Annotated in this window: 52 protein-coding genes and 2 pseudogenes (1 of these 54 running past the window's edge); 48 read left to right on the top strand and 6 right to left on the bottom strand. The window is 37.7% G+C overall.

Annotated elements, in window-relative coordinates; translation table 11 throughout:
• The 25 genes and pseudogenes from J536_RS17340 to J536_RS17460 form a co-directional block, all read left to right on the top strand.
• The coding region (locus J536_RS17340) for a DUF2345 domain-containing protein (RefSeq protein WP_032063474.1) at positions 1 to 834 on the top strand (834 nt) is incomplete at its 5' end.
• Positions 831 to 1,769 carry a hypothetical protein gene (locus J536_RS17345; protein WP_032063476.1) on the top strand — a complete coding sequence of 313 codons (939 nt, stop codon included), beginning with the start codon at positions 831 to 833 and terminating at the stop codon, positions 1,767 to 1,769. The genes J536_RS17340 and J536_RS17345, both read left to right, overlap by 4 nt.
• A gap of 4 nt (positions 1,770 to 1,773) precedes the next feature.
• Complete coding sequence (locus J536_RS17350) at positions 1,774 to 4,551, top strand: T6SS effector BTH_I2691 family protein (RefSeq protein ID WP_032063477.1); 2,778 nt, start codon at positions 1,774 to 1,776, stop codon at positions 4,549 to 4,551.
• Positions 4,552 to 5,343 carry a putative type VI secretion system effector gene (locus J536_RS17355; protein WP_032003311.1) on the top strand — a complete coding sequence of 264 codons (792 nt, stop codon included), beginning with the start codon at positions 4,552 to 4,554 and terminating at the stop codon, positions 5,341 to 5,343.
• A gap of 3 nt (positions 5,344 to 5,346) precedes the next feature.
• Positions 5,347 to 6,130 (top strand): annotated as a pseudogene (locus J536_RS26220) (putative type VI secretion system effector).
• 3 nt (positions 6,131 to 6,133) lie between these two features.
• Positions 6,134 to 6,910: pseudogene (locus J536_RS26225) on the top strand (putative type VI secretion system effector).
• 16 nt (positions 6,911 to 6,926) lie between these two features.
• On the top strand, positions 6,927 to 7,832 hold the full coding sequence (locus J536_RS17370; RefSeq protein ID WP_032063481.1) for a tetratricopeptide repeat protein: 906 nt from the start codon (positions 6,927 to 6,929) through the stop codon (positions 7,830 to 7,832).
• 684 nt (positions 7,833 to 8,516) lie between these two features.
• On the top strand, positions 8,517 to 9,206 hold the full coding sequence (locus J536_RS17375; protein ID WP_032063482.1) for a hypothetical protein: 690 nt from the start codon (positions 8,517 to 8,519) through the stop codon (positions 9,204 to 9,206).
• Positions 9,207 to 9,222: 16 nt separating this feature from the next.
• Entirely contained in the window at positions 9,223 to 9,726 is a 504-nt protein-coding gene (gene tssB, locus J536_RS17380) for a type VI secretion system contractile sheath small subunit (RefSeq protein ID WP_005041656.1), read from the top strand.
• Complete coding sequence (gene tssC, locus J536_RS17385; protein WP_032063483.1) at positions 9,719 to 11,200, top strand: type VI secretion system contractile sheath large subunit; 1,482 nt, start codon at positions 9,719 to 9,721, stop codon at positions 11,198 to 11,200. The genes tssB and tssC overlap by 8 nt, the downstream gene beginning before the upstream one ends.
• 49 nt (positions 11,201 to 11,249) lie before the next feature.
• Complete coding sequence (locus J536_RS17390; protein ID WP_000653195.1) at positions 11,250 to 11,753, top strand: Hcp family type VI secretion system effector; 504 nt, start codon at positions 11,250 to 11,252, stop codon at positions 11,751 to 11,753.
• 78 nt (positions 11,754 to 11,831) lie between these two features.
• Positions 11,832 to 12,308 carry a type VI secretion system baseplate subunit TssE gene (tssE, locus tag J536_RS17395; RefSeq protein WP_002048404.1) on the top strand — a complete coding sequence of 159 codons (477 nt, stop codon included), beginning with the start codon at positions 11,832 to 11,834 and terminating at the stop codon, positions 12,306 to 12,308.
• A 16-nt stretch (positions 12,309 to 12,324) separates the two neighbouring features.
• Positions 12,325 to 14,136 (top strand): type VI secretion system baseplate subunit TssF, encoded by a 1,812-nt coding sequence (gene tssF, locus J536_RS17400; RefSeq protein ID WP_032063484.1) that lies wholly within the window; start codon positions 12,325 to 12,327, stop codon positions 14,134 to 14,136.
• Complete coding sequence (gene tssG / locus J536_RS17405; RefSeq protein WP_032063485.1) at positions 14,100 to 15,098, top strand: type VI secretion system baseplate subunit TssG; 999 nt, start codon at positions 14,100 to 14,102, stop codon at positions 15,096 to 15,098. The genes tssF and tssG overlap by 37 nt, the downstream gene beginning before the upstream one ends.
• Positions 15,095 to 16,504: a hypothetical protein gene (locus J536_RS17410; RefSeq protein ID WP_032063486.1), complete on the top strand. Its 1,410-nt coding sequence runs from the start codon at positions 15,095 to 15,097 to the stop codon at positions 16,502 to 16,504. Before tssG ends, J536_RS17410 begins: the two co-directional genes overlap by 4 nt.
• 30 nt (positions 16,505 to 16,534) lie before the next feature.
• A complete protein-coding gene (tssM, locus tag J536_RS17415) occupies positions 16,535 to 20,356 on the top strand; it encodes a type VI secretion system membrane subunit TssM (RefSeq protein WP_032063487.1) in 3,822 nt (1,273 codons plus the stop codon).
• A gap of 37 nt (positions 20,357 to 20,393) precedes the next feature.
• Positions 20,394 to 21,353 carry a type VI secretion system-associated protein TagF gene (gene tagF / locus J536_RS17420; protein WP_014206363.1) on the top strand — a complete coding sequence of 320 codons (960 nt, stop codon included), beginning with the start codon at positions 20,394 to 20,396 and terminating at the stop codon, positions 21,351 to 21,353.
• Positions 21,354 to 21,355: 2 nt separating this feature from the next.
• On the top strand, positions 21,356 to 22,123 hold the full coding sequence (locus J536_RS17425) for an OmpA family protein (protein WP_032003320.1): 768 nt from the start codon (positions 21,356 to 21,358) through the stop codon (positions 22,121 to 22,123).
• A 16-nt stretch (positions 22,124 to 22,139) separates the two neighbouring features.
• The gene (locus J536_RS17430) at positions 22,140 to 22,403 is read left to right on the top strand and encodes a PAAR domain-containing protein (protein WP_004793184.1); all 264 of its coding nucleotides are present in this window, start codon (positions 22,140 to 22,142) and stop codon (positions 22,401 to 22,403) included.
• 148 nt (positions 22,404 to 22,551) lie between these two features.
• The gene (tssH, locus tag J536_RS17435; RefSeq protein WP_081310114.1) at positions 22,552 to 25,233 is read left to right on the top strand and encodes a type VI secretion system ATPase TssH; all 2,682 of its coding nucleotides are present in this window, start codon (positions 22,552 to 22,554) and stop codon (positions 25,231 to 25,233) included.
• Positions 25,234 to 25,255: 22 nt separating this feature from the next.
• Positions 25,256 to 26,350, top strand: a complete 1,095-nt coding sequence (gene tssA / locus J536_RS17440; protein WP_032063489.1) for a type VI secretion system protein TssA — start codon at positions 25,256 to 25,258, stop codon at positions 26,348 to 26,350.
• A 16-nt stretch (positions 26,351 to 26,366) separates the two neighbouring features.
• The gene (gene tssK / locus J536_RS17445) at positions 26,367 to 27,731 is read left to right on the top strand and encodes a type VI secretion system baseplate subunit TssK (protein WP_032063490.1); all 1,365 of its coding nucleotides are present in this window, start codon (positions 26,367 to 26,369) and stop codon (positions 27,729 to 27,731) included.
• Positions 27,732 to 27,748: 17 nt separating this feature from the next.
• The gene (gene icmH, locus J536_RS17450) at positions 27,749 to 28,555 is read left to right on the top strand and encodes a type IVB secretion system protein IcmH/DotU (protein WP_002114531.1); all 807 of its coding nucleotides are present in this window, start codon (positions 27,749 to 27,751) and stop codon (positions 28,553 to 28,555) included.
• Between the two features lie 12 nt (positions 28,556 to 28,567).
• Positions 28,568 to 29,188, top strand: a complete 621-nt coding sequence (locus J536_RS17455) for a hypothetical protein (RefSeq protein ID WP_032063491.1) — start codon at positions 28,568 to 28,570, stop codon at positions 29,186 to 29,188.
• A 7-nt stretch (positions 29,189 to 29,195) separates the two neighbouring features.
• A complete protein-coding gene (locus J536_RS17460) occupies positions 29,196 to 30,149 on the top strand; it encodes a M15 family metallopeptidase (RefSeq protein WP_032063492.1) in 954 nt (317 codons plus the stop codon).
• On the opposite strand, the gene J536_RS17465 is transcribed toward J536_RS17460, so the two are convergent.
• Positions 30,146 to 31,003 carry a LysR family transcriptional regulator gene (locus J536_RS17465; RefSeq protein WP_032063493.1) on the bottom strand — a complete coding sequence of 286 codons (858 nt, stop codon included), beginning with the start codon at positions 31,001 to 31,003 and terminating at the stop codon, positions 30,146 to 30,148. The genes J536_RS17460 and J536_RS17465 overlap by 4 nt on opposite strands.
• Before the next feature lie 147 nt (positions 31,004 to 31,150).
• On the opposite strand from J536_RS17465, the gene J536_RS17470 reads away from it, so the two are divergent.
• The 4 genes from J536_RS17470 to J536_RS17485 all read left to right on the top strand — a co-directional run bounded on the left by J536_RS17470 (position 31,151) and on the right by J536_RS17485 (position 34,787).
• Positions 31,151 to 31,819, top strand: a complete 669-nt coding sequence (locus tag J536_RS17470; RefSeq protein WP_032056492.1) for an ankyrin repeat domain-containing protein — start codon at positions 31,151 to 31,153, stop codon at positions 31,817 to 31,819.
• Positions 31,820 to 31,835: 16 nt separating this feature from the next.
• Complete coding sequence (locus J536_RS17475) at positions 31,836 to 32,318, top strand: nucleoside deaminase (RefSeq protein WP_032056491.1); 483 nt, start codon at positions 31,836 to 31,838, stop codon at positions 32,316 to 32,318.
• Positions 32,318 to 33,499: a cyanate transporter gene (locus J536_RS17480; protein ID WP_032063494.1), complete on the top strand. Its 1,182-nt coding sequence runs from the start codon at positions 32,318 to 32,320 to the stop codon at positions 33,497 to 33,499. The genes J536_RS17475 and J536_RS17480 overlap by 1 nt, the downstream gene beginning before the upstream one ends.
• A 130-nt stretch (positions 33,500 to 33,629) precedes the next feature.
• Positions 33,630 to 34,787 carry a winged helix-turn-helix domain-containing protein gene (locus tag J536_RS17485; RefSeq protein WP_032063495.1) on the top strand — a complete coding sequence of 386 codons (1,158 nt, stop codon included), beginning with the start codon at positions 33,630 to 33,632 and terminating at the stop codon, positions 34,785 to 34,787.
• A gap of 37 nt (positions 34,788 to 34,824) precedes the next feature.
• Here J536_RS17485 and J536_RS17490 read toward each other — a convergent pair whose 3' ends face one another.
• Positions 34,825 to 35,280 (bottom strand): GNAT family N-acetyltransferase, encoded by a 456-nt coding sequence (locus J536_RS17490; protein ID WP_032056488.1) that lies wholly within the window; start codon positions 35,278 to 35,280, stop codon positions 34,825 to 34,827.
• 112 nt (positions 35,281 to 35,392) lie between these two features.
• On the opposite strand from J536_RS17490, the gene J536_RS17495 reads away from it, so the two are divergent.
• Positions 35,393 to 36,868 (top strand): PLP-dependent aminotransferase family protein, encoded by a 1,476-nt coding sequence (locus tag J536_RS17495; protein ID WP_032063496.1) that lies wholly within the window; start codon positions 35,393 to 35,395, stop codon positions 36,866 to 36,868.
• Positions 36,869 to 37,142: 274 nt separating this feature from the next.
• On the opposite strand, the gene J536_RS17500 is transcribed toward J536_RS17495, so the two are convergent.
• Entirely contained in the window at positions 37,143 to 37,802 is a 660-nt protein-coding gene (locus J536_RS17500) for an epoxyqueuosine reductase QueH (RefSeq protein ID WP_005070032.1), read from the bottom strand.
• Positions 37,803 to 38,249: 447 nt separating this feature from the next.
• Between J536_RS17500 and J536_RS0104630 the strand changes: the two genes are divergently transcribed.
• The 3 genes from J536_RS0104630 to J536_RS17510 all read left to right on the top strand — a co-directional run bounded on the left by J536_RS0104630 (position 38,250) and on the right by J536_RS17510 (position 39,780).
• On the top strand, positions 38,250 to 38,543 hold the full coding sequence (locus tag J536_RS0104630) for a hypothetical protein (protein ID WP_016141447.1): 294 nt from the start codon (positions 38,250 to 38,252) through the stop codon (positions 38,541 to 38,543).
• A 174-nt stretch (positions 38,544 to 38,717) separates the two neighbouring features.
• Positions 38,718 to 39,182 carry a redox-sensitive transcriptional activator SoxR gene (gene soxR, locus J536_RS17505; RefSeq protein WP_032003334.1) on the top strand — a complete coding sequence of 155 codons (465 nt, stop codon included), beginning with the start codon at positions 38,718 to 38,720 and terminating at the stop codon, positions 39,180 to 39,182.
• A gap of 163 nt (positions 39,183 to 39,345) precedes the next feature.
• Positions 39,346 to 39,780 (top strand): I78 family peptidase inhibitor, encoded by a 435-nt coding sequence (locus tag J536_RS17510; protein WP_005076719.1) that lies wholly within the window; start codon positions 39,346 to 39,348, stop codon positions 39,778 to 39,780.
• Between the two features lie 70 nt (positions 39,781 to 39,850).
• Here J536_RS17510 and J536_RS17515 read toward each other — a convergent pair whose 3' ends face one another.
• Positions 39,851 to 40,474 (bottom strand): hypothetical protein, encoded by a 624-nt coding sequence (locus J536_RS17515; protein WP_032063497.1) that lies wholly within the window; start codon positions 40,472 to 40,474, stop codon positions 39,851 to 39,853.
• Positions 40,475 to 40,944: 470 nt separating this feature from the next.
• Between J536_RS17515 and J536_RS17520 the strand changes: the two genes are divergently transcribed.
• Positions 40,945 to 42,324: an L-serine ammonia-lyase gene (locus J536_RS17520; protein ID WP_002114276.1), complete on the top strand. Its 1,380-nt coding sequence runs from the start codon at positions 40,945 to 40,947 to the stop codon at positions 42,322 to 42,324.
• A gap of 43 nt (positions 42,325 to 42,367) precedes the next feature.
• On the opposite strand, the gene paaZ is transcribed toward J536_RS17520, so the two are convergent.
• A complete protein-coding gene (paaZ, locus tag J536_RS17525) occupies positions 42,368 to 44,470 on the bottom strand; it encodes a phenylacetic acid degradation bifunctional protein PaaZ (RefSeq protein ID WP_032063498.1) in 2,103 nt (700 codons plus the stop codon).
• A 265-nt stretch (positions 44,471 to 44,735) separates the two neighbouring features.
• On the opposite strand from paaZ, the gene paaA reads away from it, so the two are divergent.
• From paaA to J536_RS17595, 14 genes are all read left to right on the top strand, one after another.
• A complete protein-coding gene (paaA, locus tag J536_RS17530; protein WP_014206395.1) occupies positions 44,736 to 45,674 on the top strand; it encodes a 1,2-phenylacetyl-CoA epoxidase subunit PaaA in 939 nt (312 codons plus the stop codon).
• Positions 45,675 to 45,706: 32 nt separating this feature from the next.
• The gene (gene paaB, locus J536_RS17535) at positions 45,707 to 45,997 is read left to right on the top strand and encodes a 1,2-phenylacetyl-CoA epoxidase subunit PaaB (protein ID WP_032063499.1); all 291 of its coding nucleotides are present in this window, start codon (positions 45,707 to 45,709) and stop codon (positions 45,995 to 45,997) included.
• Positions 45,998 to 46,009: 12 nt separating this feature from the next.
• Complete coding sequence (gene paaC, locus J536_RS17540) at positions 46,010 to 46,765, top strand: 1,2-phenylacetyl-CoA epoxidase subunit PaaC (RefSeq protein WP_001016792.1); 756 nt, start codon at positions 46,010 to 46,012, stop codon at positions 46,763 to 46,765.
• Positions 46,766 to 46,781: 16 nt separating this feature from the next.
• Entirely contained in the window at positions 46,782 to 47,282 is a 501-nt protein-coding gene (paaD, locus tag J536_RS17545) for a 1,2-phenylacetyl-CoA epoxidase subunit PaaD (RefSeq protein ID WP_001177938.1), read from the top strand.
• Positions 47,283 to 47,305: 23 nt separating this feature from the next.
• Positions 47,306 to 48,367, top strand: coding sequence for a 1,2-phenylacetyl-CoA epoxidase subunit PaaE (paaE, locus tag J536_RS17550; protein ID WP_032063500.1), 1,062 nt, complete (start codon positions 47,306 to 47,308; stop codon positions 48,365 to 48,367).
• An 8-nt stretch (positions 48,368 to 48,375) separates the two neighbouring features.
• Positions 48,376 to 49,149 carry an enoyl-CoA hydratase-related protein gene (locus J536_RS17555; RefSeq protein ID WP_032063501.1) on the top strand — a complete coding sequence of 258 codons (774 nt, stop codon included), beginning with the start codon at positions 48,376 to 48,378 and terminating at the stop codon, positions 49,147 to 49,149.
• Positions 49,149 to 49,940, top strand: coding sequence for a 2-(1,2-epoxy-1,2-dihydrophenyl)acetyl-CoA isomerase PaaG (paaG, locus tag J536_RS17560; RefSeq protein WP_000386291.1), 792 nt, complete (start codon positions 49,149 to 49,151; stop codon positions 49,938 to 49,940). Before J536_RS17555 ends, paaG begins: the two co-directional genes overlap by 1 nt.
• Before the next feature lie 2 nt (positions 49,941 to 49,942).
• Positions 49,943 to 51,481 (top strand): 3-hydroxyacyl-CoA dehydrogenase, encoded by a 1,539-nt coding sequence (locus tag J536_RS17565; RefSeq protein WP_032063502.1) that lies wholly within the window; start codon positions 49,943 to 49,945, stop codon positions 51,479 to 51,481.
• A gap of 12 nt (positions 51,482 to 51,493) precedes the next feature.
• Positions 51,494 to 52,702, top strand: a complete 1,209-nt coding sequence (gene pcaF / locus J536_RS17570) for a 3-oxoadipyl-CoA thiolase (protein WP_032063503.1) — start codon at positions 51,494 to 51,496, stop codon at positions 52,700 to 52,702.
• A gap of 40 nt (positions 52,703 to 52,742) precedes the next feature.
• The gene (gene paaK, locus J536_RS17575; RefSeq protein WP_032026394.1) at positions 52,743 to 54,032 is read left to right on the top strand and encodes a phenylacetate--CoA ligase PaaK; all 1,290 of its coding nucleotides are present in this window, start codon (positions 52,743 to 52,745) and stop codon (positions 54,030 to 54,032) included.
• A 53-nt stretch (positions 54,033 to 54,085) separates the two neighbouring features.
• A complete protein-coding gene (gene paaX / locus J536_RS17580) occupies positions 54,086 to 55,051 on the top strand; it encodes a phenylacetic acid degradation operon negative regulatory protein PaaX (RefSeq protein ID WP_081318642.1) in 966 nt (321 codons plus the stop codon).
• Positions 55,038 to 55,643 carry a carbonic anhydrase gene (locus J536_RS17585; protein WP_032063505.1) on the top strand — a complete coding sequence of 202 codons (606 nt, stop codon included), beginning with the start codon at positions 55,038 to 55,040 and terminating at the stop codon, positions 55,641 to 55,643. The genes paaX and J536_RS17585 overlap by 14 nt, the downstream gene beginning before the upstream one ends.
• Positions 55,644 to 55,720: 77 nt before the next feature.
• The gene (locus tag J536_RS17590) at positions 55,721 to 56,104 is read left to right on the top strand and encodes a PaaI family thioesterase (protein WP_005041585.1); all 384 of its coding nucleotides are present in this window, start codon (positions 55,721 to 55,723) and stop codon (positions 56,102 to 56,104) included.
• 60 nt (positions 56,105 to 56,164) lie between these two features.
• The gene (locus J536_RS17595) at positions 56,165 to 57,043 is read left to right on the top strand and encodes a LysR substrate-binding domain-containing protein (protein ID WP_032063506.1); all 879 of its coding nucleotides are present in this window, start codon (positions 56,165 to 56,167) and stop codon (positions 57,041 to 57,043) included.
• Between the two features lie 92 nt (positions 57,044 to 57,135).
• Here J536_RS17595 and J536_RS17600 read toward each other — a convergent pair whose 3' ends face one another.
• A protein-coding gene (locus tag J536_RS17600) for an SDR family oxidoreductase (protein ID WP_002114397.1) crosses the window boundary here: on the bottom strand, positions 57,136 to 57,671 show its 3' portion. It continues 166 nt past the right edge of the window; the window shows 536 of its 702 coding nt (coding positions 167–702); its start codon lies off the right edge, out of view — the gene reads right to left on this strand; the stop codon is at positions 57,136 to 57,138.

The raw sequence follows: 57,671 nt of genomic DNA on the forward strand, positions 1-57,671 counted from the left end.
GGTAACTTAAGCCATCCAAAAGACAAACCAGAAAGCGAAGGCCGAGGTGAAGGTTTCGAGATACGAACAGACCAATGGGGGGCAGTTAGAGCAGGCAGCGGCTTACTCATTAGTACACATAAGCAGGATCAAGCTCAAGGTGTACACCTTGATGCAAATGAGGCCAAGCAACAAATCGAAGGCGGCCTCAACAATGCCAAGGCACTCAGCGAAGTTGCTAAAAATCAGCAAACTGACCCGTTAGATATGCTTGAGAATATTCAGACTTTCCTAGAAGTTCTTAAACAAGAAGATCCTAAAAAGGCTGCTGAGTTTCAATCAGCAGTGATGCTGCTGGCATCTCCAAAAAGTATTGCTGTAAGTAGTAATGAAGATATACACCTCAGTGCAAATGGTCAGCTTACTCAAAGTGCTGGAGATAGCATTAATATCAGTACACAAAAGAATATAGTGAGTCATGCGAGCCAAAAGATTAGTCTATTTGCCGCTCAGGAGGGTGCTCGACTTTTTGCTGGTCAAGGCAAAGTAGAAATTCAGGCTCAAGGTGATGCCTTAGATGTGGTTGCTCGAAAAGGTGTAAAGATTACTTCAACCGAAGACACAGTTTTTATTACTAGCCCAACTGAAATTAATCTGACTGCAAATGGATCTCAAGTTAAGCTGAACGGTTCAGGTATTTTTCCTGTTACGGGCGGTAAGCTTGAGGTGAAAGCAGGACAGCATTTGTTTATGGGGGGATCATCAATAAATCCACCTGCATTAGATTTACCAGACTGTTCGGCTAAGCAAACTCAAGCTGCTCAAAATGGTTCGGCTAAGGTAGATTTATCATGAGTTTGTCAATTTTTAATACAACTCAAAATAATGATTTAAAAGATATAACTTCTAAAGTTGAAGAACAGTGCATCCAAATTCTGAATGAATATGGCAAGATCATTTTTTTATTAGATACTACACTGAATGATTCTATTTTTAACGGTGTAATAGATAATTTATCAAACAAAAATATTACATATATTCCTTTAGCGCATAAAAAAGAAATTGCAAAGTCCAACCTCTTTTTTATTTGTATTGATGATAAAAAAGTATTTGAGCAAGTCAAAGAAGATTTATTGCAAAATCTATCGAGAAACAAAAATATTACGAATGATTGCTATTTTGTTCATGGGTATGGCGTGGCGAAGACACGCTCACTTGAGGAATTGCGAGATCAGATAAAAACTAAATTAGTGATTTCTGATCAAGGTAAAAAAATTCTTTTCCGTTGGTATGATCCTAGAGTCATGATCTACTTGGATGAGATTTTTAAAACAGAATATGTAGGTGGCTTATTAAATGGCTTTAAAGAATGGCATTTTTTGCATCCAAAAGGTCTATTTAGCTTTAAGTCTTACGATGAGTCGCGATCAATCTTGAATCTAACAAAAGTGAACCTTGAGCAATCTATAGAATTGGATTTAATTGAAATTGCTAATAATGTATTTCAACAATTAAATGAATTTGAACAAGTTGATCTAATAAAAATTCATCCAGTTGAAATCCATCAAAATCTTAAAGAGGCTTACTACGATTATGGTCTTCAAAATTATTTAGATTTAGTTACATATGGTCTTTACAGCCAAATTATACATAAAAATTTTATACAGCATCCTATGGTAACCAATGTGCTCTACGACCATTGTGTAATGAATAAAATGTCTTTTACAGACGCTATGGATTATGTAACGAAAGACTTATATGAGCAGATAGCTAAAGAATTGAATGGATAAAAAGATGTCAGAAAATCAAAAAATGATATTGGGCAAGTCAAAATCAAATAATTTATTTAATGAGACTATTGCTCAGCAAAAACAGAAGCAGAGTCAAATTCCTGTTATGGGAAAAACCAAAGCAGTGGGCGATATGCGCAACCCAACAGTTGCTAAAAATATTAATAAGAAGATTGAAGAAAGTGAAATTGCAAAATCAGCGAAACAGTCAACTGCTGCAAACATGCAAAATAGTAGTGCTGGGCAGGCCCAGAAAGAGTGTTCAAATTTTTGTCGTAAAAAGGGCTTCAATATTTTACCTTTACGATACACCGTTGTTAAAGACAATCCACCTGCTTTACCTGCAACCTTGGGTAAAAATGTCAAAGATATTCAGTTAAGCCATCTCAAATATGCAGTTGAGATGATTAATACTGGTTATATCTATCGCTTAGTAAAAAGAACATCTGGAGCTTTGGAGTGGGCTGGATATAAAGTTACTCCAAATGGACATTTGTCTTATTTTCCTGTGGGTAAAGAAGCACCTAAAAGTGTTCCAGAGTTCGCATGTAAAGGAGCAGGTCATAGTTTTAATTCATCTGTGATAGCTGTAGAAAGTAACCCTAAAGATGAGGCGAAGATTGCATATATTATTCATACGCATGTGCCTATGAGTAAGGCCAAAATATCTGAATATGAAAAAAATGCCGATAAGTTTGTAACAGAAGGAAAGTGGCAGAAAATTTTAATTAATGGTGGAAGTGCGCAAGAACATTGTATTGCTGCAAGCCAATTTAAAACTACGGTTTATAATCTAAACAGTTTTGGTAAAAACCGTATCGATGCGACATTAAACAAGTTTAAAGATGAGCCTAAATCGCTTGCCTGTATGGCTTTATATGATCCTGTAGGAATTACAAGAAAATTAAATACATTGCGCAATTCAGAATTTAAAAAAGTAATGGATTTTTTAGCAAAAAAAGAAGGAGATTTTACAAACGAGCACCGTTTACATAGTTCTCAATGTATTGATAGTATTAAAATCTGTTTAGAAAATAAATTGTTAAATGAACGCAGCCAATTTAGTGCACAGGCAACTAAAAGTATAGTATTAATGGGGCTAGGGAATGAGTTACCAAAAAATTTAACAGATGCTGATGATATTAATTATGAGTTAGAAAAAATATATAAAAGAAAATCAAAAGAAGAACAAGAGAGGCTATTAAAGGAGGCTCAAGAGAAACAAAGAGCAAATAAAGGTGTCTATACTGAAGATATGGGTAAATTAAGTAGGAGGGACGGAGAGCAGATTTGGATTCAAAAATATAAGCCAAATTTAGATATGGTGGCTAAATCAAATTTTGATAAAAAAATTAACGCATTAATTCAAGAGTGTTTAGCTGGAGCAAGAGCTATAGGAGATGACCATATTAAATGGTTATTGTCTAAAGCTGTAATAAATGCCCTTCATGCTTATGATGATCAAGTGCAAGTTCCATATGGAAATATTTTTTATGTTCATGCGATGGATATGATTAATGGGATGAGTGGGGTGCAGAGTGGACAAGCATTACTTGAAACTTGGTTAGGCGTAGAAAAAATTGCCAAAGAAAATATTTATATGAGGGCAATTTGTTATAACCAAGAAAGTTTAAAAAATAAATATAATGCAGCGGCACCAAGTATTATCGATATTTCTTGGGATGATGGACAAAATGCAGCTAAAACTGCGATTGCAGCATTTGTTGCGGCAGATAAAGCTTGGCAAGAATGGGCAGCAGATAAAACCAATAACGGTTATATGTTACATGGGCAAAAATTTAGCCTATTAAAAACGTTTTACTGGATGTCTGAACTGACCCAAACTGCAGTGAAGTGGAGTATGAAATATACGCCAAGTTCAGAATTTGCAAAAAAACTTGGACGCTTAACGTTTTATACTTTTGCTCATAGTGGGGCATTGGTTGAGCATGTTGCAAAAAACTCTCTATATTATCTTATTCCAGTTCAAACTTTAACGGGTCGGATTAAGTTGACACCTGAAATGGTGCAGAACAACTGGAAAAAGTATTCTTCATCCGCAACCAACCCAAGTAAAGCAGCCAAACAAATTGATCGGATTATTGCAAATAGTTCACCAAGTGCAGGTTTGCGTGTATCTGGTGTGGTTGCAATATTTGAACTGATTAACTTAGGAACACAGATTTCTAAGTTTAATATTGATCCATCCGTAGATAATACTTTGTCATATATGTCAGGCATGATGGCAACAACAGCTGCTATTTTAGAAGTGGGCAGTAGCTCAATGGAAAAGTTTTCTTTTGCAGAGCGTGCCGCGTATATTGCTAAGTGTGGGGCATATTTCGCGATCGCGGGTGCTATATTTTCTTTAATAATTGATGGGAAAAGTGCCTATAAGTCGTGGAATGAAAGTAATCCATATGCAAGAGCACTGAATACTGCCAAAACAATTAACTCTTTTGCGACTTTAGTTGTAGGAATTAGTGCTTTCTTGAATCTTCCACTCATGAAAAACACATCACTGTATTATAATGTTGAAAAATATGTAATTGGCCGTGCATTATTAGGTATTAGGGCGATAGAAGCTGCTGCAACCCTAAGTGTATTGGGGATAGCACTTGTCGCCTTAGAGATTTATTTAAAGAATTATGTCCTAGATAATGCCATGCAAGATTGGTGTCAAAAATGTGCATTCAAGCTAAAAAAGGAAAATGGTGAAGATGCTTTTAAAGATGTTAAAGAAGAAGAAAAAGAGTTTAATAATGCTGTGGTGAGTGTCTAAATGGAAAATTTAAAATTAAATCTTAAGTTGGTTAAAGGTCCGATACATTCTTTAGAAAAAGCAAAGTCTAAAATTCCCGTAAATCAGAGTATTGATGGAATTGCAGCTGGGACTGCTTTTGCAGGTGTGCTAGCTGAAAGTAGTTCGTTGCTGACCAGTGCTCCTATACTAGTAATAGCAGGTAAAGCTAAAGATGGCATCACCTTTACGGGGGAAATAGAGAAACATTCTTTATTAGGACAATTTACGACGGTTCGTTTTAAAGAAAATGACGAATTGATAGCTGTAATTAATAATAGTCCCGTGGATGGACGCTACCAAGTTTATGCAATAGTCGATCCCAAATCAGGTCTATTGTATATGATTTATCAAATGGGGCGATCGGTAAAAAAAGGCTATAAAGCTATTATTATGCAAACCTATTATTTTACTATTATTTGTGGAGGTGGGGTGTCAATAATGTTCTTGCTTTTCTATATTTTTGATTTCAATTACTCTTGGAATTCTTTTTTCTCTTTATTATCTTGGATCTTTATAAGCTTACTCATGTGCATAGGAATGATGGCTTTTGTGAATTACTTTGGTTATCGTAAAAGTTATGAAAATTTTGGAATGTTATCAGAGCAAATATTTGAAAAATTGGGTTTTGAAAATCCTAAAGAACAGGATTTCTATAATGATTTTTTAACTGATGATGGTGTTCAGATTAGTGTAATGAAGTATCGAAAAAATTTAAAAGGCCTAGATCCATACCCAGAAGATTATTTTAGTAAGAATACAACAAGCGAATAAGTAGTGGAATATAAATTAAACCTTAAGTTAGTTAAAGGTCCAATACATTCTTTAGAAAAAGCAAAGTCTAAAATTCCAGTTAAACAGAATATTGGTGGAATTGCGGCTGGTACTGCTTTTGCAGGTGTACTCGCGGAAAGTAGTTCGCTGCTTACCAGTGCACCTATATTAGTAATGGCCGCTAAAGCTAAGGATGGTATAACTTTTATAGGTGAAATAGATAAGTATCCATTAGTAGGTCAATTTACGACAGCACGTTTTGAAGAAAATGATGAGTTGATTGCCGTAATTAGCGAAAAACCTGTAGATGGACGTTATCAGGTCTATGCAATTATCGACCCTAAATCAGGCTTATTGTATATGATTCATGAGATGGGGCGTTCAGTAAAAATGGGTTATAAAGCCATTTTTAAGCAAACTTATTATTTTACATTGTTGTCATGGGGTTTTCTCTTAATTTTTATTTTATTTTATTTTTAATTTTTCTTATTCTGTGAATACTATTTTATATTTTCTAGAGATTGTTGGCATTACTTTATTTGTTACTGTAGCAATTTCTGGTTTTGTTAATTATTTTGGTTATAGCAAATCGTATGAAAATTTTGGAGCATTATCGGAGCAAATATTTGAAAAGCTAGGATTTGAATATCCAAAAGAACAGGATTTCTATAATGATTTTTTAACTGATGATGGTGTTCAGATTAGTGTAATGAAGTATCGAAAAAATTTAAAAGGCCTAGATCCATACCCAGAAGATTATTTTAGTAAGAATACAACAAGCGAATAAGTAGTGGAATATAAATTAAACCTTAAGTTAGTTAAAGGTCCAATACATTCTTTAGAAAAAGCAAAGTCTAAAATTCCAGTTAAACAGAATATTGGTGGAATTGCGGCTGGTACTGCTTTTGCAGGTGTACTCGCGGAAAGTAGTTCGCTGCTTACCAGTGCACCTATATTAGTAATGGCCGCTAAAGCTAAGGATGGTATAACTTTTATAGGTGAAATAGATAAGTATCCATTAGTAGGTCAATTTACGACAGCACGTTTTGAAGAAAATGATGAGTTGATTGCCGTAATTAGCGAAAAACCTGTAGATGGACGTTATCAGGTCTATGCAATTATCGACCCTAAATCAGGCTTATTGTATATGATTCATGAGATGGGGCGTTCAGTAAAAATGGGTTATAAAGCCATTTTTAAGCAAACTTATTATTTTACATTGTTGTCATGGGGTTTTCTCTTAATTTTTATTTTATTTTATTTTTAATTTTTCTTATTCTGTGAATACTATTTTATATTTTCTAGAGATTGTTGGCATTACTTTATTTGTTACTGTAGCAATTTCTGGTTTTGTTAATTATTTTGGTTATAGCAAATCGTATGAAAATTTTGGAGCATTATCGGAGCAAATATTTGAAAAGCTAGGATTTGAATATCCAAAAGAACAGGATTTCTATAATGATTTTTAACTGATGATGGTGTTCAGATTAGTGTAATGAAATATAGAAAAAATTTAAAAGGTAATGATCCTTATCCAGAAGATTATTTTGATAAGAAAAATTTTTGAAGTAAAAGGTTGTTTAATGAAGCTTAGATTGTTTGTCATTACCTTAATATTAGTCACATCTGCATGCAGTCAACAGAAAGAAGAATACACTCACGGAGGTTTGACTAAAGATTATAAAGATTTGTCTGAATATAAGTCTAAACATGAGCTAGAAAAGGCTGCAAAAGCAAATGATGCTGAGGCTATTTTTGTATTGGCATCTATGTATGCCACAGGCGAAGGTGAAAAATTTGATCAAAAGAAAGCATTAGAACTATTTGAGAAATCTGCACAATTAGGCTCCTCAAATGCCATGCTTCAATTAGGAATGATTTATCGAAATGGCAATCAAGTTGTAAAAAAGGATGATCAAAAAGCTTTAATGTGGTTTGAAGAAGGAGCTAAAAAAGGAAACCCTTCCGCAATTCACAATGTTGGGCTGGCATATTACAAAGGTTTAAATGTAAAACAGGATAGAGCAAAAGCGTTTACATATTTTATTCGATCTGCTGAGTTAGGACTCATACAATCCCAGACAGTAGTTGCTGCTCAATTATATGGTGGGGATGGCGTTAAAAAGGATATCAAAGCATCTTTTAAATGGATATTAAAAGCTGCTGAACAGGGAGATCTTGAATCACAAAACAATGTAGGTTTGGCTTATGAGCGAGGTGAGGGGGTAGAGCAAGATCCACTTAAAGCACTTGTTTGGTTTAAGCGTGCGGCTGATCATGGACATGCGTTAGCGCAATATAATACTGCTCTTAAATATTATAATGGTGCAGGTATGAAACAAAATTTAGATGAGTCAATACGATATGCAGAAATGGCTGTACGCAATGGAAATAAGGCTGGAATAGAGTTGTTATTTAATATTTATTCGGATGATAGTAGTTCAAGATATAATCCTGAGAAAGCTAATTATTGGAAGTCTAAAATCTAAATTTATACTTAAATAAAAGGCTCTTTTGAATAGAAGAGCCTTTCCAAACTTAAAAATCGCAATATCCTTTAAAAATATAAAGTCAAATAGTTTAATTTTCTTGATATCGAATATGGTTTTGGGTTATGCAAGAGCTTGACCCTAAAGGAAAGATGTTTATTTACAAATCTATGGGCTTTATTGATTCTACTTGCTCTCACAAAGTGAAATAAAAAATATACTAAATAGACCGATTAGTCTTGACAATTTTATTTTTATTAATGTTGAGTTTCTACTTTCATAAATTTGAAATGTATCTTTTACAATCATTTAATTCGTTTATCTTTTAAATTAAATAAAATATTTTTAAGAAAATGTTTCATAAATCTTAACTAAGTGATATTTATGATAATTTTTTGTTTAGTTTTAATTTTTATTTAATTTATAAAATTCAAAGACTTATTTTTAATTACAAAAAATAACAATATTATATTTTTATAAGAATAACTTTGTTAAGCTATATTTTATGAGCATCTTAACTATTTACTTTTGGTTTAAGTTGATATGTTTTTTATATAAAATATGTTTGTTTATATGATAAACTGCGTCTAAATTTTTTGAATATAAGGTTTTTAGACTGATTTTTTAATGTTTTAAGGATATTAACTTTTCAGTAAAGCCTTGAATAAATAAGAAAACAGAGGAATGAAAGTTGTGTTGAAACGAAGTATTTTGATACTTTTTTTGACTGGAAACATTATCGGTCTATCATATGCTCAAGCAGCAGAACTAGAGCCTGTAAAACTTAAAAAAAGTTGTATTAAGAAGAACCCTTTAGCTGAAGGTCAAAATGATCCTGAGCTATTGAATATTTTTAAGCAAGTTTGTGATAGCGATAATACAACTCAAAAAAATGATTTATTAGCTAAAGCTGCTATGCGGTTTTATCAGACCAATCAACCAGTTAAAGCATTGAATTTAGCAAGTCAATTGCAAAGTCAAAATATACGCGGTTCATTAATAACAGATGTCTTGTTTTTATCCGGTGTGAGCATTGCAAATAACTCTTTACAGCAAATGCGTACTCAGGAACTGAGATATTTAAGCAATGATGTGACTTATCCTCCTGCAAAGCAGTTAATTGAAAATATTCATACTGCCATGCCTGCCCCGGACCCATCGAGCTTTAAAGCTAGTTCAGAAAGTAGCTCAGATGATAACGAAAAAAGAAGTTATAAAAAACAGTATGTAACGCGTAATAAAGCGAGTACTTCTAGAACGTCAAATAAACGAGTATCAAGCCCAGCAAAGACGACTACAGTAAAACCTAAAGCTGCACCTGCAGCCACTGTTAATAAATCAAAAAGTTCGCCTTTTGACCCTTTAATTAAATAATCCGGAATAGAATCTTATGGCTAAGAGAGAGAGCGTACAAAAGAAGCTTCAGCGAATTCGACCTCCACGTGTTCAGCTTACATATGATGTCGAAATTGGTGATGCAAAAGAAGCGAAAGAACTACCATTCGTTGTGGGTGTGATGGGTGATTTTTCGGCTGCATCTGAGCTTGAGCGTACAAAATTAAAAGATAAAAAATTCATTAATGTTGATTTAGATAATATTGATGAAGTTATGGAGTCATTATCTCCAAGAGCTGCTTTTCAGGTAGATAATACGTTGACAGAAGAGGGCGGTAAGATCGCTGTTGATTTAACATTTAAGTCAATGGAAGATTTTCGTCCAGAAAATGTAGTTCAACAGGTTGATCCATTAAAGAAACTTGTGGAAGCTCGTGAGCGTTTAACTGACTTAAGAAACAAAATTTCTAACAGTGAACGTTTAGAAGACTTACTTGATGAAGTTCTTAAAAATACAGATCAGATTCGTAAATTAAGTGCGGAGGCTGATCATGAATAATACTCAATCTGCAGCAATGCCTCTTGTTGAAAATGAACAGGTTAATCTCTTAGACTCGATTGTCGAAGAAAGTCGTATTGCTCGAAATGAAGAAGAACATTCGCGTGCAAAAAGCTTAATCGGTGAGCTTGCTAAAGAAGTAATGGCAGGCACAATTGCAGTTTCTGAAAATATGACCTTATCAATTGATAAACGTATTGCAGAAATTGATGCGCTGATTTCAAGTCAATTAAGTCAGATCATGCACAATGAACAATTCCAAAAAATTGAGTCAACTTGGCGTGGTCTCTATTACTTCTGTCAAGAGACACCATCTAACCCTCTTATTAAAATTCGTATGTTAAATACGACTAAGAAAGAGTTGGTAAAAGATTTCCAAGGCGCTACAGACTTCGATCAAAGCACCTTATTCAAAAAAATCTATGAGGAAGAATACGGGTCTTTTGGTGGTGCACCATATTCAGCGCTCATTGGTGATTTTGAATTCGACCGTACGCCTTCTGATATGTATTTGCTTGAGCAAATCTCTCATGTTGCTGCAGCTGCTCATGCGCCATTTATTTCGGCCGCTAGCCCAAGCATTCTTGGTCTAGAGTCATTTACAGATATTGATCGTCCTAGAGATGTTTCAAAAATCTTTGAAACAGCTGAATATGTACAATGGCGTTCATTCCGTGACAGTGAAGATGCTCGTTATGTTGCTTTAACCTTGCCACATGTGCTTGGTCGTCTTCCTTATCATCCAAAGGAAGGAACAGCTACTGAAGGCTTCAACTTTGCTGAAGATGTTTCAGGCGCAAACCACAATGAATATTTGTGGATGAATGCTGCTTATGCTTTCGGTACTCGTTTAACAAATGCATTTGATATGCATGGTTGGTGTGCTGCAATTCGTGGTGTTGAGGGTGGTGGTTTAGTCGAAGGCTTGCCTGTACACACTTTTAAAACACAAGATGGCGAAGTGGTATTTAAATGCCCAACCGAAATTGCAATCACTGATCGCCGTGAAAAAGAATTAAGCGATTTAGGCTTTATTCCTTTAGTGCATTGTAAAAACACTGATTACGCTGCTTTCTTTGGCGCGCAATCAACTCAAAAACCTAAAAAATATGACAATGATACAGCAAATGCTAACTCTGCTTTATCGAGTCAAATTCAGTACATCATGGCCGTTTCACGCATTGCTCATTATTTAAAAGCAATGATGAGAGATAAAGTGGGTAGCTTTGCTTCTGCTGGAAATGTTGAAGCATTCTTAAATGAGTGGTTGTCACAGTATGTATTACTTGACGATGGCGCTTCTCAAGAAGCAAAAGCTCAATACCCTCTACGTGAAGCGTCTGTAAAAGTTGTAGAAGACCCTGCTCAACCAGGTCACTACAAATCTGTGGTTTTCTTGCGACCACACTTCCAGCTGGACGAGTTGTCAGTTTCTTTACGACTTGTCACTGAGTTACCTCAGTCCTCAAATTAATAAAGGTCAGCGAAAGAATAACTTTAAATTAAAAATAGGAAAGTTCTAAATGAAAGATATATACGTTGAGTTTCGCGGTAAATACAAAGTTGATGGAGAGTCTCGTGACTCTGAGCACAAAGGCTGGTTAGAAGTTAACTCTTGGTCTCATAACATTCGTCAACCTAAATCTGCTACTTCAAGTAGTGTTGGTGGTCATACTGCTGAACGTGTTGAACATTCAGACATGGTTTTTGTTAAAGATCTAGATGCAACTAGCCCGAAATTATGGGAAGCATGTTCAGCTGGTTATACATTTGATGAAGTACAAATTGACTTCTACCGTGCAAATGGTGATAAGCGCATCAAGTACTTACAAATCAAATTGAAGCATGTTCTAGTTTCTAGTGTAACTCCAACAGTTAATGAAGAAGGTGTTCCAACAGAAGCGTTTGGTTTGAAATACGCAGCTGTTGAATGGACTTACAATCAACAAGATATTAACGGTACTGCTAAAGGTGCTGTTACTAAGAAATGGTCACTTTCTAACAATACTGCTTCTTACGCAGCGTAATTGTTTAAGTGAATATTTGGTGGAGGCTGACTTAAAGTTAGCCTCTGCTGTCTTTAAGCATGCTTGTTGTGAACTCGAATGAATTTAGATCGGCTTTATCCATATGGATTTCGTTCAACTTTGTTTGACCGCTTAATTCCTGAAAGTGAAGATTATGCAAAAGGTCTTTCTATTCAGCAATTAAGAGAATCGGTAGCAAAAGATTTAGAAGACTTACTTAACAGTCGAGTCGCTAAATTGGATCATGTAGTTGATGATTACCCGCTAGTTAAAAAATCTATACTTCAGTTCGGTATTATTGATTTTGTGGGGCTATCTACAGCCAATCCGCTAGATCGTGACAAGATTTGCCAATCTATTGAACAGTCAATTGCAGCTCATGAACCTCGGTTAAGACAAATACGGGTAGAGATGTTGTTGGATGGGCACAATATGGGGGCATTGTGTTTAAGCATTCAGGCTTATCTAAATATTCATCCACTGTATGAACCTGTCGTTTTTGATGCATTGTTAAAACCGACAACGCAGCAATATGTAATTTCAGCGAGAACCTAGGCATAGTGGGTGTGTTGTGATAGAAGAGCTTTTACCTTTTTACGAAAAACAACTACAGGAATTTGGTCAGCAATCTCGTGAATTTGCTCAAAAATATCCGAAAATTGCTCAGCGTTTATCTTTAAATCAAGAGCAGATTGATGACCCGCATATCGAACGTCTTATACAGGCATTTTCATTAATTTCTGCTCGTATTGATAAGAAACTTGCTGATAGTTATGACGTATTTACACGTTCTTTATTTGAGGTGATGTTCCCTCAATACTTACGTCATTTTCCGGCTTGTTCAGTAATAAGCTTTGAAGATATAAATAAAATAAAACAGCTCACAGAAGCGCATATTGTTCCTGCACACACAGTTTTGAAGTCTCGCAGTTTTAAAGGCGTTCAGTGTGAGTTTAATACCACGCAAGAAGTCAAATTACTCCCGATAAGCTTGCAAGCGCTAGAATTCAAAAGTACACCTAGTGCCCATATGCATTTAAGTCAAAATGCGACTTTAACTTTTAAATTTGAAATTTTTAATCATGCTCATGTATGTTTAATAAATGAAAAACTACCTATTTATTTAGATGCAATTTCTAATTTTCCACTTCAAGTACTAGACAGTATTTTTAAGAAGGGAACATCTTTTGCCATTAAAGTAGGGCAGAAAATTGTTGAACTAGATAAAAATCCATTTGAGTTAACAGGTTTTTCCGAGCAAGAAAGTTTGTTGCCACTGGATCAGCATACTCATCATGCTTATCGTTTGCTGATGGAGTATTTTTGTTTTCCTGAAAAATTTAATTATCTAAAACTTGATTTAGGTTTTTTAAAGCGCTTATCTCTAGAAGATAGTAATTTTGAGCTGCTTATACATTTTAAATTAAATTTAAATGATCAAGCTGTAGTGCGAAATTATTCTGAATTAAATGTCGCTAATTTTAAATTGTTTACTACACCAGTTATTAATTTATTTGAAAAATACGCTGAACCACAAAAAATTGTACATAAGCAATTAGAATATCCGCTAATTACAGATGCTCATCATCCTGAGTTTTATCAGGTGTATTCAATTACTGAAATGAATATGGTTCGTGAAAAAACGAGTCAAGAAGAAAGCTATGTTCCGGTGCTGCCTTTTTTTGCCATGAGTCATTATCATGCTGACACAGCACGTTTTTTCTATTCTGTAAACTATCAAAACCTGCAGCCCAATTTTGTCGAAATGGGGTATTCAATTATTTCTAAAAATTTAAATCCTTCGTCAACACGTTCGGATTTTATTAGCACAAAACTATTATGCTCAAATCGTGACTTACCACATGAAGCATTAGGGCAATCTAATAATATATTAAACCTTAATGATAGTAGTTTGGCTCGCCGCGCTATTGTTTTAAAAAGACCTACGAAACCTTATCAATTTGGCCAAAGTCAGAGTGAGCAGTGGCGTGTTATTTCACACCTTTCATTAAATAGTTTAGCTTTAATGAAAGGTGATGCGGTATCTCATATTAAAGAGTTACTTGCTTTATATAATTTACCTTTATCAAAAGAAAATTATCTAATTATTGAATCAATCAAACATCTGGAATTTTCACTTACTCACAAACTTGTTGATGGAAAGCCATTTCCAATGTTTGTAAGAGGAGTAAAGGCAGAGTTACAAATTGATTCATCGGTATTTAGAGGTCATAGCCTATACATTTTTAGTCAGTTATTGAGTCGTGTTTTTAATTTAAAGGTTCAAATTAATAGTTTTGTTGATTTGGTGGTTAAGGATTATTCATCTCAGCAGGAGTTATACCAATGCAGTCAGAACGTTGGTGGCAAGACTCTTCTGTAACAGCTGAGCTCTTTACAAAGCCAAAGTCTTTTGAGTTTATCCAAGCAACACGGCTATTAAGACATGATTCAAGTCGTACAGTTAGTTCATCTTGGAGTGATCATTTTAAGTTTGAGACATCCTTTAATTTAAATTTTCCTGCTACAGAGATTGAAAATTTAGAATTAACGGACGAGCGGATTTATATTACGAATTTAATCGTTGGTCTTACGGGCATACAAGGTGCTTTACCTTATACGTATACGAATAAGATTAAGCAAGCTCCGCGTCAGCAACGAGCTGAGACTAAAGAGTTTCTAAGCTTATTTAATCATAAGCTTACTGCTCAATATGTAGATTCTAGTATTACTTATAATCTACCGATTAGATATGAGATAGAACATAAAAATGACTATTTAGATATTCTGCATGCTTTGAATGGTTATGTGCGTTCGCAGCATCAACAAGCTGATCTTGATGAATATTTTGCAGAATTTTCAGGATTAATGCAGGGGCAAAATAATACAGTTCATGCATTAAAAACGATGCTGTCGTGTATTTTTAAACATGAAATTACGATTAAAGAATTTGTACAAGAATCCTTTAAGTTAGCGAGTGATCAGTTAACAACTTTAGGTGGAAGTCAGCCGAGTCTACTTGGTGTTAATACTTTTTGTGGGGAAACCATTCAGCAGATTGATGGAAAAATTGAAATTCAAATTGGGCCATTAAAACGTCAGCAATATCTCAGTTTCTTACCAAATCAAGAGTTAAGTTTAAAGCTTAAAAAGCTCGTGGAAACTTGGTGTAGTCCAACTTTATTAATAGATTTACGGCTTATCTTGGATGAATCAGAAATACAACCCATCTGCTTAACTCTCAATAACGAGAGTGGTTTAGGGCAGGGTTCTTTTCTCATATCACGACAACCAAAAGTACATAACCATGAAACTTGCTATAGCCTTATTGGAGAGAAAATATGATTAAAAAAATATTACTCTCATTCATTGCTATTTTTTCATTGGTTAGTGGAATTATTATTTTCTACTGGCGTGATGTTCAATATAATCCCGATAAAGGAGATTTTTTTCTTTATTTCTTGCTGCTACCTGCAGTTATTACCTTGGTGATCTTATCGCCATGGTTAATTTATAGCGCTTATACAACGTATAAAGACAAAAAAGAGCAAGCTATAAATCAAGATAAAGATGATGCTAGTCAAAAACAAAACACAGTAGCTGATCAACCATTAGAACAGCTAGACTTTAATATTTACTCTGCTTTTGCTTTACATGCATTAGGTGAGAATGAAAGCATTATTGAGCAGCTACAAAACTTTAAAAGCCCAGAGCTGGATGATCAACTGTTAAATTCTTACGGATTGCCTCTTTTATCTTACCGTATTAAAGATTTGGATGAAGAGAATCGTGAGGAGAGCGAATATGCTTCTCCACGACAAGTTCGTATGATGTCATTAATAAGACAGCAACTCGAACAAAATATAGAAAATTTATATCTTCTAGCTGAGCATTTAAAGCGTTCAACATTATTTTATGAGTCGCAACAAGCCCGTGAATATCATATGCATCCAGCATGGGTAGATCCCGACTCTGAATATGACGATGTTGAAATACCGATCGTAGAAGTTTATCGCTTAAATCGCTTAAATCTTCACATCCTTCTTTCGGAGGATTTGTTACATATCTGGAATGATGACCACAGTAATGAATTAATTTTAGAGTTTTTTACTGAAATTGGTATTTCTGCTCAAAAAATCCATATTGAATATCATTTTTTTGGAGAGCAACTGGCTTACCAAGAGTTAATGCATTTATTAAAGGGTATTCATAAAAGAGAGCATGAGATGTTCTTTTTGGTCGTGGCCGATTCGGAAATTGATCAAGATCTAATTGATGAAAAATCTTGGATGATTAAAGATTATATTCCTGCTGAATTTGCAGCAAGCTGTTTACTCGCAGATCCTTTAGTAAAAATTCAAGAATTAGAACCGACTAAAGCACTGAAAGTGGTAGTAGGTCAACAAGATACAGCGAAGCTTTTTAATAATTTTGAATTTAATGATTTACCTCAGCATGAAGGTGATGAGCCTTATGTACTGATTTTGTCAGATCAGACCGATATAAAAGTTTCGAAGAAATTGCAGCAACACTTTCTTCAAACGCCTGTAGAACCGCATCACTATATTTATGTGAAATCTTCATTAGGGCATACCCAAAATTTAGCTGATATTTATGGCTTTATGCTGAGCATGCATTTCCCTGAACATATCATTCCTATTGTCTTTGGAGAAAATACGGTGTCAGCACATACGTTTGTGCAGAGTATCACTGAAAACTCAGAAGATGATGCGATGGTGTTGAATAACTAATTTAAACTTTGGACTTAGAACGAGAATAGAATGCATACAATTTTAGGCTACTTGTGGCAGTACATCACGAATCCTAAAGCAATTATCGCCTTGTCATTGTTCGTGGCATTGATGTCTTCATATACTTCAATTCCTCGTCATATATTCTGGGCTTTAGCAACTGCCTATGCTTTGGGTCTTATTGTTTATGGTATCTATTGGCTTATTCAACGAAGAAAGCATGCTGCTCAAGGTGAAGAGTTAGCTGAGGCGATCGAAAAAGATAACCAAGCTGAATATGGCAAAAATAAAGATAAAGAAGAGCTTCAGCTAGTTAGTCAACAAATGAAAGAATCAATTCAACTGATTCGTAAATCTAAGTTGGGTGATAAAAAAGGGAATGCTGCATTATATGAGCTTCCTTGGTATATGGTTATTGGTAACCCAGCCGCAGGTAAAAGTTCAGCTATTTATAACTCTGGTTTAAAGTTTCCTTTTGAAGAAACACATCAGAAAATGGTATCTGCTGGCTTAAGTGGTACTCGAAATTGTGACTGGTTCTTCTCTACAGAAGGTATTTTGCTCGATACAGCGGGCCGTTATTCTGTTTATAGCGAAGATCATTCTGAGTGGTTAGGTTTCTTAAATATTTTAAAAAAGAACCGTTCTAAAGCACCAGTTAATGGTTTGATTCTAATTGTTAGTATTGCTGAGCTAATTAGTCAAAGTCCTGAAAACTCATTAAAGCTTGCTAAAAATTTACGTGCTCGTATTCAAGATCTAACCGAACGTCTAGAAGTGGTTGTACCTGTTTATTTAGTCTTTTCAAAAATGGATTTGATTGCAGGTTTTACTGAGTTTTTTGAGTTTTATGAAGCTCAAGAATATAACCAAGCTTGGGGAGCAACGCTTCCATATGAGCAAAATTCTTCTCATAACGCAGTAGATTTGTTCGAAAAACATTACACCATTCTTTACGATGGTCTAAAAGGGGTAAGTTCGACTCATTTAAGTCGCCGTCATTCGCAAAATATCTCACCAAGCGTAATGACTTTCCCATTAGAATTTAAAACACTAAAACCAGCTTTAAAAAGCTTTATTGGTACACTTTTTGAAGATAACCCATATCAATTTCAACCTGTTTTCCGTGGGTTTTACTTCACCAGTGCTTTGCAGGAAGGTGTAATTGAAAGTCCAATGACTGAACAAATTGCACAAGAATTCCAGTTGACTCAAATTGCTCAAAATGATTTAAAAGACCACTCAAAAATTACTCCTAACCATGGCTATTTCTTAAATGGTCTATTTTCAGATGTTATTTTAAAAGATAAAGATCTTGTTAAGCAGCATGTAAATACGGGCAGAAAACGTCAACGTTATATTGCATTTATTGGTGCTTTAGCGGGTGTTTCAATTATTTTGGGTGTATGGGTTTGGTCTTATCGTAATAACCAGCAATTAATTGGTGAAGTTCAAGCAGATTTAAATAAGGTCGTTCAATTAGAAAGAGCCTCTGGTCAGCAACTGTCTACCCAATTAGAAGCTTTGCTGATTCTTCAAAGACGTCTACAGCAGTTAGATGAGTTTGATGAAAATAGACCACTTAAGTTTAGTTTTGGTTTATATCAGGGTAATGAGCTTCGTGAAAAGTTAAAAGCCGAATATTTAAAAGGTGTTAAGCAGATTGTATTAACACCGACGCAGCAAAATATTGCTCAATATTTGCAACGCGTAAAAAATAATGAAGCAACATTAAAAGCAAACCATACGAATGTTGAGATCAAGCAAACTGCTCAATCTCAACAATATCTGGAACCTTCAGATACCAATCCTCAAGATGCTTATAATGCATTAAAAGCTTATTTAATGATGAGCAATCTGCAATATATGGATGCTAGTCATCTAAGCGATCAGGTTACGCGTTTCTGGCGTTCTTGGTTAGATGCAAATAAAGGCCAAATGCCACGTGCAGATATGATTCAAGAAGCTGAACAGATCTTGTCGTATGCAATGACCTTAGCAAATGACAAACAATTCCCAGTTTTGGAAGCAGATTCGCAAATTGTTGATCAAACACGTCAAGTATTGCTCTCTGTTGTTCGAGGGATGCCCGCGCGTGATCGCGTTTATAACGAAATAAAAATGCGTGCTGCGGTGCGTTTCCCAGCGCTGACTGTAAGTCAGATTGTGGGTGAGGCAAATAAAAATATTGTATTGGGTAGTTATGCATTACCAGCCGTATTTACCCAAAAAGCTTGGAATGACTATGTAGAAAAAGCAATTGAGGAAGCTGCAGATAAGCCAACAGACAGTAAAGACTGGGTGTTAAATAGTCGTCAATCTGATGATTTAACTTTCTCAGGTAGTCCAGAGCAAATTAGAAAGCAGCTAACAGCGCTCTATAAGCAAGAATATATTGCGGAATGGAGAAAATTCTTAAGTGGTATTCATTATGCTAAAGCTGGCCAATTTGCTCAGCAAGTAAAAAATATTGATGTTTTAGGTGAACCACAAAACTCTCCAATTAGAACATTAATTGAAAGAGTTGCAGTCGAAACAAATTGGGATAATCCGGTTGTTCAAGCTGAGCTTGCAGCTCCACAAAAAGGATTTATTGCCTGGTTTAAACGTAAAGTTTTAAATCATGATGACAAGCAAGTTGCTAATCAAGTGGCAAACAATGCCCAAGGCGCTATTTCTCAAGAATATCAAATGTTCTACCAGTTGGTTCGCAAACGTGATGATCAACAAGGTAAGTCATTGCTTGATGAATATATGACAAATTTAGCACTCGTTCGTAGTAAGTTTAATGAGCTTAAAAATGCGGGCGAAATTGGGCCTAATGCGATGACATTAGTCAAACAGACCCTAAATGAGCAAACGTCTGTATTTAACCAAACTCAAAAAATTGTAGATGAAAAAATGGCGGTTGGTTTCAATGAAATTGATCAGCGTTTACTGCAAAAATTAGTAGTTAGCCCACTTACGCAAGCTTTTGAGAGTTTAATTACACCGACACAAGACGAAATTAACAAATTGTGGATAATGCAAGCCTATCAACCATTTACAGCAAATCTTGCTAAGAAATATCCATTTAACTCATCAGCTTCTTTACAAGCAACAAGTAGTGAAATTGGTCAAATCTTGGGTGAGAACGGTAGTATTTCTCGCTTTGTAAAAGAAAGTCTTGATCCATTTGTGATTCGTCGTGGCTATACGTTAACGTCTAAAACTTGGAAAGATTTAGGCATTAGTTTAAATCCTCAATTCGTTATGAATTTTCAAAGATATGTGGCACCAGCCAATGGTATGGCAACTGGTGAGTTGAATGCTCAAGCTCCAGCTGCTCCAGCGACTAACCAATCGAACTTCCAGTTCTACCCAATTCCAAACCCACAATTGCTTTCATATACCGTTGATATTGATGGTCAGCGTATGACTTATGAAAACGGTGTTCAGCAATGGGTTAACTTCATTTGGCCAAACCAAGGCAGTATTCCAGGTGCTCGTATTACCGCTGTAGATTTACAAGGCCAAACCCACACGATTTTTGATGAGCCAGGTGAGTACGGTATTAACCGTTTAATTGATAGTGCTCAACGTAAAGAACAAAATGGCGGATTTGAAATGCTTTGGCGTAGTAAAACTGATCCATCATTATTTGTAAAAATGAATTTCCGTCTAATTAGCAGTAATTCAGGCAGTATTGGTTCAAGCCGTGGTTATGCAGGTATGCAACTGGTTGATAAAGTCACTGCCGACAAAGCAGCTCGTGTGGTTTCTGCTCAGCAAGCGCCAGCTCAAGCTGCTCCAGCAAGAACTGAAAATCCTGTTTCAGTACTTGCTCAGCCTTCTGCGGGAGTTAAACCATGACATGGAAAATAACCTCTATGCAAAAGGAGGAGCAATAATGCAAACATTAAAAACAACTCCTTTGTATTACGGCAAAAGTCCTGCACGAGGCGACTTTTTAAAAACAAAAGGACAGAATGCTTTAATACAGTTGCTTGATCAGTGGATTACTGAAGCACTGGAATATGCAATGCAATCAGGCAGCTTTAAAGAAGCTTATAACACGTTACCTTCACTGGATTTCTTTATTGCGAATCCAAAAGAAAATATGTTTTTAGCGGCAAATCTACTCGCAAGTGAAGATAGTTCAGGGCGATCTTTTCCAATGGTACTGAGCCATTTGTTAGAAATTGATTTACCGTATGATAATTTGTTGTATGCACCATATAGCTATAAACATGTACTCGTTGATTTATTTCAAAACAATCGTGCTTTAAAAGGAATTAAAGATTCAGATCTGTTACTTGGAAAATTAGGGCACTTACAAAATCAAATTCAGGTTTTAACTGAACGTGAATGTGTAGGTTTCTATGAAAATCATACGATGCACTCATTTGCTCAATTAATGAAGTTAAGTATTTATGAATTAGCTCAAAGTATGATTGGTCTAGGATTATTACTGCAGCCAATTTTACAAAATGGAACGAGTCGGTTAAATAAAGTTTTAATTTTACCTATTAACAATCCTGCTTACAGTTATGAAATAGCAGCATTTTGGGTCAGTATTATTTGCCGTTTTTTAAAAGAACATAATACTGAGGTGCTGATAGGTTTGCTACATCGAGAGCAACCCGTATTATTCTTCGGTTTTCAAGGAGCTGATATTTTAGCCCTTAGCGATATTTTTACTCAGAATATGGATAGTAAACACTGGGTTTCTTTAATAGAAGCACAATGGATTGATACTTATTTGGAGCAGAATGCTGGTTTAGCTACGCTAGAACAATCATTATGCCAACGCCAACTAAGTTTAAATCAAGGTTTAAAACTATTTAGACAGACTTTTTTGGGTGAATAATAATGAATCAACGATATCAAACTAAACTTTCACAGCTCATAAAAGGCTGTTTTATCTATGCAATCGCTAACTATGCTTTAGCTCAGCCGATTGTTGTAGAAGGAGTCGTTCCTAACGAGGCAAGTAAACAGGCCATCTTATTAAAAATGCAATCTGTTTATGGTGCTGATCAGGTTGTCGATAAAATACAAGTGAGACCCGTAGCTGCTCCAAATGGATGGAGTGATTCCGTGACTCGAGTGATTACTCCTGATCTTAAAAAGGTTTCACAAGGCAAGTTGAGTGTAAACGGTACACGTTTTGAGTTGAGTGGAAAAATGCTGAACCCAGCAGATATCCAGCCTACAATTCAATCTTTTCAAGGATTAGTGCAACCACCGTATCAACTATATTCGCAATTATCAGTCAATCAGGCTGAGCAGAAAATCATTGATGACGCACTTAAAAATCGAATTATTGAGTTTGAGTCTGGTAGTGCAGTTTTAACTGATGCAGGCCAAAAGATCCTAGATGAGATGGCTATTGCTTTAAATAAAGTTGGCGGCAAGAAAGTCAAAATCGTAGGACATACAGATAGTTCTGGTGATGCGACTAAAAACTTAAAACTTAGCCAAGACCGCGCATTAGCAGTTAAAAACTATTTGATTAGTAAGAGTATTCCCGCCGACCATTTATCTACAGAAGGTTTAGGTTCATCTAAGCCAGTTGCAGATAACACTTCTCCAGAAGGAAGAAAGAAAAACCGTCGGATTGAGTTTACTGTTCTATAAATATAAGGAGAAGAACATGGCTAGCCCTTACATTACGATTGGATGCCCAACAACTGGTGGAGGGCAAGTCATTTCAGGAAACAGTACATTTTTAATTGATGGAATTGCAATTGCCTGTGTAGGAGATAAGGCTACTTGTCCGTTACACAAAACGGTTTCTACGATTGTATCGGGAGACCCCAATATGCTTGTCATGGGAAAATCCGCAGCGCGTGTAAATGATTCATTATCATGTGGCTGTAAATTATTGCCAAAACAGAGTTTAGTTAATCAAGGGTAAGGGTAGAGATATTTTTATATAGATATAAATATCTACTAAAACATATTAACGCTTGAAATGATGAGTAGTTTGTCTGATAAAGCTGAATTTTGTTAATATACAGGCATTATGATTTTAAGCATTAAATTATTTAAAAATATTGAGAGTAATGATGAGTAATTTAAAAATTTTAATTACAAAACTTTCTACAGTTGCACGAACTGCTTTAGAAAAATCGGCTAATGCTTGTGTTATTCAACAAAATTACGAAATTGAAATTGAGCATCTATTTTTAGAATTACTTAATCAATCTTTAGAAAATGATTTAAAAATTTTATTAAAGAAATATAAAATTTCATCTGAAGCTTTAGCTGATGATTTAAAAGAAACAATTTCTCAATTACCAAAGGGTAATACTCGAACTCCTATTTTTGCTAAATCTATTGTTCGTTTGTTTGAACAAGCTTGGTTATTAGCTTCGGCTGAACAAAATCCCGTTATTCGTAGTGGTCATTTATTAGTTGCATTATTAACTGCACCTGATTTATATCAAATTGCAACAAGAGCTTCGAGTTTATTTGATCTTTTACCGATTGATTCAATGAAACATAAGTTTCTTGAAATTTGTGAGAAGAGTGTTGAACAACAAGATGAAACAAAAACACCTTCAGATGAAGCTGAACCTACAGACACAACTGCAGCAGCTACCAAAGTAGCTAAAACACCTGCACTTGATCAATATACGATTAATCTCACTGAAAAAGCGAAAAAAGGCGGTATAGATCCAGTTATTGGACGTGAATATGAAATTCGCTTAATGCTCGATATTTTAATGCGTAGACGCCAAAACAATCCGATCTTAACCGGAGAGCCTGGTGTTGGTAAAACAGCTGTAGTGGAAGGTTTGGCTTTAAAAATTGCTCAAGGTTTAGTACCAAACGCCCTAAAAAATGTTCATTTGCATGTGTTAGATATGGGGCTGTTACAAGCAGGTGCAAGTGTTAAAGGCGAGTTTGAAAATCGTTTAAAACAGGTTATCCAAGAAGTTCAAGCTTCTACTCATCCTATTATTTTATTTATAGATGAAGCGCATACTTTAATTGGGGCAGGTGGACAAGCAGGGCAAAATGATGCTGCAAATCTTTTAAAACCAGCACTTGCACGGGGTGAGTTGCGCACAATTGCTGCGACTACTTGGGCAGAGTACAAACAATATTTCGAAAAAGATGCTGCATTGAGCCGACGTTTTCAGGTTGTAAAAGTAGAAGAGCCAACCGAAGAAATTGCGGTAGATATGTTGCGGGCGATGATTCCTGTCATGCAGCAACATTTTAAATTGCAAATTGATGATGAGGCGATCGTTACAGCAGTTCATTCTTCACATCGATATATTAGTGGTCGCCAACTTCCGGATAAAGCAATTAGTGTGCTTGATACGGCTGCAGCACGTGTTGCTTTGACTCAAAATGCTCAACCTGTAAAACTTGATCAGTTAAAGGCCCAAGAGCATAACTTAAAGCTTGAGCAGCAAATTTTAGAAAATGAGCATCGTCAAATTCCAATTCATCATGAACGATTGGAAACTTTAAAAGCTAATTTAGAATCTTTACAAGAAGAGATCCAAGAAACCGAAGAGCAGTGGCAAAAAGAATTAGAACTTGTTCATAAAATTCAAGAGTTAGAAGCACAGAATCATGCTAATGAGTCTGAAGCTTTCGATCAGATTAATCTACTGCGTAAAGATCTTGCCGATATTCAAGGTCAGCAACCATTAGTATTTGAAAGAGTAAACTCTCAAATTATTAATGAAATTATTTCTGACTGGACTGGTATTCCTGTTGGAAAAATGGTCAATGATGAAATTAAACAGATATTAACGCTTGAAGATAAATTGGGCGAGCGTGTAATGGGGCAAGATTATGCACTCACACAATTAGTTCAAGGCATTAAAACTTCAAAAGCAAAACTTGAAGATCCTAATAAGCCACAAGGTGTATTTCTTTTAGTGGGGCCGAGTGGTGTAGGTAAAACTGAAACTGCATTAACTTTGGCAAATGAGTTATATGGTGGTGAGCAGCATTTAATCACAATTAATATGTCTGAATATCAAGAAGCTCATACTGTATCTTCGTTAAAAGGTGCACCTCCAGGATATGTCGGATATGGTCAAGGTGGAGTTTTAACAGAAGCTGTTCGCCGTAACCCATATAGTGTTGTGTTGCTTGATGAAATTGAAAAAGCTCATAGTGATGTTCAGGAACTGTTCTATCAAGTATTCGATAAAGGTACTTTAGAGGATGGTGAAGGACGAGTAATTGACTTTAAAAACACGACTATTTTGTTAACTTCAAATGCTGGTTCAAGTGCCATTATGCAGGCTTGCTTAAATAGACCTGTAGAAGAGTGGCCTACAGCTGAAGAGTTGATTGAGCACTTAAAACCAAGTTTATATAAACAATTTAAGCCTGCATTTTTAGGCCGAATGAGAGTTGTACCTTATTTCCCACTGCATGATGATCTACTTGTACGAATCATTAAGCATAAGTTAGGCAAAATCACAGCAAGAATTGAGAAACAATACGGGACACAAGTCCAGTATTCTGATGATTTGGTAGAGCTCCTCTTAAGCCGTTGTACAGAAGTCGATAGTGGTGCGCGTAACGTTGATAATATTTTAAATTCTACAGTGTTACCTGCATTAGCTACAGAAATTTTGGTGGCTTTAGCAGAGCAAAAACTACCAAAAGTTATCATGATTGATGCTAAAGATGACGAAATTCAATATGTACTAGACCCAGTTGTAAAAGCTGCTAAAAAAAGGACTAGTAAAAAATTGAAGTCAGAAGTTTAAAATTGAATAGAGCTAAAATTAGATGAATATTGATATTTCTGAACTACTCGAACCCATTAGTGATAGTTTGCCTTGTGGTGATGACTTTTCGTTTTCTAATGAATTTCATGAAATTAAAAAAGCGAAGACACAAGATGATCTATTACTAGATCAAGGTGATTGGGTTGCTGAGCGCAAACAAGCCGATTGGGACTTTGTAGCAAAGAACACGAGTGTTTTGCTAAAAGATAAAACGAAAGATATTCGTCTATTAACTTGGCTCTTAGAGGCTTGGACTCATCTTTATGGTTTTGAAGGTATGGCTAAAGGTTTAACTTTAAGCCATACCATGCTGAATCAATACTGGCAGGAAATTCACCCTGTTATTGAAGATGATGACTTAGATCAACGCATTGGTTTACTACAGGGTTTAATTAATCAGTTGCCTGGCTTGTTGAAGAAAGTTTCTTTAACCAATACAGCTCCTTATTATAATTTGCTTGATTACGATAATTTTCTATATCACGAAAATATTCGCCGTAAACAAACTGAAGAGTATGACAGCCAGTCAGGACCATCTGAATTAGAACAATTCGACCAAGCCATTTTTAATACTTCTAAAACTTTTCAATACTCTAATTATCAAGATTTTAGTTCAGTCTTAACCGAGTGGGATGTTTTAAAACAGACTCTTGATCATTTAATGGGATTAGATTCGCCGAGTTTTGCTGCTATTGATTCGGCATTTGAGACTATTCACAGCACATTACGTAAGATTTATAAAGCAGAAGCTTTTGGTGCAGGACTTGCGCCAATCCAAGAACAGGCTACTGTCATCACGAGCTCATCTATGGAAAATCAAGTGCCTGTACAAGTTGTTTCAGATCAGCCTGCTTTTCAGCCTCAAGCACAAACACACTTGGCTAACCGTGAGCAAGCAATGAAAGTATTGCAAGAAATCGCAGATTACTTCCAAGCAAATGAACCTCATAGCCCTGTGAGCTATATGCTTCAAAAAACAATTAAATGGAGTCAAATGCCATTACATGAATGGTTAGCGCAAGTCATCAAAGATGAGCATCCATTACAAATGGTTCAGGAAATGTTAGGTGTGCAGCCTAAAAATGAATATGAATAAAGATTGGTAAAGACATATGTTTAAAGCTGAAAAAGTCCTGTGGGGCGAAGGTTTATTTTTAAGACCTCAACATTTCCAAATTCAAGATACGTATCATGAACAACGCCTAAATCATACGGTTCGCGCAGTTGTGCCTTTTTCATATGGTATTCAGAAGCTAAGTTTCGATGAAGCTCAATTGAGTACACATATTCTTGCTCTTGAGTCTGTAGAGATGATCTGGCAAGACGGTGAAATTTATCAGGCACCGGCATATGATCTATTGCCTGAACCAATTTTATTAGATGATCTTAATTTACGTGGTGAGATGCTAATCTATTTAGCATTGCCGCTTTTACAAGCAAATAAGCAAAATCTAATTGATCAAAACCAAGCGCAAAAGGGTAGATATCAATCTCACCTTGTTGAAACGCATGATTTGTTTACTAATGCTACAGAAGCAGATATTAGTTTGCTACGCCGACGTGCTGTTTTTAAATTATTAGATGTACATAGTAATCCAAGCCACAATCTAGATGGTTTCTTATATCTGCCGATTGGAAAGATTAAGCGACAAAGCTCTGGCGCTTTTGAAATTGATCGGAAGTTTATTCCGCCAATTTTACACGTGGATGCCTCTGAATCACTCATTTCAAACTTAAAAAGAACACTGAATGTGATTAAGGCAAAAATTAAGACGATTCAAACCAATAACCGAGAAAATGAACAAAAGTTAATTGAATTCCGTTCAGGTGATATCGTTTCATTCTGGTTAGTAAATGCCTTAAACACAGCTCATGCTGGCCTGAATCATTTTGTGCAATATCCACAAATCCATCCAGAACGTTTGTTCTTCGAATTGTTACGTTTAGCAGGTTCTTTATTAACCTTCTCGACGGCGTATGATGTTGATCAGTTGCCTGCCTATAAACACCATAATTTACAAGAAAGTTTTTCGCAGTTAGACACGATTCTACGTGATTTACTCGATACGATTATTTCGAGTCGTTACATCAGTATTGCACTTAAAGAAATCCGCCCTTCATATTGGGTGGGAAGTCTTGAGACCGATAAGATTACTCGAGATACTCGACTTTATATTGCAGTATCAAGTAGTGCAATGCAGACACATGAGTTGATCCAGATCGTACCTTTACGATTCAAGATTGGTAGCACTTTAGATGTAGAGCAACGTGTAGTTGCTGCATTACCTGCAATTCCATTGCATCACTTGATTCAGGTTCCAACAGCGATTCCTGTACGTTCTGGTGTGAGCTATTTTGAAGTTGAACCCCATCATGAATTATACCAACGCATGTTAGATTCAGAGACGATTTGTATTTATGTTCCGGCTGGCTTCCAAGATATCAGTATTGAACTGATTGCGGTTATGAACGCTTAAGGGTAAAGGAGAGAAAAATGTCACAATCCACTGGTGCTCCTTCTTTATTTGACGATGGGCAAATTGGAACGGGTGGAAACAATAATAGCCAGTCTCAGGCAAAGCTACAGGCAATCAATCTTATTGATTTATTGCATGATGGCTTTTATTTGGTTTTTTTGATTCGAAATCAGTATGTGCCGGCAGACGCTCAGCAGTTTCGTGAAAAAATCTTAAATTTACTCAATCAATTTGAGCAGCAAGCTAAAAAGTTGCAATTTTCAGCTGATGATATTCATGATGCTAAATATGCATTTTGTGCTTTGATTGATGAAACTATCGTAACGCAACAAGATCCAAGCTATTTTAATTTGCAAAATGCTTGGTTAATTAGCCCATTGCAATTGAGCTTGTTTGGTTCTCAGTTAGCCGGGTATCGTTTCTTTGAAATATTGGAACAATTACGTAGTCGTGGAAAAGAACGTCTAGCAGCTTTAGAAGTATTTCATTACTGCCTTTTGCTTGGTTTTCAGGGTAAGTACCGAATTGAATCTATTGAAAGTCTCAACCACCTAGTATCAAGAGTGGGTGATGAAATTGATTATTTAAAAGGGAAAAAAGTTGCGTTTTCGCCGTTCTCGGCAATTCCCGATCAAATACGAAATATTATTCATCGCGAAGTACCTTTCTTTTGGATTTTGATCTTTTTATTGATTTTTGCATTACTTACCTTTGCAGGTTTAAGATTTATGCTTAACAATCAAAATGATAAAGCATTATCTAACTATCAAAATGTGATTTCTGCTCCTCAAGAGCAAGCACATATTACAATTTATTTACCTTGATGATGGAACGAAATGGCTCAGGAAAAACCAACTTCTATTCGAGTTTTACAATCGAATAAAAAAAAGCCGAAATCACCAGTACTTTATATTGTGATTGGTGTGATTGCAGGGGTGTTTGTCAGCATCTCGCTATTCCTGTTCTTGTCTCAACCGAATTCGCCAGAATCAGCAGCAATTGAGAGTAAATCAACGGAAGAGCAAATTTTAAATCAAGATGCTGTACATTCTTCAGATGAACAAAATCAGGTTGCTGTAAGTCAAGATAACGAGACGGACTCAATGAGTCGTGATGGCTTTGAACAGCCAAAAGATAATGAGTTAAGCAATATTTTTAAACCTGTTCCGCATAAAACTGTTGCTACGAATGAACAACGAGTTTCACCATTTGATGAACAGCTAACAGGTGAAAAGAAAGTTCAGGTTGTGCCTCAGCTACAGACGGGTGCAGCTAAAGCGGCTCAGCCCAAAATACAGCCAACTCAGCAAAAACCTGTGAGTAAGTCGCAGCAACAAGTGGTGCAGGCTAAACCCGTAGTTGAGAGTAAAGCTCCAGCCGAACCAGAACCTGAGGTTGAGCCACCTAAGGCATCGGTAGATATTAAAATTACACGAAGTCCTTTTGCCGTGAATTAATGAACTGATGATGATCTTTCTCATTTTCTTTTGCTTTACATGTTTGGCAATTGGTTTAGCGTTTTTAATGTCTTATGAACTCAGGAGTAGAAGCAAAAATTTTGTATTGTCATTACTGCCCCAAGGGCGTAAACAGCTTAATCAGGTTAAACAATTTGCTCAAACCATGAATCAGGCAGCTGCTCCTGAAAAATTACAATCTCATTGGCATTTACAGCAATGGTGGATTGTAATTGCAGGCTTTTTCTTGTTTGCCAGTATATTAGTTTTTGCTTTTACTCGTCCGATTAGTTCAACCCGAATTGAAGCTGAATATCTGAAAAAAACAGATCCTCAAATCTATGCACTTTTAAATGGTGAAATATTATCGCCACCGCCAGAAGTAGATGAAAGCCTAATTGAAGCCGCAATTGTTGAGGCGACGCAGTTAGAGCAGCAATATTCGTCTCAAAATAGTGGAGCTATTAATTCTTCACCGATTGATAACGTCAGTTTCGATGGTCGAGCTATTCTGGACACAAATTTAGTTGATCGTAAATGGGACAAAATGAACCCACGATATAAACAGCGTTTACTCATGGTCTTTAAAATCATGAAAGAACAATATGGTTATGAGTTGGTTCTATTAGAAGGCTATCGTAGCCCAGCACGTCAGAATATGTTGGCGGGCAATCCAAATACGACTAGAGCGAGGGGGTATCAAAGCTATCACCAATTTGGTTTAGCAGCTGATGTAGCATTTAAGCGAAATGGAAAAGTGGTTATTTCTGAGCGAGATCCGTGGGCAATGCAAGGCTATCGATTATATGGTCAAGTCGCCGAATCGGTTGGTTTGACTTGGGGTGGACGTTGGAAATCTATCCAAGATTATGGGCATACCGAGTTCCGTATGCCAGGCTTAAGAAAAACTCAAGAAATGGCAGAAAAACTGATTGCTGAAAGTTCGAATGATATAAGTTAAATATTTATTGAGGATTGAAAACGTTCTTGTAAAACAGTCGTCATTTTATCTACAAGCTGGGAAATTATCCCAGCTTTTTCCCATGTGTAAATTGAAACGGTCATAGGCGGCACAGCTCCTAATGCATCATATCGACGTACTCTCCGGCCATTGGTCGTAGCTACAGGCAATAAAGATAATCCTAATCCTGTTTCAACACTGACTAACACGCTTTCTAGACTACTACCCGTAAATGCAATATACCAACGTCGCCGTTCGCGCTCTAAGGTTGTGAACATTTCGTCCCGATAAAGTCCGCCTTGAGGAAAGGTCACTAAACTTATGGGATCAGACCATGCAGTTGTTGAATTCTCACTTTCAAACCATGCCATTTCTTCTGGGAATGTAGCGTGGTGATCAGCACTGGCCGCAGGTTCTTTGACAATAATAATATCGAACTCACCATTCCGATAACGTTCTGTTAAGTTGCGACTCAAGCCAGAGGTTACGTCTAAACGAATGGAACGATGCTCTTTGGCAAATATACCAAAAACTTCGGCCATTGCTTGGCTCATCATATCTTCTGGTAAACCAATACGAATGGGAATACTTCCTGCTGGATCTTTAAGTAGCGCTTCAGCTTCTTGTTGGAGAGTCAAAATCCTTTGCGCATAACCAATTAGATATTCTCCAGATGCCGTCAATTTGAAAGGTCTTGCTGTCCGATCTATAAGGGCATGACCGACAGATTCTTCAAGTCGTGCTAACTGCTGACTAACTGTTGATTGAGTCAGGTGTAATCGTTCGGCAGCTGCGGTAAAACCGCCAGTTTCAAAAATAGTGACGAAAGCACGTAAAAGGCGAGGATCAAACATATTAGGTACCGCCACACTAAAAAGCCAATAAGATAAGTATTTATAATCTTAATACTATCGATTAAATAATTTAATTTCCAAATACTTTTGGTGATCTTTATTCTATTTATAAAATGTTTAGCCAAAAATTTCTATTGGGAGGCCACCATGCGTAAGTCACTAATATGGATGAATCTGATTGTCGCATTAGGGGCGTCGGGTTTTACAAATATGACGAATGCAATGGGTGAGTATCCTTTACATCAGGCAGTGATAAATAATGACACACAATCTATCAAACGGATTTTATCTCAAAAAGCTTTAATTGATGAGCGAGATGAAACTGGTTCGACTGCTTTGATGGTCGCTACAAGAGCAAATAATGTACATGCTGCTCATATGCTGATAGAGGCTGGTGCCGATGTAAATGCAAAAGACAATATTCAAGACAGTCCATATTTATATGCTGGTGCACAGGGATATTTAAAAATTCTAAGAATGACACTCATGCATGGTGCCGATTTAAAAAGTATTAACCGTTACGGTGGAACTGCGCTAATTCCAGCAGCGGAACGAGGCAATGTTGAAACAGTCCGTACATTAATTGCGGCCGGTGTAGATGTTAATCATGTGAATAATTTGGGTTGGACAGCATTACTTGAGGCCATCATTTTGGGAAATGGAGAACCTAAATATCAACACATTGTAGAGCTTTTATTGAAAGCAGGTGCTGATCCGAACTTGGCAGATAAAGACGGGATAACTCCCTTAGAACATGCGCGGTCACGAGGATACCTCGAAATTGAAAAAAGACTTCTTGCAGCTGGTGCAAAATAGAAAGTGAGAGTATGTGATGGAAAAAGGTGAACAGTTTTTACGTAAGGCGATTGAGCTTGCCTATAACAATATCGAAAAAGGTGGCAGGCCATTTGGTGCTGTGGTTGTAAAAAATGGAGAAATTATTGCTTCAGGCGTAAATCAGATTCTGGTAACGAATGACCCAACCGCACATGCTGAATTACTGGCGATTCGTGCAGCCAGCCAAGTTTTAGGATCTGCCAATTTAGAAGGCTGCTCTGTGTATGCAAGTGGCCATCCATGCCCAATGTGTATGGCTGCGATGCGTTTAGCTGGTATAAAGTCGGTGAGCTATGCTTATTCTAATGAAGACGGAACACCATTTGGTTTGTCTACAGCTGAAATATATATTGAGCTTGCCAAGCCCTTTGCTGAGCAATCAATGAAAATTCAATATATACCGATCAGAGTTGAAAACCGCACTGATCTTTATGCGCATTGGAAGAATTATCAAGCCAATCATTCAGGCTCAAAATAATGAAGCAGTCTGGAGCTTTTTTGACCCAGCCGATGCTCATTGTAACTGTGGCTTTAGTTGGCCTTAATTTAAGACCATTTATAACGAGTATTGGACCATTGATTGCCAATATTCGAACAGCCACTGGTTTAAGCTTACAAGGGATAGCACTACTTACTTTGCTACCGATGATGCTTATGGGAGTCATTGCATTTGTTGGCCCAATATTGCAGAACTATGTCGGCGAACGAAAAGCTATTCTTGGTGCATTGCTGGCCATTTGTGGAGGATGTGCTGTCCGATTTTTATTTCCTACATCCGAAGGATTAATTCTTAGTGCAATATTAATTGGATTCGGAGTTGCGATGATACAAGCGGCTTTTCCCGGTATGATTAAACGAGAATTTAGCCAATATATTGGGCCGATGATGGGGCTTTATTCGGCTATGCTCATGGGAGGAGGAGCACTAGGTGCATGGTTAGCTCCTATAATTTCAAATATAACGGATGTCTGGTCGATTGGCCTAGCTTTTTTTACCATTCCAGCTTTATTTGCATTTATATTGGCGCTTGTCTTTTTACCTATAAAAGTTAGTTCATCCATTCATCATGCGCCTGTACGCAAGTTGTTAAATCAACCTCGAACATGGTTATTAATGATGTGCTTTGGACTTGTAAATGGTGGCTACTCGTCCGTAGTAGCGTGGTTGGCACCTTCTTTTCAAGATCAGGGTTGGAGTGCAGCACAAAGTGGAAAATTACTCGCTTTGCTGGCCTTGAGCCAAGCAGCTTCAGCGCTAATTTTGCCTGTTTTAGCTAGGAAATATAAAGACCGACGTCCATGGTTATGGTTTACGTTGGCAATGCAGCTAGTCGGTTTCTCTGGAATGGCTTTTATGCCTGATTTTGCCTCTATACTTTGGGCAATTTGTTTGGGCGTAGGTTTGGGGGGATGTTTTGCATTAATGCTTATCGTTGCATTAGACCATTTTGATGATCCGACTCATGCAGGTGCTTTATCTGCACTGATGCAGGGTGGTGGTTTTTTACTGGCAGCAATCCCGCCGTGGATTATTGCAATTTTGCATGATCTTACGGGGGTTTACAAAGCAGGATGGCTTTTCCATTTAGCCAGTGTGATATTGGTTGTTATTTTAGTGATTAGATTGGCTCCTAAAAGTTATTTTAAGATGAGTCTGTAAAATGTTGAGTTAGCCGAGATTTTTTTTATAAAGAATTACTGATGCTAAAGCACAAGCAAATTAGGAAATAGTGATAGGATAGAACTGAAATTTTTCTGCTTCTAAATGAATACAACAATATTTGATTTCTATGACTTCTTCTTTGAAACAGCTCACTTTATTTAATCAAGGTTTAGGAAAAACCAGTCGATTTACAAAAGGTGTGGATGGAACTTTACAGGCGATTGAGCATTTAGGATATGTACAGATTGATACCATATCGGTTGTAGAGCGAGCTCATCACCATATATTGTGGAGCCGAGTGCCTGACTATGAATTAAATCATTTAAATAGTTTGGTTCGTGAGCGCCAGATTTTTGAATATTGGTATCATGCCGCATCTTATCTTCCTATGAAAGATTATCGCTATGCATTGCCTGCCATGATGTCTGTCAGGAACGGAGAAAGCCGTTATTTCAATAGAGGTGATCAACACCTTATGAATGAAATTTTGGCACGTGTTCGTGCTGAAGGAAAAATTCGTCTCCGTGATATTGATAAGAATAATAAAAAGAGTTTGGGAAACTGGTGGAATACCGGACCAGGCCGCCGTGCTTTTGAGCAGTTATATATGCAGGGTGACCTGATGATCTGTGAGCGTAACGGAATGGAAAAGGTCTTTGATTTGACCGAGCGCTGCTTGCCTGAAAATATTGATTTAAGTATGCCTACACTTTATGAATATGCGCAGTATTTATTTAATAATACGCTTCGAGCACATGGTGCATTTACATGGAAACAATTAGTTCATCTAAAGAAAAATGATTTAAAAGAAACTATGCGTGTCGTTCTGAAAGAACATATTGATGCAGGTGTTGTATCAGCAATTAAACTTGAGAATGGTCAAACTTTATATGTTGATGTTGCTGCAATGGAACAAAAGGTTAGTACTGATTTTGGTTTAAAAATACTATCGCCTTTTGATAATTCTCTTATTCATCGTGACCGTCTAGCTTCCTTATTTGAATTTGATTACCGCATTGAATGCTATGTACCAGCGGCTAAACGAGTATATGGTTATTTTTGCTTGCCGATCATATATCAAGACGAGTTAGTAGGCCGAGTAGATTGTAAAGCGCATCGTTCTATCAAAGAATTAGAAGTGATTAGCCTACATCTGGAAAAAACAGTAAAAAATAAGGAGCTCTTCTTCTTCGAACTGGAACAAGAGCTCAAGCGTTTTGCTGCGTTTAATCAATGCTCAACTATTAATGACAAAGTGATTAAGCGTATTCGTACTAAAATTTAGACACCCAAAGCACTCCAGCTTTTGGTGTTTTCACTTTTTAGTTTAAAGGCATACGATATTCAATAATTCCTGGTTTTTGTGCAATCCAGTCATAAAGCTTTTGCGCTGTTAGATTGGTTTTTTGAGTATGCCAATATAAACGGTCACAGTTGTGTTTGATTGCTTGCTTCTGCACATATTCAATGAGTTGCTTACCAATGTGTTGCCCACGAACTTCAGGTGAAACATACAGGTCTTCTAGATAACAGTAATTATTTTCTGCCCATGTTGAACGATGAATAACATAGTGCACAATTCCTAAAACCTGCTCACCTTGTTTAGCAACGGCACAGTACACAGGTTCATTTTCATCGAAGAAACGTTCCCATGTTACTTTTGTGACATGAAGGGGTAAATTCACTTGATAAAAATTTTGGTAAGCAAGCCAATATTTTTCCCATTGTGAATAATCTTGCTGCTGAACAGGAACGATTTGAAGACCTTGATTTTGCATAATAATTACACTCTGTTTTAAAGTAATAAAAAATCGACAACTAGAGTGTAGTTTTGATAGTGGTATTTTTATAAGATACACTTTTGATATTTTTCACAGTACCAGTTTTAATATGGCAGCTCCGATTTCTGCATCTTTTCCACATTTAATTTTGCCAAAAGGCCAGATTAAAGATGGACTATATACGGCTTTGCGTGATGCCATTTTAGATGGAAGACTGACTGCCGGAATAAAATTACCCTCAAGTCGTGCTTTGGCAGAGATGATGTCAATTTCAAGAAATTCTGTATTGGCGGCTCTTGAACGATTACTGGATGAGGGATATTTATTTACCAAACCAAGTTCGGGTACCTATGTTGCTGAGGTTGTGCCAGATCAGTTAATACATGTTCAAAAAAATTCAAAAGAAACGTCTAAAAATACTCATCGTTCCTTAAATATTAATCCAAATCTTGAAAATTTATTGGATTCATGGCGCAAGCAGTCATGGTTAAGTAAAAAGAAAAAGATGTTTCATGTAGGGGTAGGTTGTATTGATTTATTTCCTCATCAACTGTGGGGCAAGCTATTAACACAAGCTTGGCGGCAGTCGTATTATCAGCTTGGTCAATTTTACGACCCACGTGGCTATCTACCTTTGCGTCAGGCAATTTGTGAATATGTTCGCTCCACCCGAGGGCTGAACTGCAACGAAGAGCAAATTATTATCGTAAACGGAACGCAGCAAGCTATTCATTTAACAGCCTATGCATTACTTCAAGCAAATGATGAAGTGTGTTTGGATGAGCCGGGATATGATGCAGCTTTTAAGATTTTTCGAAGTTTTGGTGCACAGGTAAATTTGATCGAGAGTGATGAGGAGGGAATGCAAATCTCTGACATTACAAATCATTACTTCAAAAGCAAACTGGTATATACAGCACCTTCACATCAATTTCCTTTAGGAGGAACTTTAAGTTTAGCTCGCCGTTTTGCTTTATTAGATTGGGCAAACAAAGAAGAAAAATGGATTTTTGAAGACGATTATAATAGTGAGTTTCGCTATGGCACTCACCCAATTCAAGCTCTACAAGGTTTAGATCAGCAGCAAAGAGTCATTTATTCTGGCACTTTTACCAAGATGATGTTTCCAGAGTTTCGTTTAGGGTTCATGGTTGTACCTGAAGCATTAATTGAAACCTTTAGTGCAGCTAAATATTATACTGACGTGCGAAGTTCATATTTAGAGCAGGTCGCTTTAGCTCTATTCATTCAACAAGGCCACTATGCTCGACATGTACGTAAAGTTCGAAAAGCATGCTATGAGCGTCAACAAGTATTGATTAACGCTATTAATGAATACCTTTCAGATGTACTCGATGTTCAGCCAACAGATTCAGGCATTCATCTTATATGTTGGTTAAAAGCATCATGGACTGAGCAGGAGTTTATTTCTCATTGCTCGGCATTGGATTTGGAGATTCAACCTCTATCAAGATATTGTCAACTTGAGTCGAAAAAAGCAGCAGTTCTGTTGGGCTATGCTGCACATCAACCTGAGGAAATGGTGGAAAATATCAAGAGACTAGCCATCAGTATCAAAAAGTAAAATAGCTAAACTTTTCAAAATTATATCAGGATTTTAGAGTGATTTTATTTTTAATGAGAAGGGCAAAATATTTATTCGATTTTAATATTTTGATGAAATTTTAAAAAATTTAAATTTAAAAGATTTATTAATCTTATTTTAAGCTAACTTCATTATTTTAATAATATCAAAGCTCAGTACAGTACACCTTTTGGCCACATTCTCCAGATGTGGCCTTTTTTTATTAGGAATAAATACAGCTTAGAATGAATTAATTTTTTAAGGAGAATAGGATTTAATCTTCTTCCATGGCATTACTATAAAACTTAACACCTAGTTTAATTCGGTCTCGACCATTACTCATACGCCAACGGTTGGTGTCACGTAAAGAATATACACAACCACAATATTCCTGTTGATAGAATTCCTCTCGCTTACTGATTTCAATCATTCGACTAGAGCCACCATTTTTTCGCCAGTTATAATCCCAATATTGAATATCTGGATAATTGGATGCTGCTCGAATTCCGCAATCATTAATTTGAGCCATATTTTTCCAACGAGAAATTCCTAACGAACTACTGATGAGACTAAAGCCGTGTTCATGTGCGTAAAGGGCAGTTCGCTCGAAACGCATATCGAAACACATGGTACAACGAATACCGCGTTCTGGTTCATCTTCCATACCTTTAGCTCGAGCAAACCAATTATCCGTATCATAATCTGCATCGATAAATGGAATATTATGCTTTTCTGCAAAACGAATATTTTCTTCCTTACGGATGAGATATTCTTTTACCGGATGAATATTGGGATTATAAAAAAATATTGAAAATTTAATTCCAGAATCAATTAATGCCTCCATAACTTCTCCTGAACAAGGAGCACAGCAAGAATGAAGTAATAACTGATCATGTCCAGATGGAAGTTCTAATTTTAAACGTTGAGTTGACATAATAAAAAATTAAATTGTAATTCTAATGATTATATATTTTTATTTTGTATAATGTGAACTGAATTATTTTCAATTAAACATGAAATTAATTTAAACATCTTAAAATTTATTTATTACTTTATTTGTGGTTTAGTTGAATATAATGAAATAATTAGATTATTAAGTATTAAAATTATTTATATAGGCACTTTTAAATTTATTAACCGAAATACTATATAGTAATATAAAATATAGATAAATTTAATATTTTTTAAAATAATAATACTAAAAAACAGCTAGGTAAGTAATTGATGTTTCTAGATATAATTTTAAATTTTTTATTGTGATGTCTGTCACAAATAAACCTTATTTTTTCAATTAAAATATTTCTTTAGATTTGTAGCTTTAATAAATCTATACTATAAAATTCGATGTGTTTTTAAATTTAAGTGTGTGATTATTTGAGATATGAAAGATTGGCAATGTAAGTATTGTAATGGTTACATTATGGTTAATCATTCAAAGATCAGCGTAGGAGAAAAAGTTTACTTTTTGGTATATAAATTTGATGCAAAGAATGAACGGAAAAAATTATATAAAAAGGGAATTGTAGTTGCTCGCTACGATAATATACTTCACATTGAGTCACGTAAAAAAACTTATAAGATCGAGCAAGCTAAGGTCTATCCATTAGGAGCACCAATGCCTTTTGTTTATAACATGTTTTGGATTTGCGGGTGTCCATGTACCCTACAAAATTAATTTCTAAAATTTAATTGAATTAATAATCGTATCAAATTTATTTTCACAGCGCTTATAGAAAAGCCAAGACAGATAAGCTCATAATAGTGGTTTTTAGCAGTTAAGGTGTTTGAATTTTTATTTGACAAAGTAAAGATGCTCTTTTATAAACCTCGAGTAAAGTTGAGGTTAATCATGATAAGTGAAAATAAAAAAGCTGACTCTAGTCGAGTTTTGACTGTGGGTGAAGTTGCAAAAAGGAGTGGAGTTCCTGTCTCGACCCTACATTTTTATGAGACGAAAGGGCTGATAAAAAGTATAAGAACCAATGGTAATCAGCGCCGTTTTCCCTTAATCGTTTTAAGATATATTGCGATTATTAAAGTTGCTCAAAGAGTAGGAATTCCTTTAAATGAAATTAAAGAGGCTCTTAGCGCATATCCTATGGGGAGCAAATTAACAGCTAAACAGTGGAAAGAGTTATCAAGCCATTGGCGAAAAGATCTCGATGATCGTATTCAAAAATTAACGAGGTTACGGGATGAAATGGACTGGTGTATTGGTTGCGGTTGCTTATCATTAGAGCAATGTCCATTAAGAAATCCTGAAGATGTTTTAGGGCAAGAGGGATCTGGAGCACGAATTTTGGAAAGGCCATGATCGCAATATTTTGATAATTATTTTTAGAAAGGAAAATCTTAAATTCCAATCAATTAAAGAAATGGTGAGTAGAACTCCTAAGTGAGTTTTTTATTGTAAACAAGACACATGAAACATGAATTTTTTTGATATCTTTAGTTTTTTTATTAAGAAGCAAAAATTTATGAAAAAAATTATCTTTCTTGGTTTAGCGCTTGTTTCGTTAACGGCTTGTTCATCTGTACAACATAAAGATCCAACTCCACCAAAAATTGGTTCACCAAACCCAGCTAGTCAATATTGTGTTGAACAAGGCGGGAAATTAGAAATTAGAAATGAAGCAAATGGTCAGGTTGGGTATTGTCACTTACCAAATGGCCAAGTCGTGGAAGAATGGAAATTATTCCGTGATAACCAAGCGAACTGTGTAGCAGAAGAAGCTCAAAAATTAGTGGGTCAATCTGGCCTTACTGATGATCAAATTAAACAAAAAACTAAATCAGAAATTGTGCGCAAAGTGGCTCCTGGTCAACCAATGACTATGGATTATCGTACAAACCGAGTTACAGTTACTATTGATCCTGCTTCTAAGAAAATTACTCAAGCAACCTGTGGTTAATATGTTAATTAAAGTTTGGTAAATCAAATTTTAAAGAAAAGAGTCTGCAGAAATGTGGGCTTTTTCTATTTTAATTTTCGGCATAGTGAATGTCAGGATACTCTTTTTGTTGTGGCAGCTTCTGTAAAGCCTGATTAATTTTGATGAGAAAAATATCCACTTTGTCTTGGCTTGGATTGTTGGTGTTGTATGAAGCTCTTTCTTGATAGTTAATTCCGCATCCAATAATTTTCATATTTGCAGGGTTAAAGCTCCAGTCATTTTTATTTTTGATCGAGATATCTAAATCACTATCACATTCTTTCCAGAGTTTTAAAAATTGATTGGAATATACAGCTGGAGCTTCTTGTGCTCGGTAGGCTGTAAATCCTTGCATTTCAGGATTAGCAAACTGAAGGAGATGATTGGTAGGCATTCCTCCCCAAAGTATAGCCGTATCTTTCGGTAGCTTTATCCACGTTATATTCTCTTCTTTAAGAGGCGCAGTTTGCTCATTTTTCTGTTTTGACTTTTGAGATTTGTAAACCAGTTTTGTTCCAACAGGAACCGTTACACCTTTGACTTGAGTGATTTGTGTTGTATAGAAATAAGGCGAATCATCACGGTTACAGCCTGTTGGGTTATAACAACCAATACAACCACTTAATAATAAAATAGGGCAACTTAAAACACTTAATTTGAAAACTCGATCCATTTTTCTTGTCTTTAATTATGTCTAGAAATTTAATATATCAGCTTTTAAATCAATAATAAAAAAAGCCCCTAGCGGACTAGAGGCAGAAAAACATCAGATGCAAGAACAGGTGAATTATGCATCTGAGTTAAGTAGGTTGTATCAAACCATGTAAAGCACTTTACCAGCAAAAATGAATAAAAATAGGGAGGTGCGACTAATGGCTAATATTTGTAGTTTTTTATTTGTACAACTTCCTGTACTTGTTTTAAGGAAGGGGGCGCTAATACATTTATATTTGTTAATAAAAACTACAAAAGTTATGGCTGTGAACAAAGTTATTTATAGTGATTGTTCAACCGTTGTCTTTTTGTGCTACTGCCGAAGAGTTATTCGTGATTTGTACTTGGCTTAATGATAATTTTAGAGCTATCCGAAAGGACAAAATAATGACGAACATACGAATAATAATGAATCGAAGGTAGGACCACGTGTTTATTAGTGTATTTGATCTTTTTAAAATTGGCATCGGCCCATCTAGCTCCCATACAGTTGGACCAATGCGTGCGGCATACAGTTTTGTGGAAGATTTATTGAAGCAAAACGATTTACAAGCCACGGTTAGAGTTCAGGTGAAGTTATACGGTTCGCTGTCGGCAACTGGTGTTGGTCATGCGACAGATAAGGCTGTTCTGTTAGGTTTAATGGGTTTTGACCCTGAACATATTGATACTCAAGTAAGTACAAGCTTGATTGAAGATGTTCTTGAAAATAAAGCCATCCAGCTTAATCAGCAAAAGAGTATTTCTTTTGACTATAAGCATGATGTGCTTTTTTTAGATGAATCTTTGCCTTATCACCCCAATGCAATGGAACTGATTGCGTATAACGGGGCTCAAGAAATTTTATATACAGAAACTTACTATTCGGTTGGTGGTGGCTTTATTGTCAGTGAAAGACAATTAACACATACCCAAACTGAAACCAACGACGTTAAAGTTCCATATCCATTTCACAGTGCGGCTGAACTTTTAAGCTTATGTAGAACTCATCATTTATCAGTGAGCGAGTTAATGCTTGAAAATGAAAAAAGCTGGCGGAGTGAAGCTGAGATTCGTAGCAAGATTATGGAAATCTGGAAAGTGATGCAGCAATGTATTCACAACGGATTAATTAATGAAGGCATATTACCTGGCGGATTAAACGTAAAACGTCGGGCTAAAAAAATTCACGATAAGTTATTAAATAAGAAAAACTCAAACTTGATTGTGACGACTTTTCATGCGATGGAATGGGTCAATTTATTTGCCTTAGCGGTAAATGAAGAAAATGCTGCTGGCGGTCGAGTAGTGACGGCACCTACAAATGGGGCCGCAGGAATTATTCCGGCAGTTTTATATTACTACGTGACTTTCTCTAAAGACTTTTCCGAAGATAAAGTGGTTCGTTTCTTTTTAAGTGCGGCAGCCGTTGGCATTTTATGTAAACTCAATGCTTCTATTTCTGGTGCAGAAGTAGGGTGTCAGGGAGAAGTCGGCTCGGCATGTGCAATGGCTTCGGCAGGTTTAGCCGAAATCTTAGGTGCCTCACCTGAGCAAGTGGAGCATGCGGCTGAAATTGGGCTTGAACATAATTTAGGGTTAACGTGTGACCCGATTGGTGGTTTGGTTCAGGTGCCTTGCATTGAGCGAAATGCAATTGCAGCCGTAAAAGCCATTAACGCAGCTCAAATGGCGCTTCATGATGACGATGAACACTTTGTCACCCTAGATAAAGTGATCCAGACTATGAAAGAAACAGGCAAAGATATGTCTGAGAAATATAAAGAGACTTCAAAAGGTGGTCTCGCTGTTAACGCCATTGAGTGCTAAAAAAATGAGATGGGGACGAGGTGACCCCATCTCAATTTAAACATTAAGCCTCGCGAGCAACTAAAGTTAAAATGTCGTAAGTTGCGACCAGTTCACTACGTTGGTTTTTGACTTTGATATCCCACACTACAACGCCATGCGCAGGTTGAGACGGGTCTTTTTGTGGTTTAGGTGTTTTCTGTTTACAGGTGAGTTCAACCTGAATCGAGTCACCAATTTTAACCGGTTCAACAAAGCGTAAGTTGTCCATACCGTAATTGGCAATCACAGGGCCTTGTGCTGCATCTACAAATAGACCTGCTGCGGCAGACACAATGAAGTAGCCGTGTGCCACACGTTCACCAAAGAAAGACTCGGCCGCTGCGATTTTGTCAGTATGTGCATAGAAGTAGTCACCGCTTAAACACGCGAAATTGACAATATCAGCTTCAGTGACTGTACGGCGTGCTGTTAATAGTCGTTCACCAATCACTAACTCATCAAAAGACTTTTTAAATGGATGTACGCGGTCTTCGTTAACTTTCGAGCCAGCAGTCCATGAGTGGGTAATTTGCGTTAAACTGTTTGGAGAACCTTGAATTGCAGTGCGTTGCATATAATGTTTAACTGCACGAATACCACCTAACTCTTCACCGCCACCTGCACGACCAGGGCCGCCGTGTACTAAATGTGGAAGTGGTGAACCATGTCCTGTACTTTCTTTTGCTGACTCTGCATCAAGTACATGCACACGGCCATGCCAAGGCGCAATTTTTTGAATAATTTGTTCAATATTCTCATCATTATTTTTAACGACAGAAGCCACTAGGCTACCTTCACCACGTGAAACAAGATCAGCTAGTTCTTCAATATTTTGATATGGCATGAGTGTACATACCGGACCGAAAGCTTCTGTGGTATGAACATTCGTCGCTTGTAAAGGTTGTTCGCACACCAATAAAGTTGGAGCGAAAAAAGCACCTTTTTCAGGATGGTCTGCATTAAATGTAAAGCTATCATTGCCACCAAAAACAATTTTTGCGTCTTTGCTGAGTTCGGCAACCTTTTCTGCAACGTCATGTTTTTGTTTAATACTGGCTAAAGCGCCCATGGTGGTTTCTTCTTTTTGAGGGTCACCCACCACAACTTTAGCAAGTTTGGCAGTTAGCTTCTCTTGCACAGTCGCTAACAAATTTTCAGGAACGAAAGCGCGACGAATCGCAGTACATTTTTGACCTGCTTTTGTAGTCATTTCACGGAAGACTTCACGCACAAATAAATCGACAGTTTCTTCATTTGCATCAGGGCTTAAAATTGCGCTGTTTACCGAGTCGGCTTCCATGCTAAATGGAATCGAATATTTATTGAGGTGAGGGTGGTTACGTAGTTTTTGGCCTGTGTAGGCAGAACCTGTAAAAGTCACGCAGTCTTGTGGGCCTAAGTGGTCGAACAAGTCATAAGTCTGACCACAAATGAGTTGTAGCGAGCCTTTTGGTAATACATGTGCTTCTTCAATGGCTTTTACAACAGCTTGAGTTAATTGAGAGCCATCGGTTGCAGGTTTTACAATACATGGCACACCTGCAAGTAGCGTCGGTGCAATTTTTTCAAGCATTCCCCAAATTGGGAAGTTAAATGCGTTGATGTGAACGGCAACACCTGCTTTTGGGCTTAAAATGTGTTTAGCGCCGAAAGTTCCATTTTTAGATAATTGAATCCAGTTGTCTTCGGTAATAATTTTTTCGTCATTGAGTTCACGACGAACCAGACTCGAATAAGCAAATAATGTCTGGATGCCACCTTCAATATCAATCCATGCATCTTTACGAGTCGCACCTGTTGCATAAGCAAGTTTGTAGAAGTCTTCCTTACGCTCAAGTAAATGTTGGGCAATTTGTTTTAACGCATTGGCACGTTGGTGAAACGTCCAGTTAGCCAGTTCTGAACCATTTTGTTTCGCATATTGAACAACACGTTTCATATCTATGCCATGACTACTTACGGCATAAATCGCTTCACCTGTAATGGCATTGTAAACAGGGCGTAGTTCTTCACCCGTCGAATGCCATGTTCCATAGACATAAGAAGCAAGATGAGGCAGTTGATGCTCAGACTGCTGAAAATCTGTGTCAGTTGAGGTTCCTTCTAGGTGTGCTTGTTCAAGCATGACCAAACTCCTTTTTTATGTGATACATCAATTATAAAAATCGTGAAAATATGATTCATAATTTCAGATTAATTTGTCTAAAAGTCAACTTTATTTTGATTTGTAAACGTAAAAAGATTTTTTGTTTTTAATTAATATTTATTAATTTCAAATATTTAATTCTTATTTGTTAGCTGGATTTAATTTGATACTAAAAAAGTGATTGACTTTGTTTTTAGTGTATCGAAAAATAGATTCAAGGGTGATACCTACAGGGAATGAAAGAATGGAAAACAATTACCAGAAATTTGAACAAAATATTGCCAATGAAATTACGATCGAGGCTAAGGATCAAATGCCCGATGCCTACCGCAAAACATTAATTCGTCAAATTGGACAACATGGCCATTCTGAAATTGTAGGTATGTTGCCTGAAGGAAACTGGATTACTCGTGCGCCGACTTTAAAACGTAAAGCGGTTTTGCTTGCGAAAGTACAAGATGAAGCGGGTCATGGTTTGTATTTATATAGCGCGGCAGAAACTTTAGGTGCTGACCGTGATGACATGATGGAAAAATTAATTGATGGGAAAATGAAATACTCATCAATCTTTAACTATCCAACTTTGACTTGGGCAGATGTCGCTGCAATTGGCTGGCTTGTCGATGGGGCAGCCATTGTGAACCAAGTTGCGCTTTGCCGTACTTCATATGGGCCATATGCACGTGCGATGGTACGCATTTGTAAAGAAGAAAGTTTCCACCAACGCCAAGGTTTTGAAGCCATGATGGCTTTGGCAAACGGTACGCCAGAACAAAAACAGATGGCACAAGATGCGGTAAATCGCTATTGGTGGCCAGCACTGATGATGTTTGGTCCAAGTGATGAGCATTCTCCAAACAGCGCACAAAGCATGGCGTGGAAAATCAAACGCTTTAGTAACGATGAATTACGTCAAAAGTTTGTTGATAACACCGTACCACAAGTGTTGCAACTTGGCTTGGAAGTACCAGACCCAGATTTAAAGTTTAATGAAGAAACAGGCCACTATGAGTTTGGCGAGATTGACTGGCACGAATTTAATGAAGTGATTGCCGGACGTGGACCATGTAATCACGAGCGTATCGAAGCACGCCGTAAAGCATGGGAAAACGGCAAATGGGTTCGTGATGCAGCAGTGGTCTACGCGAAAAAACAGCAGCTTGAAGCGAACAAAGTGGCTTAACAAGATTTATGGAAAAATTTGAGGAAATCAAAATGGAAGATAAAAACAACTGGTCGCTCTACGAAGTATTTGTACGTAGTAAACAAGGCTTAAGCCACCGTCATGTAGGCAGCTTAAGAGCACCTGATGATGAAATCGCATTGCAACATGCTCGTGATGTTTATACGCGCCGTAATGAAGGAATTAGCATTTGGGTGGTTCGTTCAGAACTGATTAAGTCATCACAACCAGATGAAAAAGCTGAATTTTTCGATCCTTCTCTAGACAAGATTTATCGTCATCCGACTTTTTACCATATCCCAGATGGCATTGAGCACATGTAAGGGGAATGGCAAATGAATCATTCAGTTTTATCTAAATTCTTATTACATATTGGCGACAGCCAACTGGTTTTATCTCAGCGTTTGGCTGAATGGTGCGGGCATGCACCTGAGCTAGAAATTGATATTGCCTTAGCAAATATCGGCTTGGACTTGTTAGGTCAAGCAAGAAACTTTCTGACTTTGGCTGGTCAATATGATGAAGCTAAGCGTGATGAAGACCAACTTGCGTATTTCCGTACAGAACGTGAGTTTTTAAACCTATTGTTGTGTGAACAACCCAATGGTGACTTTGCACAAACGATTGTACGCCAGTGGTTGATGGACCATTACCATCTTCATTTATTTACGGCTTTAGCGCAAAGCTCACTTCCCGAATTAAGCGCCCTTGCTGTGAAATCTTTAAAAGAAGTGAAGTATCACATCCGCTTTTCGACAAGCTGGATGGAACGTTTAAGTTTAAGCACAGATGAAGCACATCAACGTGTACAAGATGGATTAAATAATTTATGGCGCTTTACCGCTGAATTATTTGAATTGAGTGCAGACGAAAAAGCATTAGTTGCAGAAGGCGTGATTCCAGATTTTTCAAATGAAAAAGAACAATGGAACCAAACCATTGCAGATGAGCTTAAGCGTTTTGAATTAAATGTTGCTGTAAACGGTGCTTATCGCCGTGGTGCGAAACAAGGATTACATACCGAGCATTTAGGTTATTTGTTGGCTGAAATGCAATGTATTCAAAGAACTTATCCGGGAATGACCTGGTAAGACAAGGAGGTGAGCCATGCAAATGATTCGTCATTGCATCGACCAATGTTGGGATGTTCTACAAACGGTAAGTGACCCTGAAATTCCGGTTTTATCGGTTGTCGATTTAGGCATGATCCGCGGTGTAGAGATTAACGATCAACAAGAAATTATTGTTCGTCTAACTCCGACATATAGCGGATGCCCAGCAACAGATATGCTCAAAGCACAAATTGTTGAGGCATTTACCGCAGAAGCTTTGACACCGGTCAAAGTCATGGTCGATTTGTCAGAAGCATGGACCACGGACTGGATGTCTGAAGCAGGGAAAAAGAAACTACAAGTTTATGGCATTGCACCACCTGAAGGGTTGGCGCATCAGTGCGGAACTCACGTTCATTTAAATGATGGTGTCGAGTGCCCACGTTGTAAAAGCCGACATACCCGACTGTTAACAGAGTTTAGTTCTACCGCCTGTAAAGCACTTTATAAATGTCAGGACTGTCTTGAGCCTTTTGATTACTTCAAATGTATTTAAGTCTTTAGATAAGGAAATCAGCCATGAGCCAATTTGTACCATTAAAAGTAAAAAGTATTACGCCTCAAACCGATCAGGCAATTTGTATTGCATTTGACGTTGTACCTGAACAACAAGAACAATTTCAATTTCAACCAGGTCAACACTTAACCATTCGCCATTTAACCGAAGCTGGTGAAATCCGCCGTTGTTATTCAATTTGTAGTTATGCGGGCAAAGAAGACATCAGCATTGCGGTTAAAAAAATTGATCAAGGGCAATTTTCAAACTGGGCAAATGACCATTTGAAAGTGGGCGATGTACTTGAAGTCATGCCACCACAAGGTGTGTTTTTTCAAAAAGCAGCCAAGATCGGCGGACAAAACTACTTGGGTGTTGCTGCAGGGAGTGGCATTACCCCAATTTTATCGATTGTTAAGCAAGTCTTGTTTGAACAACCTGAAGCTAAATTTACCTTGCTCTATGGCAATCGCTCTTGGAAACAAACCATGTTTGCCGAGCAAATTATGGATTTGAAAGATCAGTTTAAAGAACGATTTCAACTCATCAATATCTTTTCTCGTGAGTTCAATGATAGCGAACTCATGAACGGTCGTATTGATGCAGAAAAGTTAAAACAGCTTTTTGATTTTGAAGTGCTTGAAACAAACTTTGACCATGTTTTTGCCTGCGGCCCAGACGAAATGATGAATGCTGTAGAAAGCACTTTGCCGAACTTTGGTATTGCCAAAGAGCGCATTCACACTGAACGTTTCCATACAGGACAAGCGCGTAAACGTAGTGTCGAAGCGGACGCAAATCGTAAAGAAGAAAAAGTAAACATCATTTTAGATGGTCGTGAGTTGATTGTTTCTGTGGCTCAAGATGATGAAAGTATTCTTGATGCGGCTTTACGTGCTGGTGCCGACTTACCGTATGCATGTAAAGGTGGGGTGTGTGCGACCTGTCGTTGTAAGGTGCTTTCTGGCGAAGTCGATATGTTCCTTAACTATAGTCTTGAAGAAGATGAAGTTGAAAAGGGCTATGTGCTGAGCTGTCAAACCTTGCCGAAAGGCCCAAATGTTCGCTTGAGTTTTGATGAATAGAGGCTGTCATGCAAGAGTTGATCAAAGCCAGTACAGCTGCTGACGGTGTTTTGTTATTAACCTTAAACCGTCCAGAAAAAAGAAATGCCTTAAACAATGCAACATTGCAGTGTTTGTGCGAGTTGCTCGAAGAAGCTGAACATAATGCTCAAGTCAAAGCAGTGGTTTTAACAGGTAACTCACAATGTTTTGCTGCTGGAGCAGATCTTAGCGAGCTGGCTGCAATGGACGCCGTGACTTTACAACTCGATATTCGTCCGAAGCTTTGGCAAAAAATTGATGCGTTTAGTAAGCCACTGATTAGTGCAGTCAATGGTTATGCCTTAGGCGCTGGGTTCGAGTTGGTTTTGCATTCAGATATGGTGATTTGCGGTGAAAATGCCCGTTTTGCATTACCTGAAATTGGCCTTGGCATGTTGCCGGGTGCAGGCGGAACACAGCGTTTAGCACGCTTGGTTGGGCAACAACTCACCATGCGCTGGGCCATGACAGGTGAGATGATTTCGGCAAAACAGGCAGAGCAACACGGCATTTGCAGCCAAGTGGTGCCGGCTGAATTAACCGTCGAATATGCGGTTCAACTGGCAGCCAAAATTGCCAAACAAGCACCTCTAGCGATTCGCGTGATTAAACAATCAATTAAAAGTATTCATGAAACAACGTTAAGTCAGGGACTCAAGTTTGAACGTCAAAACTTTGTCTGGCTGGCGGCTACAAAAGATCGAAACGAAGGGATTAATGCTTTCTTTGAGAAAAGAAAGCCAGTGTTTAGAGGTGAGTGATGGACTATCAAAATATTATTGCTGAAGAAAAAAATGGTGTTGGCTACCTGACATTTAACCGCCCAAAAGCACTGAATAGCTTTAACGTTGATATGCACCGTGAAGTGGCTGAGGTTTTAAACCTGTGGACCAAAAATCCGGATGTTCGCTGCGTCGTAATTAGTGGTGAAGGCCGCGGCTTCTGTGCAGGACAAGATTTAGGTGATCGTGTAGTAGACCCAAATGCTGAAGCTCCAGATTTAGGATATTCCATTGAAACTTACTATAACCCGCTCATTAAAACGATTGTAAATATGCCAAAGCCTGTGATTTGCGCGGTAAATGGTGTGGCAGCAGGTGCAGGGGCAAATATTGCACTGGCGTGTGACTTGGTGATTGCAGCTAAATCGGCAAACTTTGTACAAGCCTTTTGCCGCTTAGGTTTGGTTCCAGACTCTGCGGGTACATGGTTTTTACCACGTGCTGTAGGCCATGCGCGTGCTATGGGATTGGCTTTGTTAGGTGACAAGCTCCCAGCAGAAACCGCAAAAGAATGGGGCATGATTTGGGATGTTGTAGAAGACGCCGAGCTTAAAACAAAAGTGACTGAACTCGCTGAACGTTTAGCGAAACAGCCTACATTTGGTCTGTCTCTCATTAAAAAAGCCATTCATCAATCAAGCAACAACACCTTTGATGAGCAAATGCTGTTAGAGCGAGATTTACAACGTATTGCGGGTCGTTCCGAAGATTATCGTGAAGGGGTACAAGCCTTTATGAATAAACGTGAACCAAATTTTAAAGGGCGTTAAGCATGACAGATTTAGACTTATCTCGTGCCCGAATTGCCGTTATTGGTTCTGGCACCATGGGCATCGGTATTGCCCAGTTAGCGATCGTTAATGGGCACTCGACCGTTTTATATGATCTGGACGCTCAAAAAGCGCAACAAGCCGTTCAGGGCTTAGGGCAGACATTTAAAAAGTTGGTTGAAAAGAGCAAGCTCACACAACAGCAAGCTGATGAAGCTTTAGCGCGTTTAACTGTGGTGAATCAAATTGAAGCGCTGCGTGATGCTGACTTAGTCATTGAAGCAGTCGTTGAGAAAAAAGAAGTTAAACAGTCTTTATTTAAGCAACTTGCTGAAATTTGTAGTGCGCAAACCATTTTTGCAAGTAACACATCTTCAATTTCAGTGACTGCAATTTCGGCGGGTATTGCTCACCCTGAGCGCGTGGTAGGTTTACACTTTTTTAACCCTGCGCCAGTCATGAAACTGGTTGAAATTGTACAAGGCTTAAAAACACCAAACAGCTTATGTTTGGCTCTAAAAAATTTGATGTTGAATTGGAAAAAAATTCCAGTACTCACCAAGTCGACTCCCGGTTTTATTGTTAACAGAATTGCACGGCCGTTTTATGCAGAAGGCTTTAGAGCACTGCAAGAACAAGTCACCAGCTATGACCAGCTAGATTATGCCTTAAAGCAATGTGGCGGTTTTGCGATGGGGCCTTGTGAACTCACCGACCTCATTGGGCAAGATGTTAACTTTTCGGTAACCCAAAGCGTTTACCAAGAGTTTTTTTACGAACCACGCTACCGTCCAAGCCTCATTCAAAAAGAATTGGTCGATGCAGGTGCTTGGGGGCGTAAGTCAAAACAGGGTTTCTATAGTTATAACGAAAAAAATCAGTACGAGACATTTCAGCCTCAAGCTGTGGTTGCCAAGCCTGTCGATGCCCATATTCAGCTAAAAGGGACTTGGTCTCAGCTACCTGCTTTTTTAACGCGTTTAGGTTTAAAAGGCGGATCGGCGAGCGACGACAATATCCTTCAAATTGATGATATCGACTTACGTTTAAGCCAAGGTGAGTCAGCCAATATTCATTACCTGAGCCGTAAAGTGGTTTTAATGGATTGGCATCATGATTTTGAGCACGCAGAGGCTTTAGTACTCAGTCATAACGAACTTTGTGAAGCAAGTGATCTGGCTAAAGTTGAAGCTTATTTTGCACAGTTTGGTATCAGCGTGATGTGGATTAAAGACCATCCGGCACTGTTAACCTTACGCACCATCGCTTTACTCATTAATGAAGCCTGTGAAGCAAGTTTACATGGTGTTGCGAGTCTGGAAGATATTGATAATGCCATGAAATATGGAGTGAATTATCCTAAAGGCCCTTACCAGTGGTTGACACAAATGGGGGGTGCGTATGTGCTCCAAACCTTAAATAACTTATATGCACTGTATGGAGAGGAAAAATATCGCGCGAGTATCTACCTCAAGCAATATGTAGCGAAAACTCAAAACATTGCTACTCAATATTCACGTGATATGACCGAATTTGCATAATCAGGAGTCAACATGGAAGACGTTTTAATTTGCGATTTTATTCGTACCCCAATTGGACGATATGCAGGTGCCTTAAGTGCAGTACGTGCAGATGATTTAGCTGCATTGCCCATCAAATATTTAAAAGATAAACACCCGAACTTGCCGTGGAATACGGTAGACGAAGTGTTTTTAGGGTGTGCTAACCAAGCAGGTGAAGACAACCGTAACGTTGCACGTATGGCGACACTCTTAGCAGGCTTACCAGATACAGTTCCGGCCATGACCGTCAATCGTTTGTGTGCTTCGGGTTTAGATGCAGTAGGCCTTGCGGCACGCTCAATCAAAGCAGGTGAAGCGCAGTTTGTGTTGGCAGGTGGTGTGGAGTCAATGAGCCGTGCGCCATTTGTACAAGCTAAACCAACAGAAGCGTTTAGCCGTACACCTGAAATTTATGACACCACCATTGGCTGGCGCTTTGTAAATAAACAACTAAAAGCGCAATACGGCACCGACAGCATGCCAGAAACTGCCGAAAATGTAGCTGAAAAGTATCAGATTAGTCGTGAAGACCAAGATACTTTTGCATTGCGTAGCCAGCAAAAAACCGCTGCTGCCCAACAAAATGGTTTCTTTAACGATGAGATTTTGCCTGTCGAGATTACAGACCGTAAGAAAAACGTGACTGTTGTTAGCCGTGATGAACATCCGCGTGAAACGACACTTGAAGCACTCGCAAAACTAAAAGCGCCATTTAAAAAAGAAGGTGGCTCGGTGACTGCCGGAAATGCTTCTGGTGTAAATGACGGTGCTGCGTGTGTGTTAATTACCAACCGTGAATTTGCAGATACACATGGTTTAAAACCTTTAGCACGCGTGATTGGTATTGCAAGTGCAGGGGTTGAACCCAAATATATGGGTATAGGTCCTGTTCCGGCTGTACAGAAAATTTTAAAGCAAACAGGTTTAACGCTAGATCAGATGGATGTGATTGAGCTGAATGAAGCATTCGCAGCCCAATCTTTGGCTTGTATGCGTGAACTTGGGCTAAAAGATGACGATGAACGCGTGAACCCAAATGGCGGTGCGATTGCGTTAGGCCATCCGCTCGGTATGAGTGGTACTCGCTTAGTCATTACGGCAACACGTGAGCTAAAAAAACGAGGTGGACGTTATGCACTTTGCACGATGTGTGTAGGTGTTGGACAAGGCGTTGCACTGATTTTGGAAAACTTAAATTAATTCAGACGGTTTTTAAAATTACATAATGAGGAGAGAGGCGATGGACAGCCTTACAATGGATAATGTTGAGCAATTAACACTTGCAGAGCTTAGAGAACTGCAAACTAAACGGTTAAAGCAAACCCTGACTTTTGTATATGAAAATAGTCCGGTCTATAAGAAAAAGTTCGATGAAGCAGGTGTACATCCTGATGACTTCGTCACTTTAGACGATCTGGCAAAGTTTCCATTTACCACCAAACAGGATTTAAGAGACAACTATCCTTTTGGAATGTTTGCCGTACCGCAAGAGCAAATTGTGCGTTTACATGCATCATCGGGTACAACGGGTAAACCGACTGTGGTGGGTTATACCCAAAAAGATATTAATACTTGGTCGGACATTGTTGCGCGTTGCTTACGCATGGCGGGTTTAACCGCGAAAGATATGGTTCAGGTGGCTTATGGCTATGGACTATTTACAGGTGGTCTAGGTGCACATTATGGTGCCGAGCGCTTAGGTGCAACGGTTATTCCAATGTCTGGCGGGCAAACTGAAAAGCAAGTTCAGCTTATTCAAGACTTTAAACCGACTGCAATTATGGTTACGCCATCGTATTGCGTGAGCATTATTGAAAAGCTCGAGCAACAATTTGGTACTGCACGTAATACGTCTTTAAAAGTCGGTATTTTTGGTGCCGAGCCGTGGACCAACGAACTGCGCCGTGAAATTGAAGAACGCCTCAATATTAAAGCACTCGATATTTATGGCTTGTCTGAGGGGATGGGGCCGGGCGTTGCCATGCAGTGTTTAGGTGAGGGCGAAGGATTAACCATTTGGGAAGATCATTTCTACCCAGAAATTATTAACCCTGAAACAGGTGAAGTCTGCAAAGATGGCGAACTTGGCGAGTTAGTCTTTACGACTATTACCAAAGAAGGTTTACCGATTATTCGTTACCGTACTCGTGATTTGACCCGCTTACTACCGGGTGAAAATCTGGCAATGCGCAAAATGGATAAAATTGTGGGTCGTAGTGACGACATGCTGATTATTCGCGGCGTGAACGTTTTCCCGACTCAGATTGAAGAGCAAATTTTGCAAGTTCCACATTTAGTTCCAAATTATGAAATTTTGGTGACTAAAAAAGGCCATATGGATACTTTGCATATTCGTACAGAGATGTGTCATAACTGTACTATACAGGCCAATCAACTTGCTCAGGAGTTGATGAAACGCATTAAAACCATGATTGGGATTAGCGTTACTGTAGAAGTTGTGACAGAAGCGACCTTACCTCGTTCGGAAGGTAAGGCAAAGCGGGTAATCGATATGCGTCAGATTGCTTAACATCAAGATCATTCAGGGTATAGAATCTATACCCTGAAACTAAACGCCAAGACATGAGTATGAGTGCAAAAATACAGCAAATAATTGATTCTGTTGTAAAGAATGAAACCTTAAGTGGAACTTCGCTTATTTCGACAATTTTTGGAGATTCAGTACTTCATCGGGGTGGAAATATTAGTCTTGCAAGCCTGATTCAGTTATTAGAGCTATTTGGTTTTAATGACCGCGCTGTAAGAACCTCTGTTTTTCGTTTAGTTAAAAATGATTGGTTATGTTCAGACAAAATCGGCAGAACCAGTTTTTATCGAATTACCGATTCGAGCCGTTCGACTTATTTGCAGGCCGAGCAACGTATTTATAACGACCAGATGAAAGAGTGGGACCATTATTGGGATCTTATTCTGATGTCTAGCCTCGACACTGAAAATAAAGCGTTGTTAAAAAAAGAACTCGAATGGTTAGGATTTGCCAATATTTCGACAAACTTAATGGCTTATCCGGGTTGTAATCGTATTGAACTGCAACGCTTGTTGGTTGACTTAAATATGAGTGAGCAAGTGGTGGTGTTTAAAGCCGAAACCTTGCAGCTCTTTAATAATTCGGTCGATACCATTGGACGTATGCTCAGAACCAACTGGCCAATTGATGAATTACGCCAAAGATATCTACAGTTTCTCGATATTTTTAGAGAAATTGGCGTGTTGCTGATGCAGGAAAACGAACAACTCGAACCGGTTCAGGCCTTTCAAATTCGAACTTTGCTGATTCATTATTATCGACGGATTTTATTGAAAGACCCTGCATTACCGCTTGAGTTGTTGCCAACTGACTGGCCTGCGATTAGTGCACGAACGTTATCAATGAATATTTATAAAAAAGTATTTGAACCTGCGGATGAATACTTCTTGTCTGTTGCCGCAACAGCAGAAGGACCAATGCCAAATGCCACAGCACATTATTGGCGCCGTTTCGGAGGTTTGGTGGCGACAAATGAGAGGTTAAGTCATGCCTTGTTATAGTATTGACGGTGTTATTCCAGTCGTTAGCCCAGAGGCTTTTGTACACCCGACTGCTGTTTTAATTGGTGATGTGATTATTGAAGCGGGCGTATATGTAGGGCCATTTGCTTCATTGCGTGCCGATTTTGGTCGTATTCACATTAAGCAAAATGCCAATATACAAGATAACTGCACCATACATGGTTTTCCGCAAAGCGTGACTTTAGTTGAGGAAATGGGCCACATTGGGCATGGCACAACTTTACATGGCTGCCGCATTGGAAAAAATGTTTTGGTTGGCATGAACAGCGTAATTTTGGACTATACCGAAATTGGTGAAAACACCATTATTGGTGCAAATAGTCTGGTCAAAACCAAAGATATTATTCCGGCAAATGTATTGGCAATGGGCAGTCCTGCCAAGGTTGCACGTGATTTATCAGAACAAGAAAAAAAGTGGAAAACCCGTGGTACGCAAGAATACATTGAGCTTGCACAGCGCTGCTTAAATTCAATGCAAGAAGTTCAGCCATTAAGCTCAGAGTCAGATGACCGCCTGACCTATAAGGACTTTAGTTCTTCAAACTATCAGATTAAACAAGATAGCGTTTAACGGCTCTTAACAAATCGATTTCAATACAGATAGATTCATAATATTTAAGGAATACTCGCACGAGTAGGGAGACGTTTGTGCAAAAAATGGAAAATACTGCGGTTGATCAATTCGCAGAGCTATTGGGTGTTCAAGTGCTGCATCGCAGTTTTGATGAAGCGCGTTGTCAACTTAATGTAAAAGACGAACACATGAATGCCTTGGGCGGCGTGCATGGTGGTGTCATATTTTCTTTAGCCGATATCGCTTTTGCAATGGCTTGTAATGCAGGGGATGCGCCATATACGGGCCTACAGGCGGATATTCGCTATATGAGTGGTGCTAAAGATAAGGTGTTATTTGCAACGGCAACCAAGGTCGGAAGTAGTAAAAAATTTGCCCATTATGAAGTGTTGATAACAGACGGTTTAAATAATAGAGTCGCTTTGTTTACATCTACGTGTTACAGACTCGCGCCGTGAATGGCTTGCATACAGTTAGCAAACAAACTAGAGTGTAGAAAAACTACTTCTTTATTTTTCATGTTATCTCGTCGAAAACTTCCGTCTTTAAATGCTTTGCGTGCTTTTGAAACAGCGGGCAGGAAGTTAAGTTTTCGCGCTGCTGCTGATGAATTAGGTGTTACACAAGGTGCTATTGCCCAACAAGTTCGTGCATTAGAAGATCATTTAAACGTTACTTTATTTCAACGGCTTCCACGAGGACTCTCTTTGACTCCTGAAGGAGCAAAGTATCTGGTCAATATCACTCGTGCTTTCGATATTCTTACTGATTCGACAGAATTACTTTTAGATCAGCCTGATAGCGTTACTATAAGTGTCACACCAACTGTTGCTGCCAAACTCTTAATTCCTCGGTTAGGCGATTTACATACTTTATTACCTGACATTAACTTACATACATTAGCTACTGAAGCAGTATCTGACTTTGATCGGGATCAGGTTGATATTGCTATCAGGCTAACCACAAAATCATTTCCAGAGAATTTAGAAACACAATTATTGTTTCATCAGGAACTCGTAGCTGTCGCAAGTCCTTATTTTGTCAAAGATTTAACGTTGCCATTAAAACGTGAACAGTTATTATCAATGCCACTTCTGCACGACGCACACGATCAATGGCCAAAATTTCTAAATACATTCACCAAGTTGTCAGGGCCTATATTTAATCAAACCACTCTGGCGTTGGACGCTGCTGTGTCAGGGCAAGGAATAGCTTTAGCATGTCGTGCGTTTGTTGAAGCAGATATTAAGTCAGGAAAACTAGTACAAGTTATTTCCGAAACTAAAATTGTTGAGCCAAGTTATTTTCTTGTCAGAAAAAAAGTTCTACATCCGAATGACAAAGTAAATCAAATTTGGAAATGGTGTATTGAATATTTAGGTACAGAGCAACCATAAAAAGAGAGTTTTATTGCTGTGATGAGTTTAACTCCAATCTTGAAGGGATAATGGTTTAGCAATTTATCCCTGCAAATTTTTATTAAGATTCATTATACCGAGCGAGTTAAGCCACCATCTACTCGAATATTCTGCCCTGTAATATAAGCAGCACTATAAGATGCAAGGAAAGCAACTGTATCTGCTATCTCTTCTTTTGAACCATAACGCTTCATTGGAACATTGTTAATGCGTTCATCTGTTTCTGGCTGAGTATCAATCCATCCAGGTAAGACATTATTAATACGGATATTATCAATCGCATATGTATCTGCACAAATTTTGGTAAATGCTGCCAATCCAGAACGAGCAACTGCAGAAGTTGGAAATAGTGAGCTAGGTTCAAATGTCCATGCACTAGAAATATTGATAATTACACCTTGCTTTTGTTTTTGCATTACAGGAATAACTAAACGTATAGGTCGTACAGCATTAAGAAAGTAAGTGTCTATACCATCATGCCAATCTTGGTCTGTTAATTCTAAAATTTCCTTGCGGGGACCATGTCCTGCACTGTTAACCAAAACATCTATTCGTCCCCAACGAGAAAGAGTTTCATCAATAAGGCGTTGAACATCGTCTATTGATT

The organism is Acinetobacter sp. 809848, from assembly GCF_000581275.1.
GTDB classification, from domain to species: domain Bacteria; phylum Pseudomonadota; class Gammaproteobacteria; order Pseudomonadales; family Moraxellaceae; genus Acinetobacter; species Acinetobacter pittii.

Coding starts and splice junctions, on each gene's coding strand:
- J536_RS17345 (WP_032063476.1), top strand. CDS start 831: ATGAGTTTGTCAATTTTTAATACAACTCAAAATAATGATTTAAAAGAT.
- J536_RS17350 (WP_032063477.1), top strand. CDS start 1,774: ATGTCAGAAAATCAAAAAATGATATTGGGCAAGTCAAAATCAAATAAT.
- J536_RS17355 (WP_032003311.1), top strand. CDS start 4,552: ATGGAAAATTTAAAATTAAATCTTAAGTTGGTTAAAGGTCCGATACAT.
- J536_RS17370 (WP_032063481.1), top strand. CDS start 6,927: ATGAAGCTTAGATTGTTTGTCATTACCTTAATATTAGTCACATCTGCA.
- J536_RS17375 (WP_032063482.1), top strand. CDS start 8,517: ATGAAAGTTGTGTTGAAACGAAGTATTTTGATACTTTTTTTGACTGGA.
- tssB (WP_005041656.1), top strand. CDS start 9,223: ATGGCTAAGAGAGAGAGCGTACAAAAGAAGCTTCAGCGAATTCGACCT.
- tssC (WP_032063483.1), top strand. CDS start 9,719: ATGAATAATACTCAATCTGCAGCAATGCCTCTTGTTGAAAATGAACAG.
- J536_RS17390 (WP_000653195.1), top strand. CDS start 11,250: ATGAAAGATATATACGTTGAGTTTCGCGGTAAATACAAAGTTGATGGA.
- tssE (WP_002048404.1), top strand. CDS start 11,832: ATGAATTTAGATCGGCTTTATCCATATGGATTTCGTTCAACTTTGTTT.
- tssG (WP_032063485.1), top strand. CDS start 14,100: ATGCAGTCAGAACGTTGGTGGCAAGACTCTTCTGTAACAGCTGAGCTC.
- J536_RS17410 (WP_032063486.1), top strand. CDS start 15,095: ATGATTAAAAAAATATTACTCTCATTCATTGCTATTTTTTCATTGGTT.
- tssM (WP_032063487.1), top strand. CDS start 16,535: ATGCATACAATTTTAGGCTACTTGTGGCAGTACATCACGAATCCTAAA.
- tagF (WP_014206363.1), top strand. CDS start 20,394: ATGCAAACATTAAAAACAACTCCTTTGTATTACGGCAAAAGTCCTGCA.
- J536_RS17425 (WP_032003320.1), top strand. CDS start 21,356: ATGAATCAACGATATCAAACTAAACTTTCACAGCTCATAAAAGGCTGT.
- J536_RS17430 (WP_004793184.1), top strand. CDS start 22,140: ATGGCTAGCCCTTACATTACGATTGGATGCCCAACAACTGGTGGAGGG.
- tssH (WP_081310114.1), top strand. CDS start 22,552: ATGATGAGTAATTTAAAAATTTTAATTACAAAACTTTCTACAGTTGCA.
- tssA (WP_032063489.1), top strand. CDS start 25,256: ATGAATATTGATATTTCTGAACTACTCGAACCCATTAGTGATAGTTTG.
- tssK (WP_032063490.1), top strand. CDS start 26,367: ATGTTTAAAGCTGAAAAAGTCCTGTGGGGCGAAGGTTTATTTTTAAGA.
- icmH (WP_002114531.1), top strand. CDS start 27,749: ATGTCACAATCCACTGGTGCTCCTTCTTTATTTGACGATGGGCAAATT.
- J536_RS17455 (WP_032063491.1), top strand. CDS start 28,568: ATGGCTCAGGAAAAACCAACTTCTATTCGAGTTTTACAATCGAATAAA.
- J536_RS17460 (WP_032063492.1), top strand. CDS start 29,196: ATGATGATCTTTCTCATTTTCTTTTGCTTTACATGTTTGGCAATTGGT.
- J536_RS17465 (WP_032063493.1), bottom strand. CDS start 31,003: ATGTTTGATCCTCGCCTTTTACGTGCTTTCGTCACTATTTTTGAAACT.
- J536_RS17470 (WP_032056492.1), top strand. CDS start 31,151: ATGCGTAAGTCACTAATATGGATGAATCTGATTGTCGCATTAGGGGCG.
- J536_RS17475 (WP_032056491.1), top strand. CDS start 31,836: ATGGAAAAAGGTGAACAGTTTTTACGTAAGGCGATTGAGCTTGCCTAT.
- J536_RS17480 (WP_032063494.1), top strand. CDS start 32,318: ATGAAGCAGTCTGGAGCTTTTTTGACCCAGCCGATGCTCATTGTAACT.
- J536_RS17485 (WP_032063495.1), top strand. CDS start 33,630: ATGACTTCTTCTTTGAAACAGCTCACTTTATTTAATCAAGGTTTAGGA.
- J536_RS17490 (WP_032056488.1), bottom strand. CDS start 35,280: ATGCAAAATCAAGGTCTTCAAATCGTTCCTGTTCAGCAGCAAGATTAT.
- J536_RS17495 (WP_032063496.1), top strand. CDS start 35,393: ATGGCAGCTCCGATTTCTGCATCTTTTCCACATTTAATTTTGCCAAAA.
- J536_RS17500 (WP_005070032.1), bottom strand. CDS start 37,802: ATGTCAACTCAACGTTTAAAATTAGAACTTCCATCTGGACATGATCAG.
- J536_RS0104630 (WP_016141447.1), top strand. CDS start 38,250: ATGAAAGATTGGCAATGTAAGTATTGTAATGGTTACATTATGGTTAAT.
- soxR (WP_032003334.1), top strand. CDS start 38,718: ATGATAAGTGAAAATAAAAAAGCTGACTCTAGTCGAGTTTTGACTGTG.
- J536_RS17510 (WP_005076719.1), top strand. CDS start 39,346: ATGAAAAAAATTATCTTTCTTGGTTTAGCGCTTGTTTCGTTAACGGCT.
- J536_RS17515 (WP_032063497.1), bottom strand. CDS start 40,474: ATGGATCGAGTTTTCAAATTAAGTGTTTTAAGTTGCCCTATTTTATTA.
- paaZ (WP_032063498.1), bottom strand. CDS start 44,470: ATGCTTGAACAAGCACACCTAGAAGGAACCTCAACTGACACAGATTTT.
- paaA (WP_014206395.1), top strand. CDS start 44,736: ATGGAAAACAATTACCAGAAATTTGAACAAAATATTGCCAATGAAATT.
- paaB (WP_032063499.1), top strand. CDS start 45,707: ATGGAAGATAAAAACAACTGGTCGCTCTACGAAGTATTTGTACGTAGT.
- paaC (WP_001016792.1), top strand. CDS start 46,010: ATGAATCATTCAGTTTTATCTAAATTCTTATTACATATTGGCGACAGC.
- paaD (WP_001177938.1), top strand. CDS start 46,782: ATGCAAATGATTCGTCATTGCATCGACCAATGTTGGGATGTTCTACAA.
- paaE (WP_032063500.1), top strand. CDS start 47,306: ATGAGCCAATTTGTACCATTAAAAGTAAAAAGTATTACGCCTCAAACC.
- J536_RS17555 (WP_032063501.1), top strand. CDS start 48,376: ATGCAAGAGTTGATCAAAGCCAGTACAGCTGCTGACGGTGTTTTGTTA.
- paaG (WP_000386291.1), top strand. CDS start 49,149: ATGGACTATCAAAATATTATTGCTGAAGAAAAAAATGGTGTTGGCTAC.
- J536_RS17565 (WP_032063502.1), top strand. CDS start 49,943: ATGACAGATTTAGACTTATCTCGTGCCCGAATTGCCGTTATTGGTTCT.
- pcaF (WP_032063503.1), top strand. CDS start 51,494: ATGGAAGACGTTTTAATTTGCGATTTTATTCGTACCCCAATTGGACGA.
- paaK (WP_032026394.1), top strand. CDS start 52,743: ATGGACAGCCTTACAATGGATAATGTTGAGCAATTAACACTTGCAGAG.
- paaX (WP_081318642.1), top strand. CDS start 54,086: ATGAGTATGAGTGCAAAAATACAGCAAATAATTGATTCTGTTGTAAAG.
- J536_RS17585 (WP_032063505.1), top strand. CDS start 55,038: ATGCCTTGTTATAGTATTGACGGTGTTATTCCAGTCGTTAGCCCAGAG.
- J536_RS17595 (WP_032063506.1), top strand. CDS start 56,165: ATGTTATCTCGTCGAAAACTTCCGTCTTTAAATGCTTTGCGTGCTTTT.